The organism is Haloarcula sediminis (genome assembly GCF_035656455.1).
Taxonomy (GTDB): Archaea; Halobacteriota; Halobacteria; order Halobacteriales; family Haloarculaceae; genus Haloarcula; species Haloarcula sediminis.
Genome location: NZ_JAYMGA010000001.1, coordinates 981,480 through 1,036,056, shown reverse-complemented (window position 1 = coordinate 1,036,056; position 54,577 = coordinate 981,480). Strand labels below are relative to the sequence as shown.

Below are 54,577 nucleotides of genomic sequence, written 5' to 3'. Positions count from 1 at the left end.
GCCGCGGACACCCTTCGGGACCTGCCGGCCGACGAGAACACCGCGCGGCGGGTGTTGCTCCTCTCGGACGGGAAGGACAACACCCACGACCCGCCGGAGTTCGAGACGCTCGCCCGCGAGATAGACAGCGCCGGCATCCGTATCAAATCGGCGGGCATCGGCGAGGACTACCGTAGCGAAACTATCCGGAAGCTCGGCAGCGTCGCGCGGGGCGACTGGACGCATCTGCAGGCCTCCGGCGACATCGAGCAGTTCTTCGGCGACGCCGTCGAGGAGGCCGGCAGCCTCGTCGCCCCCGACGCCGAGCTCGAACTCGACGTCGCCGACGGCGTCGAAGTGAGCGAGGTGTACCGCGCCCTGCCCCAGACACAGGAAGTCACACCGGAGTGGCAGGCAAACAGCGCCGTCATCAAGCTGCCCGACCTGCTGGACCGGGAGACCCAGCGGGTCGTCCTGAAGATTCACGCGCCGGCGCGGCCCCTGGGCGAGCACCGGCTCGCGGACGTGACGCTGACCGCGGGCGGGGAGACGGCGGCGACGACCCTCTCCGTGGAGTACACCGACGACGAGGAGAAGCTCCAACAGCACAACGAGGAGATAGACATCGACCACAAACAGACCGTCATCCAGACCGAACTCGGCAAGGGCAACGTCGCGGAGGCCCAGACCCGGATAGAGCAGATGACCCGCATCCACGGCGCGGACACGGAGGCGGTCAAGTCCGCCGAGCGCCAGACAGAGATTGTCATGGAGGGCGGCCGCGAGGAGCAGAGCCGGGCGACGAAGATAGTCACGGACGAGGGCATCCAGAAGTGAAAGCGCCGCGCGTGGGGGTCGCGGCCGTCCGAGACGGGGGCTGAGCGATGCCGTGGGAACCCGAACCGGGCGACGTCATCGCGGGCCGGTACGAACTCGGAGAGTTCCTCGGCAAGGGCGGGTTCGCGAAGGCCTACAGGGCGACCGACAGGGACACCGGCGATACGGTCGTGTTGAAGTACCCGAACTACACCGAGTCACAGAACGACCAGTCCGTCATCGAGGAGTACTTCGTGAAGGAAGCCGAGACGCTCAAGCGCATCGCCGCGGCTGGCGGACACGAGTACGTGATGGACCTCTATGACACCCTCCGCGAGCGGGATGTCCCCTTCCTCGTGGTCGAGCTGGTCGAAGGCGAGGAGATCGATTCGGCGGTCGAGAAGTACAACGCGCCGATGACCGACGACGACGAGGTCCGGCAGGTCGGTATCAAGTTGGCCGACGCGATGGGGTTTCTACACGAAAACGAAATCGTCTACCGGGACCTGAAACCCGAGAACGTGATGCTCGCCGAGGACGGCACCCCGACGCTCATCGATTTCAACACGGCGACGGCGTTTGACTCGACGGGCGACCCGTCGACGGGCAACCAGGGGACGACCATCCTCGGCCCGTTCAAGCCCCGCGAGGTCGCGGAGGCCAGCCGGACCGACGTCCGCCAGGGACCGTGGTCCGACGTCTACTCTATCGGGAAGGTCCTCCTCTACCTGCTGAAGGGGTCGGTCCCGAAGAAAGACGGCGTCAACCCACACGACTTCGGTGCCGACTGCGACGACTACCTGGCCGAGATCGTAGAGCGGGCGACCCAGTCGGACTACCGGAAGCGCTACCGCAACGCGACCGTGCTGCGGGACGTGCTCGAAGCGAGAGACCCGACGCCGCCGTCGACCGCTTCGATACGGTACGTCCAGACCGACCGGGAGTTCCCCGTCGAGCCGGGCGACACCATCGGGCGCGAGGGGGCCGACGGGCCGGCGGCCTCTATCACCATCGAGGACCCGAAAGGGGAGTACATCTCGTCGGTACAGGTGAAATTTGAGAAGGCAGGCGACGAGTGGTACCTGGTCGACCAGAGCCTCAACGGCACGTATATCCAGCGCGGTTCCGGCTGGCAGTTAGTGCTGAGCGAAGACGGCCGCAACCGGCTCAAAAAGAAAGGCGAGGACTACACCGACCGCAACGGCGAGGAGCCGCCCGAGTCGATTCGGCTGGACGACGGCGACCTCATCTCGCTCGTCGACCCGACCTACGGCGTCACGTTCCAGTTTCAGGCGGAGTAACCATGCGATACACAACGAATTACGACATCGGCGACCGGAAGCGCGGACAGGGAATCAACGAAGACAGCCTCTCGGTGACGGTCTTCGAGCAGGGACACCGGGACGGCTATCTGGGAAAGACGAGGCCGCCACGGATTCGTGAGCGGGCGGCGGGCGGCGAGGGGGGCGAGCCGCCGTCGGACGACGACGCGCCGGCCGACGGCCAGGCGGGCGCCGACCCGGCGGACGTGGCGGCGGCCATCGGCGAGGCCGAGGCGGACGACGAGACCGACGACGACGCTCCCGGGGACGAGGCCGGGGCTTCGGGGTCGGCGGCGACCGACGACGAGCAGGCGGAGCTGCCGGCCAACCGCTCGGCTGGGGTGTTCGTGCTGGCCGACGGCGCGGGCGGCCACGACGCGGGCGACGCGGCCTCGTACATCGCGACGACGGTCGTCGCGGAGAACCTCGCGCCGGTGGCCATCAACGCCGTGCGCAGCCACCCCGAGGAGTTCGACATCGACATCAGCCCGGACGTGTTGCCCGAGCCGCTCGGCCCCGAGGACATCCAGACCGGACTGGAGAACGCCATCATCAAGGCCCACCGCGAGATTATCCGCTATGCCGACGAGTCGGGCACACAGTCCTACACCACGGTCGTCGCCGGCGTCTACGCCGACGGCCGGCTCCACCTTGGGTGGGTCGGCGACAGCCGCGCCTATCTCGTCAACGACGCCCGCGAGGAGATCGTCCCGCTCACCAAGGACCACGCCGTCGTCGAGGAGTGGGCCGACGAGGGGGAGATAGACGACGTCGAGGCCCACGTCCACCCGGACGGGAACCAGATAACGCGGGCGCTGGGCGGGTCGGGCCACGAGGACCCCGACCGCGCGATGGTCGAGGTCGACACCCGCTCGGTCCGCCTGTTCGCCGAGGACACCGTGCTGGCGACCAGCGACGGGCTCATCGACGCCCAGACCGACGCGCCGGAGCTCTACGAGGAGTACGTCGAGGCCGACCGCTCGGCCGAGATGGCCGAGACCGTCCGCGACGCGGTCGTCACGGACGAGGAGATACGGGACGTGTTGCTCTCGGCAGACTCGCTCGACGACGCGGCGGCCGAGTACGTCACGCTCGCGAACGAGCGCGGGGGGAAAGACAACATCTCCGTGCTGCTGTTCGAGGACGAGACGCTGCCGGAGACGCCAAGCGGGGGCGTTCCGGTCCGGGCGGCCGACCCCGATGTCGACCTCTCGGACCGAGATACTGTCATCATAACCGAAGAGTGAGCGGGGGAACTGTTTTATTTCTCCCCGTAAAAGCCGCTCATGAAGGACTATGTCAGACGCGAGCACCAACCAATCAGTCGAATGTCCCATCTGCGGGGACGAGTTCGACCCAACGGTCGCAGGCGGGTGGTGTACCAATACGGAGTGTGGTGAGTGGCAGTACACCGAAGAAAGCACCGAATCCGGCACAACAGACAACGGGAGTCCCGAACCGGCCGACCCGGAGGCCGACGACGGGGAGCTCGTCGCCCCGGACCAGGCGGACGAGGGCGCCGATCCCGTCGACCTCTTCGAGGAGTCGGGCGGCGACGATGACGCCGAGACAGGCGCGGACGGGGTCGACGACGCCGTCGACGACCCAGAGGAGGACGTGGACGTTGCCGAGGAGGCCGCGGCCGAAGACGTCGGGGAAGAAGAAGCCGTCGCCGACGACGTTGCAGACGGTACCGAAACGGACGACGCGGACGGGGCCGCGGTCGACGACACCGAGGAAGATGATGCGGCCGACGAGGACGGTCCCGGGGCGGTCGACGCGGGTGGGGCCGACGACACCGAAGCCGCGGGCGAGGGAGCCGACGAAAGCGCCGACGAAGTCGAGGCCGACACTATCGACTGTCCCGACTGCGGGGTCACGCTCGACGCCGACGTCAACTTCTGTGCCGAGTGCGGGACGGACGTCTCGGACGTCTCGCCGGGCGAGGCGGAACTCGACGCCTGCCCTGCCTGTGGCACCGACGTCGAACCCGAGGACAACTTCTGTGTGAACTGCGGCGAGGACCTAGACGCCCACCGCGGGAGCGACAGCGGGACGCCCGAAACCAACACCGACGACGGGTCGGAGACGGTCCCCGAGTCGCTCGTTCTGGAGATCGAGGGCAGAGAGATACACGTCGACGACGGCGACACGGTCGGCCGCGAGATACGCGCCGCGCTCACCGACGCCGGGCGACCGGACGACGAGGCCGTCCGCATCCACCGCGAACACGTTCGGTTCGTCCGCGAGAGCGACAGCTTCTACCTGCTGGACCTGGGTGACAACCCGACCCAGCTCAACGGGGCCACGCTGCAGAAGGGCGACCGCGAGCCTGTCGCGCCGGGCGACGAACTCGAGCTTTCGGGTGTCGCCTCGGTGACCGTCGGGACGCCCTGAGCCACACGAACTAAGCGCCCACAGGGAGACTCCCAGGTAATGTCGGACCACCCCCCTGCCGTGGAACTGCGCCGTTCCGTCGCTGTGCTCGCTACCGAGTGGTGGCTCGTCGCCGGCGGTCTCGCCGGCTATCTGGCCTTCGGGGCGTGGGTGGTCACGACGGGGCTCGCGCTCGATGCGTTCGCGCCGGGGCTCGCCGCGAGTGGCCTCGCGACCGTCGGTCCCGTGACGGTGACCGGTGTGGTCGCCCTCGCGACGGTCGCGTGGCTGCTCGCGCCCGCGCTGGTCGCCGCGTGGCTGCTCGACCGACGGCTCTCGAACGTGAACGGCAATCTCGTGTCCCAGTATCGCATCGACCACCCCGGGGTCTTGCCGGCGCTACCGGGCGTTCTCGTACTGGTGGCGACGGCCGCCGCGCTCGTCGTCGGGCCCCGGACGCCCGTTCTCGCGGTCATGGCGCTCGCGGGGGTCCACCTGCTGGTACGGACAGTGGCCTTCGGCCGGCGCGTCTACAGCTTCTCCCCGAAACCGCTGTTTACGGCGATGTCGGCGGTGAGCGCGCTGGCGCTCGGGGCCGCCTGGCTCGTCCACGCGGTGCGGTTGCCGGGCACGGTCGGCGAGTTGGTCGCTGGCGCGGGTGTCGCCGCTGTCGTCGAGACGGGGCTGGGCGCCGCGGGCATCGGGTCGGGGACGGCCCTGGGCGTGCTGGTTGCCGTCCCGGCGCTGCTGTCGGGACTGTATCTCCTCGCACAGACGCTGGTCGCCGCTCGGGTCAGGTCGCGGGCACCGCTCTCGACCCCGACAAAACGGGCCGAACAGCGCTACCCCATCATGCCGCCGGTCGCCGACAGCTCGCGGCCCGGACCGCCGACCCCGTCCGCTGTCGAGGGGTCTGACTCGGCGACCACGGACCCGTCGTCTGCACCCGCGACAGACGAACCGGCCGCGGACACTGCGGACACGAGCGAGTCCGTGGAGACGACCGATGAGCCCGACGACGGCTCGCACACTCGCGTGTTCACAGCGGACGAGTCGGCTCCGGACGACGCAAGCTCGATGGCGGCCGTGGCGGACGCCAACGGGGAGACGGACGACGACGGCTGGATCGACGACACCGCGATCTTCTCGCCCGACGGGGCGACCGGTTCCGGAGACGAGTGTGGCGAGTGTGGCGAGGAGATTCCCCGCGAATCAGTGACGTTCTGCCCGAACTGCGGCGAGCGACTCCGGCGCTGACCGTCCGCGCTCCTCACCGCGTCCCCGCGGATATGGTATTCGATACCAAACGTACAATATATTTAATATGTCCCCGGGTGAAGAATTCTATACGTCAGTGCGGCTGATTCGGTGTCTCAGATGAGCTACGCCACCCCGACCCACCACGCGCCCGCCGCCGTCGCCGAGCAGGTGGTCCACAGGCCCGCTCTCGGCGGGGACGGTTCTCCGGGTCGGGTCGGCGCCGCTCTCGCCCGCCAGTTCCTGCCCGCCCGGTAACCCGCCGACCCGTGGGACGGCGTCGACCGACGCCCACTGCGGCGAGGTATCGTTCTGTGCTGGTCACCGTCGACAGTGGCCAGCGTGCCGGCGGGCCCGGCTGGCGGGCTCCTCTGGACCGGTTCGACTCCGGCCGTCGGCCTATGTCGCTCCATGCGACTACCACCGTCGAGGCATCGGCCGACGTCTCGCTGCGGGTCCCCCGCGGCGGGACCGAAGACCTCACCAGCGGCGTCGCCGGTGTGCTCGCCGCCGTCGACGCGGTCGAGACGGTGCTGGTCGAGCGGGTGACGAGCGTGCGCCCGGGGCACACCGACATCCGCGTCGACACCGATGTCACTCTGGTCGTCGAGCTGCCGGAGGGGGCCGACGGCGACCCAGTGGACTCCGACCCCGGCTCGGTGGTCGCGACGCTGCTCGCCGAGGGGTTCGGTATCACGGCGGTCAACGAGGTCGAACGGGTCGATCTCGTTGAGGAGTAGTCGCGGGCCGCATACTGTCGGCTGTAACCAACTGACGGAACTCGCCACCCGGGGTGGCGACTGTCTTTACGAACTCACAGCCGGCCGTATCAGATGTCGAGCTCGACTGGGTCGTCGTCCGAACCGTCCGACAGCTCTGCCGGCTCTTCGTCGTCGTCTTCCTCGGCGAGCTGGCCGGCCAGCAGTCCAGTGACGCCGGTGACGAGCATCCCGAGCCCGGAGATGCGGGTCGAGCGGACGTACCAGTCTTTCGGTTCGAGGTCGCCGGGGTTGTCGTACCCTCGCAGGAGGAGCTTGCCGTTCAGTTTGATGGCCTGTTTCGGGAGGAAGACGGCGAGCAGCCCGTGTACGACCATCCACGCGTAGCCAAACGGGAGAAAGCGCTGTATCATCACGCCCACGTTCGTCCCCCACCTACCTGAACCCTTGGCTTACGGCGTCTCACACTGTGGCTGTGACACACTGACGGAACTCGCGGTAGCGCGTGTTTGGGCGGTCTCAGGCGTCGTCGGTCCACATCGCGTCCGAGAGGGTCCGCTGGACGGCCTCCTCGCCGACAGCCTGGGCCAGCGTCTCGAAGCCGCTGCGCTCGACGGGGTCGCCGGCGTTTGCGACCAGCCGGGAGACGATGAACTCCGGGGTGGACTTGCCGACGGTGCCAAACCGGGGCTGGTAGTCGACGCGCAGTTCGAGGTCCGGGTCCAGCCCCTCGGCGAAGATACCGTCCGTCCGGGCGACCTCGGGCAGGGGCTCTAAGTCCGCCGCCAGGTGCGTGACGAACACGCCAAGCGCCCCGCGTTCGACGGTCAGCGTCACGAGGCCATGCAGCAGGTTCGCGGCCGACCCCGGCTCCGTGATGGCCTCGAACTCGTCGACCAGCATCAGCGTCCGGTCGTCGCCCGACAGCGGCGGGACCACCGAGCGAAGCGTCGATTCGAGCACGCCGGCGTTGAACGAGGCGTGTCTGCGGTGGAAGACGACAGTGTCGACGATACCGACCTCGGCGGCCTCGGCGGGGACGGGCAGCCCCATCTGGGCGAGCAGCTGGACCTGACACAGCGTCTCCAGCAGGGTGGTCTTCCCGCCGGAGTTCGCGCCGGTCAGCACCGCTACCCGGTCGCCGGTCGGCGGGGCGTTCGCCCGCTCGACGTCGAGGGTGTGGTCGCCGACGGCGTAGGTCACGGGCTGGACGCCGTCGGTGTCGGCGAGTGTGAGATTCCGGGCCCGCTTGACGGCGACGGTGTCGCGGTCGACGAAGGTCGGCCGGCGGAGGTCATACGCCAGCGCGAAGCGGGCCAGCGACACCGAAAGCGCCAGGTCCCCGACGGCCGTGACCGCCGCCTCGATTGTCGGCTGGGCGTCCGCCAGGGCCTCGCTCAGCTCCTCGGCGACCGCTGTCTCCCGCTCCTCGACGGCGGTTCGCAGCGAGCGCCGCAGCTCCCGGAGCGCGGCGTCGACGAAGTCCCGCGCGTCGGTGGCGCCCTCCGGCATCGCGTCGCGGACGCGAGCGGCCTCGATGCCCGTCTCGCCGGTGACGTGACGGACCAGCGCGTCCTGGAACTCGTCGGGTCGGCGGGCGCCCTCCTTGATCGCCTCGACCACGTCCGGCGCGGACGCCGCGAGGTCCTCGACCTGACCGTGGCGGTCGCGAAGCCGGTCTAACTCCTCGTCTGCGCCCTCGCCCACGCGGTCGCCCTCGCCCGCGAGCCCGGCCAACGCGGCCCGGGCGTCGTCCAGCGCGTCGCCGTCGAGGGCCGCCACCCGTTCGAAGACGCCTGAGTCCACGCCGGTGGCCTGCAGGGCGAGCGCCGTCTCGACGGCCGCCCGCTCGCCGCCCGCGTCGTGGTCGGCAAAGGCCGACAGTATCGCCCGCTGGTCGGCGTCGGCGAGACCGGCCCACGTGTCCCTGGCGGCGAGGACGTCGTCCAGGCGCTCGGTCATCCGCTCGCGCGTGGGCAGCGGCGTCAGTACGCGGACGCGGTCGGCCGCGTCGGCGGTGACGGCGTACTCCTCGGCGAGGTCCAGCAGCTCCTTGTACACGTCGCGGGTGTCCCGGGTGGCAAGCAGGTCCATCGACTCGGCGCCGGTCGCCCGACGGAGGATGCGCGTCGCCCGCCCTCGCGAGAGCCCCGCCGCCGTGAGCGTCCGCGTGTCCGCCGATTCGATGGCCTCGATGGCCCGCTCGACGCCCAGCTCCTCGGTCAGTAGCTCGGACGTCTTCGGCCCGATACCCCAGTACTCCTCCAGTCGCATGCGCGAGCCGACGGGCGGCCCCGGTTTAGTTGTTCTCACCGACGGGTCCGGCCGTCGGTGTCGTCAGAGGTTCGGGGCCAGCCCGTCGAGCCGCGACCGGTTCCTGTCGCGGGCCAGCGCCTCCGCGGCGTGTTCGCCGCTTATCAGGGCCATCGGCAGGCCGACCCCCGGCGACGTGAACGCACCGGCGTAGTAGAGCCCCTCGACCCCCGGCGCATGGTGTGAGGGCCGCAGCGGCCCGGTCTGGTCGAGCGTGTGTGCCAGCCCGAGGGCGGTGCCGTCCGGCGTCCGGTAGCGGTCGGCGAAGTCCGAGACGCAGGCCGACTCCTCGGCGACGATGCGGTCCCGCAGGTCGACTCCTGTGTGCTCGGCGAGGTCGTCGAGTATCCGGTCCCGAACCGCCGCGCGACGTTCCGGCCCGTCGTCGAGTCCGGGCGCGACCGGGACGAGGACGACGACGGCGTGGTGGCCGTCGGGGGCGACGGCGTCGTCGGTCCGCGACGCCACCGAGAGGTAGTACGCCGGGTTCTCGGGCCAGGCCGGCTCATCGAAGATACGCTCGAAGTGGGGGTCCCAGTCGGCCGGGAACACGAGGCTGTGGTGGGCCAGCGGGTCGACGTCGCCCTCGACGCCGAGATACAGCAGGAACGCCGACGGGCCGTAGGTCTGTCCGTCCCAGTAGCCTGGCTCGCGGTCGTGCTGGTCGGGGTCGAGCAGGTCGCGCTCGACGTGGGCCGGGTTCGCGTTCGCGACGACGCTGTCGGCGGTGTGGCTGCCGTCGCCGGTTACGACGCGCAGGCCGCCCGCGACCGGGTCGAGCCCGGTCACGTCCGTGCCGGTCCGATAGCTCACGCCCAGTTCCCGACCCAGGGCGGCAAGGGCCTCGACGAGGCTGTACATCCCGCCCTCGGGGTAGTAGACGCCGAGTTCGAAATCGACATGCGTCATCAGGTTGTACAGCGACGGGGTGTTGCGGGGCGAGCCGCCGAGAAAGACCAGCGTGTACTGCAGCAGCTGCTGGAGCTTCGGGTGGTCGAAGTGGTTGGCGACGTACTCCTGCATCGGCCCGAGGTGGGTCAGCGCCGGGGCGGCCCTGAGGATACTCGGGTCCACCAGGTCGCGCCAGCGCGCGCGGTCCTCGTAGACGAAGTGGTCCATCCCGACCTCGTAGGTGCGTTTCGCCTCGGCGAGGTAGTCGTCGAGGGCGTCGGCGGCGCCGTCCTCGTAGGACTCGAAGACGGCCCGAATCCGGTCAAGGTCGGGTTCGACGTCGAGCCGGTCGCCGTCCTTGTAGAAGACCCGGTACTGCGGGTCGAGCCGGGTAAGTTCGTAGTAGTCCTCGACCGACCGGCCGAAGTGGTCGAAAAACCGCTCGAAGGTGTTGGGCATCAGATACCACGACGGGCCGGTGTCGAACGTGAACTCGCCGAGCTCCAGCCGGCCGGTGACCCCGCCCAGCGAGTCGGTCCGCTCGATGACGGTCACGTCCGCGCCGGCGTCGGCGAGCGTACAGGCCGCCGAGAGCCCGCCAACGCCACCGCCGACGACAGTCACGCTCTCGTCGGTAAGCGGTGTATCAGCTATCATCGGTCTGTGTCAGGAGCCGTATGGGAGTTCAGGGAACGTACCAGATACCGCGCTCGCGGTCCGCCAGCCCGCCGACGATGACGTGTGGCAGCGCGATGATGCTCACGAAGATGCTCCAGAACGCTACCAGGCCGGGGAGCAGGCTGGCTCCGCCAAGCGGCTGCGGGGCGAGCGTCCACACAAGGGCCGCCAGCCCGAACGTGGCGACGCTGCCGGCGATGAGGACGCCCCACGCGCCCATCGCGACCAGTCGGGGGTCGTCGGCGTCGAGGAAGTCGAGCCAGCCGCCGGCGTCCCCGGGCTCGTCGTCGACGGCCGTCGCCCGGGCGACCTGTCTGGCCGAGTACCACAGCGGGAAGTACAGCCCGACGGCGATGACGACGGGGACGACCGCGAAGTACGCCACGAGCAGGAGCGTCTCGGCGGCGTCGGCGAGAAAGGAGCCCGTCCCCGCCGACCGCCAGTAGCCCAGCCCGAGGTGTGTGACGAGTAAGGCGCCGTAGCCGGCCCCGAGGGCGAGCCGCCTCGTGCCGAAGTCGCCGGCTACACCGGCCAGCGCGCCGGGTTCGAAGATGTTCACCATGATGGTGCTGAAGGCGTAGAACACCTCCGGCCAGAACACCATGGGGACGACCATCACCGCGCCCCCGCGGACCGCCGCGGCGAGCCACCACTGGGGCCCCGTTCGGAGGTGGTCGGTACCCGACAGCGCGTCCATGGCTTTCACGCCGCCCAGGCCGCCTTTCGCCATCGCGACGCTCACCGCGAGCGCCAGGCCGGCCACCGGGGCGAGAAACAGGAGCCCGACGAAGAGTGCGACCGACAGCAGGTACGCGCCGACGTACCCCCGCTGGAAGGACGCGGCGCGGCGCCTGAGGTTCTCGAAGTGCTCGTACCCCCCATGGGGGAGGTTCATCGCCACCATCCCGAGCAGGTAGACACCGGCCTGGACGCGCAGCGACACGCTCAGTCCGGCCAGTCTGCCGGCTGCGAACCCGGCTATCAACACAAGCAGCGCGACACGGGACACCGTCAGCGGCGTGCCACCGGCTGTCTCGCTGACCAGGCGGTCACGCCCGAAGCGACGTGTGTAGCCCATACCCGACGGTTGGTCCCGAACCGGCATGAAACGCAGACCCAAACCAATGGGTACGTGCCAGTCACCGCAGGCTCTCGGCCGGTAGCCCGAGGCTACTGACTGTCAGGGACACCGAGCTGACGGCCGCTGGTGTGGGCCGGGCGGACAGACCCGCGCGAGCCGGACCACTCAAGCCCCTGGCAGCAAAACGGGCGGCCATGGACGAGGGCCACGAGACGGGCGGCGACGGTGTGCTGGCCTGTCCGGCCTGTGGCGTCGACATCGAGCGCCCGGTCCCGACCTGCCCCGACTGCGGCGAGCGGCTGGTCTCCGAGGAGGTGGCCGACCTGCTCGACGAGCGGATGGCTGCGGCCTTCGACTCGGAGGTGAATACGGCGCCGCGCTGGGCGGTCGTCCTCACCGGACTGGCGCTGGGCATCGCCGTCGCCCCGCTGGTCGTCTACGCGGCGGTTATCGCCGTCGGCGACCTCCCGCTCGCGGTCCTGGTCGGGCTGGGGCTGGCGGGCTGGCTCCTGCCGGCGGCGGCCCTCTCGCGGCTCCCGAACCCGAGCGCGGTGCTCTCCCGTGGGCTGTATCTCGTGGTCGGCGGTATCGGTACCGTGGTCCTCGCCGTCGGCTACGACGCGGTGTCACCGGGGTCGTCGGTAGTCACGGGCAACGCCGGGCTCGTCGTCGGGGCGCTTGCGCTCCCGGCAGTGTTCGCGCTCCTGCTGGCTCGCCGCGTCGCCGGACGGGCCGCCCGACAGGCCCGCGGGGAGCCGGGCCCGCTCCACGAGCGGGCGGGTATCGAGGGTGAGGACGAGGCGCCCGGGGACGACGGCTGAAGCGGGTCTGGGTCCCGAAAACGCTTCGCGTCTTTCGTCCTTGGTGAACCCTGTGGTTTCGCTCAGTCCCGGAGGGCGCAAAGCGCCCTCCGACCCTCGTGGAACCTTCGGTTCCACTCAGTCCCAGAACGACTGGGTGCGGGCGTACTCACGTTCCTGTCTGAGGATGTCCCGGTAGAACTCGTCTTCGTCCTCGCGCAGGCGGTTGATGATGCGGGCGGCGTTGTGCGGGCCGACGCCGCGGGCCGCGAGCGCGACGACGGCCTGCTTGCCGTGGGTCTGGACGAGCGACCCCGACCGGTAAGCCCGCTCGGTCATCTTCTCTTGCTCGTCGTCCTTGTCGTCGGCCCGGACCGCTTTGACCACCTCGTCGGCCCAGGGGTTCAGCGCGGCGACGCGGGTCGAGCCACACTCGGGGCACTCGGGCTGGTCGCGCACGCGCCCGACCTCCTGGCGTCGGTCCCACTCCTTGCAGTGCAAGCAGAGGAGAATCACGCGGTCGCTCTGGATGCGCTCCTTTACCGTCTGGATGACCGAGGCGTCGGCGTTCTCCGGTGAGAGCAGCTCCCGTCCCGAGGAGCGGCCGCCGGTCCCGATGGGCGTGTGTTCGCTCACCGTCTCCAGGGCGACCCGGCCGGACTGGAGGTCCGCGAGCAGGTCGGCCGTCGCCCCGACGGCGAGGTCCTCGTGGCGCACCTCCCGCAGGGCCTCCTCGTACATCGGCGTGTCCTCCAGGGCTGCCAGCAGGCGGTCGCGGCCGAAGTCGGTCGAGCCGCGACCGCGCCACCGTTTCAGCGAGCCGAACTTCGTGGCGACCTGGGCCAGCTTGAACTTCAGGGCGTCGGCGTTTTTCAGGCTCAACTCGACCAGCGCGGAGATGTGGTCGGGGTCGGTCTCCTCCAGCACTTCGACCACGTCGCCGGCGGTAATCCCCCGCGGAATCTCAAGCTCGATGCGGTAGGGGTCGACCTCCATGGCGACCGACGAGCCGGCTCGCTGGCCCAAAAGCGCCGACAGCACCCGCCCGAGCGTCTCGTTTATCTTGTGGCCCTGGCAGGCGTTGACCACGACCTCGCGGCCGTGGAACTCCACGAGGACGGTGTCCTCGTCCGGAATCGGCCCCTCGTGACCCGACAGCTGCGAGAGCCCGTCCGCGACGGTGTCGGCGTCGGCGTCGTAGCGGGCGGCGACGTGGCTCGCGACCGACTCGACCGGCGCGCCGTCCTGTAGCTGGCTGCCGGCGACGCGTCGGAGCTCCCCGACCTCCTGGGCGACGGCTCTCGGGACCGGAATCTCGGAGCCGGTCCAGGAGGGGACCTCGCCCGCGGGGTCCTCGATGGGCGAGACGGTGACGGTCTCCTCCTCTTCGTCGATGGTCGTGATGCGCCACATCTCCCCGCGCTGGACGAACACCTCGCCGGGCGTGGCGAAGTTGACGACGAACCGCTCGTCCAAGGTCCCGACCTGTGTCCCCGAGGCCACGTCCTCTACGTCGTAGGTCGCCTCGTCGGGTATCATCGAGAGGTTCTGGTAGAAGTACTGCCAGGTCCCCCGGCGCTTTTCGAGGGTGTCCCGCTCCTCGTCGAGCCAGACGACGTTGCTCTGGGCGAGTTCGCGGACGACGGCCTTGAACTGCTCCTCGCCGAGGTCCCGGAACGGGTAGGCCCGCGTGAGGACTTCGTAGGCCTGCATCGCCCGGACCTCGCCGGTGTCCATGACGAGCCCGGCTATCTGGTTTGCGACGGTGTCGAGGCTCCCGTCGTGAATCTCGGCGGGTTCGACCTCGCCCGCCTGGGCCTGTCTGGCGATGGCCAGCGCTTCGAGCGTGTCGTCGGCGTGGGTCGTGACGACGGTCCCGCTGGACGTCTGGTCGCGGCGGTGGCCCGCGCGGCCGACCCGCTGGACGAGTCTGGAGACCTGCCGCGGGCTGCCGTACTGGACGACGTGGTCGACCCGGCCCACGTCGATGCCAAGCTCCATCGAGGAGGTACAGAGTAGCGCGTCCAGTTCGCCCCGCTTGAACGCGTCTTCCACCTCGATTCGGGCCTCCTTCGAGAGCGAGCCGTGGTGGACCCCCAGGTCGGTCCCGAGTTCCTTGAACCGCGAGCCAAGCGCCTCGGCTGTCTGGCGTGTGTTGACAAACACCAGCACGGACTCGTGGTCGGTTATCAGGTCGTCGATAAAGCGGACGTGGCTCGCGGTCTCGGCGTCCGTGACGAGTTCGCTGGAGAGGCGCTCGTCGCGGTCGGTGACCTGTGGCCGGACCACGGAGACGTCGAGGCGACTACCGATGTCGACCTCGACTATCGAGCAGGGCCGTCCGCCGGTGAGGAACTGCCCGACAGCGTCGGGGTCACCGACGGTCGCCGAGAGCCCGATGCGCTGGAACGCCCCGGCCACTTCCCGGAGCCGTTCGAGCCCGACGGTCAGCTGTGCCCCCCGCTTTGCCGCGGCGAGCTCGTGGACCTCGTCGACGACGACGTGGTCTACGTCTTCCAGGGCCACCCGGAGCTTCGACCCGGTGAGCATCGCCTGTAGCGTTTCGGGCGTGGTGACGAGCACGTCCGGTGGGTCCTCGGCCTGCTTGCTCCGCTGGTAGTCCGTGGTGTCGCCGTGGCGTACGTCGACGTCGAGCCCGAGGGTCTCGCCCCACCACTCCAGGCGCTCGCGCATGTCGCGGTTCAGGGCCCGAAGCGGCGTGATGTACAGCGCGCCGATGCCAAAGCGGTCGTCAGACTCGGTCAGCACGTCGAGGACCGGCAACATCGCCGTCTCGGTCTTGCCGGTCCCGGTGGGCGCGACGACGAGGGCGTCCCGACCGCGAGCGAGAGTCGGAACGGCCTTCCGCTGTGGCTCGGTCGGCGTGGAAAACCCCCGCTCTGACAGCGCCGCTCTGAGGTCGTCACCGAGCTCGGTGAACGCGTCTCGGCCCTCTATTGCCCCGTTGCTCATCGACCCCTCGTAACCGCTACAGCGTTAAGTACACTGTGTCGAGCCCGGCCTACTGCCACTCTTCGAGCTGCACCGCATCGGTAGCCTGAATCCAGGCGTTGTCACACTGCGTGTCGTAGATGATGTCGGCGGTCTCGGTCGTAATGTGGTTATACCGCTCGTAATCGTCCTGTTCGGGGGTGCTTATCGACTGTCCGTCGGCTGATTCGCTCGTTCTGGTGACCATTGATAGCTGTCTGTGAACAGCTAGTCGACCGGACGGTATAGCTGTGCGGTAACGGGAATGTTACCTGCTTGACCGGTCAACGTAGGGAGGTATTACTCGTCGCAATCGCCGCTTCCCTCCCCGCGGAACCGCCTTCCGCGCCGCGACGGGTCGCCGCTCACCCCCTCGACGGGTGTCCGTCCGCGCGACGGTGGTACGCCTGCCATACCCTTACACGGCGGGGGTACCACGGACCGACGCCGAAACAGTCACGCGGCTTACCACTGGCCAGTCGCCGTCCGGCCGTGGCGCCCGACGACGCGCCCTCCCAAGCGAAATGACTTTCCTCGGGCGGCTGTATGTTATACTATGCCAGTCACGGACGAGACAGCACTCAGAGAGATACTCGCGCTGGACCGCGTCGCCGTCGTCGGTTGCTCCGCCACTCCCGGCAAGGACGCCCACGAGATACCGAAGTACCTCCTCGACCACGGCTACGACGTCGTCCCGGTCAACCCCTTCGCGGACGAGATATTCGGCCGGGAGTGTTACGATAGCCTGGCCGATGTCCCCGGGGAGGTAGACATCGTCGATGTCTTCCGACCGAGCGAGGAGGTCGCCGGTATCGTCGACGCTGCACTCGACAGGGACGACGACGCCGTCATCTGGCTCCAGTTGGGCATCCACGACGACGAAGCGGTGGCCCGCGCAGAGGCGGCCGGCCGACGCGTCGTGCAGGACCGGTGTATGAAGCCGACCCATCAGTCCTTGCTGGGGTGAGCCAACGCCGCTCCCGGTCCGGCACCGGCTTCTATGACTCTTATCCGTGTCTGCCAGCGTCTTTTCACCGACCGAACGTTGGTATAATTATATATGGGGGCGATAACCTCTGTTTCATATGGAGAAAAGAAGTCCGGGAACAAACGGGGGACGGGGTGGCTCCGAGCGAAGGATATCTAGGGATTTTAATTGGAACGAGACACCGCCAAGCGTCGCCGCCGTTCGGCTCCTCAGCGTCGCGGCGAACGCCGACCCGACGGCGATCGAACCGCTGGGGGAGACGGTCGACCCCGACACGCTCGACCGGCTGGTACCGTCGATGGACGGCGTATCGAAGGTCGCGTTTACACATCACGGCCGCGCTGTCGTCCTGTACGGTGACGGGACCGCGACCGTCGCGCCCGAGGACGACTGAGACGGAGTACTGTGGTAGCCGCCGGCTCGGGGTCGGAGATAATCTACAGCAGACCGTTCGCCGTAGCGAGAGCCAAACTGTTTTCCTCGCTGGTAGCCTCTCCCCGGGTATGAACGCAGACGAAGTCGCGGCGATCATCGAGCGGGAGATTCCCGAGGCGACGGCGACGGTGACGACGCCGCGTGACCCCGACGACGACAGCCACTACGCGGTCGACGTGGTCTCGCCGGCCTTCGAGGGGCAGTCCCTCGTCGACCAGCACCAGCTCGTCCACGACGCGCTCGGCGAGCACCTCACTCGGGATATCCACGCCATCGAACTGACGACCGATACGCCGGAGTGAGCGGTACGCATTTCCCCGCTGACCCGTAACGGGCAGTCATGAGCTTCGAACCCGAGACACTCTCGCCCGAAGAGGCCCACGCGAACGTCGAAGAGACCATCGAAAACAACGAGGTCGCGCTGTTCATGAAAGGCACCGAGATGATGCCCCAGTGTGGCTACTCGCGGAAGGCCCTGGGGCTCATCGGGCAGTATCGCGACGACGTGGCGACGGTGAACGTCCTGACGGCCACAGAGGCCTACCGGGAGGCCCTCTCAGAGTACAGCGGGCGCGAGACCGTCCCACAGACCTTCGTCGACGGCGAGTTCGTCGGCGGCAGCGACATCCTAGAACAGCTTGACGACAGCGGCGACCTCGCCGAGACGCTGAACGCGTAACTACTCCTCGTCCCGCATCTCGCCGAGTTTGTCGACGAGGTCGCTCGTCGACCCCTCGACCTCGAAGGATACGTCCCCGTCGTGTTCGTTTTCGTGGACAGCGACGCCCTCGCTGTCGTCCGTGTCCACGTCCTGGTCCTTTTGCTCGGACTCGTCGTAGCTACCAAAACCCATGTATAATAGCTGTGCTGACAGTCACTAAAATGGCTCGGTAGTCACGTCTTTCGGGGCGTGGTATCGCGTGGCTTGGGCGGTTTCCGCCTTCGCGGCGCGGTAGCGCCTGCTACCCGCCTCCCCGGGAGGGGAAGTTTCTTATCTGTGGTTGTCTTTCGGCTAGGTACCGACATTCGATAGCCGTTCGTCTTCGGACGGCTGAACCTCCAACCGCCGCTTTCCACATTCATGAGTACTGCAGACGAGACCTTAGAGAAGATCAAAGCACAGGTCGAGGCGGAGACGCCCGACGACATCACAATCGCATCTGTCTCCTTCGAGGGGCCGGAACTCGTTATCTACACGCCCGAGGCCAAGGAAGTGGCCACCCGTGACGGGATCGTCCGGAACCTGGCACAGACGCTCCGAAAGCGAATCAACGTCCGCCCGACCCAGGACGCCCTGGTCCCACAGGCCGAGGCCGAAGCCACCATCGAGGACACCATCCCAGAGGACGCCGGGGTCCAGAACCTCGATTTCGACGGGGACACCGGCGAGGTGTTCATCGAGGCCGAGAAACCCGGTCGCGTCATCGGGCGCCACGGCGAGACGCTGGACCGGATCTCAGCAAGCGTCGGCTGGACACCCGAGGTCGTCCGGACGCCGCCGATGGAGTCAAACACCGTCTCGAACGTCCGGAACTTCCTCAAACAGGAGCGCAACGAGCGCCGGGACATCCTGGAACGGGTCGGCCGCCAGATAAACCGGCCCGAGACCGCAGACGACGACTGGGTCCGCCTGACGACGCTTGGCTGCTGTCGCGAGGTCGGGCGCGCCTCCTTTATCCTCTCGACGCCCGAATCGCGCATCCTCATCGACTGTGGGGACAAACCCGGCGCCGAGGGCGAAGTGCCGTATCTTCAGGTGCCCGAGGCGCTTGCGGCCGGACCGAACTCCATCGACGCCGTCGTCCTGACACACGCTCACCTCGACCACTCCGCGCTCATCCCCATCCTCTTCAAGTACGGCTACGACGGTCCCATCTACACCACCGCGCCGACGCGGGACCTGATGGGCCTGCTTCAACTCGACTATCTGGACGTGGCCGCCAAGGAGGGCCGCGCCCCGCCCTACGAGAGCCAGCAGGTCAGGGACGCCCTGAAACACACCATCCCGCTTGAGTTTGGCAACGTCACCGACATCGCGCCCGACATCAAGCTCACGATGCACAACGCCGGCCACATCCTCGGGTCGGCGGTGTGTCACTTCCACATCGGCGAGGGCCGGTACAACGTCGCCTTCTCCGGGGACATCCACTACACGGACACGCGCCTGCTCGACGGCGCTGTCAACGACTTCCCCCGCGTGGAGTCGCTCATCCTCGAATCCACCTACGGCGGGAAAAACGACTACCAGACCGACCAGGAAGACTCAGAGCGCGTCCTCAAGCGCGTCATCAACGAGGCCCACGAGAAGGAGGGGAAGATCCTGATTCCCGCCTTCGCCGTCGGTCGCTCCCAGGAGCTGATGCTCGTCCTGGAGGAGGCGATGAGCTCGGGCGAGATTCCGACGATGCCCGTCTATCTGGACGGGATGATACGGGAGGCGACGGCCATCCACACGGCCTATCCGGAGTACCTCCGGGAGAGCCTGCGGGACCGCATCCTCTATCAGGACGACAACCCGTTCCTCGCCGAGCAGTTCCAGCAGGTAGACGGCGGCGAGGAGATGCGACAGGACATCGTTGACGACGAGCCGGCCATCATCCTCACCACCTCGGGGATGGTGACCGGCGGCCCCGTCATGTCCTGGCTCCGCCTGCTGGGCGGGGACCCGGACAACACGATGGTCTTTGTCGGCTATCAAGCCGAGGGGACCCTGGGACGGCAGATTCAGCGCGGGCAGGACGAGATCACGATGTCCGACAAGAGCGGGCCCCGCGCCGAACGGGTCAGCCTGAAGATGGACATCGAGACCGTCGACGGATTTTCGGGCCACGCCGACCGGCAGGGTCTGGAGACGTTCGTCGAGACGATGCACCCGCGCCCCGAGAAGGTGCTCTGTGTCCACGGCGACGAGAGCTCGACCAACCAGCTCTCCTCGGCGCTGTACCAGAAGTTCAACATGCGGACGTTCAATCCGAAGAACCTCGAGACGTTCCGGTTCGTCTGACTCACGTCTCCCCGTCGTCGATGTTGAGCGCCCGCCGGAGTCGCGACCTGATAACCTGATCGACGATGCCCATCAGCTGCTGGTCGTCGGTGGTGTACCCAGAGAAGATACCCAGGCCGACGGTTCCCCCGGCCATCTCGCGGTGGCCGCCGGCGCTGCCGACGTCGTCGAAGGCGTCGTGGAGCACAGCGCCCATATGCACCCGCGAGTCGGTCGAGCGGGCGCTTATCTGAATCGTGTCCTCGACCAGTCCGAAGACGATGGCCGTCTCGACGCCTTCGAGGTTCATCAGGTAGTCGGCCGCCTGGGGGAGCGCGTCGCGCTCGCTGGTCCGGCCGACCTGGGAGATGAGCACTGCCCCCGTTACCCGCCGGTTCTCGATGGCGTGGGCGATAGTGTCGACGGTCGCGCTGCTGACGGCCGGCGTCGAGAGCCGCCTGACCATCTTCGGCTCGCTGTGTTCGTGGAGGTAGGCGGCGGCCTCGTACTCGCTGCGGGTGACGCCGCGCAGGAAGTCAAGCGTCTCACGCCGGATGGCAAAGAGGAGCGCGGTGGCGACGCGTGCGGTCGGCTCCACCGGCAGCGTCCGGATGTACTCGGTGAGGATGGTCGCCGTCGCCCCGACGGCCTCCTGACTGTCGACGAACCGGGCCGAGATGTCTTCGACCGGGTGGTGGTCGATGACGATGTCGATGTCCGTCCCGGGCGGGACGCGGTTGTTCTCGCCGGCTATCGAGTGGTCCACGAACGCGAGCAGGCCGTCTGACGGGCGGGCCCGGACCATCTCGATGCGGAACGGCTCCAGGTCGATGTCGAGCAAGTTCACCAGTGCCCGGTTTTGCTGGTGGGATATCTCCCCGCTGTAGAGGATGTGTCGCTCGTCGATGCCCGCGGCGGCGGCGATGGTGCCCAGGCCGACGGCGCTTGCCAGACAGTCCGGGTCCGGGTTGTCGTGACAGACGACAGTGAGCGTCTCGCTGTCGTCCAGCAGGTCCCAGAGCCGCTGTGGTCCGCACATAGGGAGTTCCGTGTCGGAGGTCATGTCGGGCCGGACGGCCGACGGCTGACGTGTGACCCCCGAAAGGGGAGTGTCTGTGCCACGCGAAAACGTTAGATTGGGGACACAATAAAACCAGTCTCCGTAACCGCGCGGACGTACCCTTCGTTGCCGGCGTCCACTCCGTACCGCAGGACCGCACCGCGATACCGAACCCGACCAACCGATTCGAGCACTACAACAAGGCCCCGTGAGACCACGTCCGGTACTGCTAGGCCGTGCGGGCGAAGTCAGTCGCTCGGTTCGCTCACGGTCAGTACCGGTACCTCGGCGCGTCTGAGCAGCGCTTCCGCGGTGCTACCCAGCAAGACTCTGTCCAGACCAGTTCGACCGTGAGTCCCCATCACCACGAGGTCGATATCGCGGTCCGTGATGTACTCTAGGAGGTCCTGTTTGGGCCGTCCCGTGCGGACCTCGGTCACGGCGTCGAGACCGGCGTCCTCGGCCTCGCGCGCGACGGCTTCGGTGGCCTCCGCTGCGGCGTCTTCGAACTCCGCGAGCAGATCACGGGGGACGGTGACATCGGCACCGGTGGCGATGTCGCCGACGTTGACGACACTGACGGCGTGGACCGTACTTCCGAACGCGCCGGCCACCGCTATCGCGTGTCCCACCGCGGCCGCCGCCCGCTCGCTCCCGTCTGTCGGCACGAGTATGTCACCGTAGCCGCTGCCTACCGTGCCGGTCTCGGTCGCCCGCACCGTCAGCACGGGAACCGGTGACAGTCGCACCACCCGCTCGGCCACACTCCCGGTCAGATAGCGACGCAGTCCGCTCCGGCCGTGGGTCCCCATCACCACGAGATCGATCTGGTTGTCCTCGACGTAGTCGAGTATCCCCTCGGAGGGCGCGCCCGTCGCAACCGATGTCTCGACAGGCACGTTCAGGTCGGCTTCGCGCTCGGCCAGCGCCTCGCGGTGGTCGGTCATCTGTCGCTCGATGTAGTTCTTGTCGACACCGCCCGCGGAGAACGGGCCCGCGCCCGCCTCGATGTCGACGACCGTGAGCAGGTGGACTGTCGCGTCGAACGCCCCGGCCAGCAGCGCCGCGTGGTCGGCCGCGCGCTCGGCGTGGTCGCTCTCGTCGGTCGGCACGAGGATGTGGTCGTACATTATCGGCCGATTCGACCGCTGGACTGATAGTTGTGGGTGTCACAGTCGCTGTCGGTGCTGGAATCGACTGACCGACTCCGGACGCCGCCGACCGGCGGCGCGGTTCAGTCCCCGGCCCGGAAGACCCGTACCGTGTCCCGCTTGCGCTCGGCCGACTCGGCCTCCTCGAACCCCAGTTCGGTAAAGATCGCCCGCCAGTCCCGGTAGTACAGCGGCAGCTGGTCGTCGACGTGATTGGCCGTGCCGTACTCGCCGCTCTCGTTTTCGACAGTGATGACGAGGTCGCTGCTGACCCGCGCCAGCTCTTCGAAGACCCAGGTCGCGTTCGGGTGGATGTGCTGGAGCGTCTCAACCGAGAAGACGGCGTCGAAGGCGTCCGTCTCGACCGACTGGACGTACTCCTCGATGGTCGACGCGTGGAACTCGCCCACTGCCGCAAGCTCCGGGTACGTCTCCCGCAACACGGAGAGTGCATCGTCGTTGACGTCGACGCCCGCGAGCTCCGAGAACCCCGCCTCGGCCAGCGCCGCGAGGTGTCGACCGACGCCACACCCGACCTCCAGAACGCGGGCGTCCGTTCCCGCGTACCGCGCTATCTTCGACCGCACCAACTCGCTCGTCTCGTCCGGGCCGTAGTGGGCGTAGTAGGTCGGCGAGTACTCGCCGGACCGGTCGGCCCACGCCTCACGGACGTCGTTAGAATCCACGTTCGTTCGGGGGACTCACGGCGTATAGGTGTACCGACACGACCGCCCCAGCTACAGCTCGACCGTCTCCAGATCCGACTCCAAGGCGTCGACGTAGTCGTTGTACGCCTCGACAAAGGCCGGAAACAGCGGCGCGTACTCGCGGATGTCGGCCGCCGACGGCGGCTCGTACTGCGAGAGCAGATAGAGCCCGCCGGTACCGCCGACGCGGAGATACGACGCCCCGTCGCGGTCCCACTTTAGCTCCCAGCGGGTCCCGTCGACACGCTCCGTGAACGTCCCGTAGTCCCCGCCCTCGTAGCGGTGGAGCTGTCCGGCGATTCGGTCACAGACCTCGCGCACCCGGTCCAGCACGCGGTCGCGCTCGGCGACGACGCCGTCGGTGGTCGCCACCTCGGGGAACTCCGTGGACACGTCGTCGAGCACCCCCTCGTGGGTCGCGACGAAGTCGTCGAACCCGGCGACGAAAGCGTCGTAGTCCCGGAGCGCGTCGGCCAGCGCGCCCGGTTCGGGGGGTTGCTTGGTCGAGATGACGTACACCTCGTCTCCCCGTCCCGGATCGTAGCGGAGATACTCCAGGTCGCCGCCCTCGTATTTCACCGTCCACTCGCCGCGGTCGGTCTCGATGGTCGCCGAGCCGTAGTCGCCCCCCTGGAGGCGGGCCAGCTGGTAGGCTATCTGTCCCGCGTGGTCTCGCACCGCCGCGACTAGCTCGTCGCGGTGGTCTGCGACCGCCGATGCGTCAGCGGGGTCTGCCGGTGGCCACTCTGTCACACCTGCTCCAGTGTCCCGACGAAAATAACTGTGTGGGAACGCTTCTCCACCCGCCCCTCGAACACTCTCGGGCGCGCTCCCCTGTCGCGGGCGTCGTCCCCTCGGGTCCAGCAGCGCCGAGTCCGAGGCGCTGAAGACACAGTGGTATCGCCACCGCCGACGGGCCAAACGGCAGTCTCTCCCTAGCACTGTCACCCGGCTGTTCGTTCCCGGAGCTCGATATCGAGGGGGTCTTCGATCTCACCCATCACGGCTTCGAGCGCGTCCGTCGCGGTGACCAACCCAACGACGTCCGCTTCGCTCTCGGCGTACACAAGTGCGAGTTCCTGATGCTCGTTTTGAAACTGATCGACGGCGTCGCTGATGAGGGTGCTCGCTCGCAGCCTCATCGGCTCGGCAGCAATCTCTTCAAACGTCGCCTCGCCGCGTTGCAGCTCATCGATCCGGCCGATAACTGCGGGGACGTACACAATCCCTCTGTAATCGGTCGGATCCTCGCCGACTAGCGGGAATCGCGTGTGTGGACTCATTCCTATCCGGTCGAGGTTTTCTCCCACGGCAACCTCTGTCGAGAGAAAGACAATGTCCCCGCGCTCGGTCATAACCTCGCTGACGGGGTTTTCACCGACAGCAAACGCGTTGATAATCTCCTCTTTGCGCTCCTCGGAGAGGTCCCCCCGGTCAAGCAAGGCGCCAAGTCGATGGCGAAGGTCCGCCCGCGATTCGATACGGTCGGTTTCGGTCTCGAGCCAGGCGCCGGTCATCTCGATGCCAAAGCGCCGGAGCGTCCATTTGGCGACGCTATCGCCGAAGACGATGACCGGATAGAGGAGCTTGGCAAACCAGTAGAGCGGAGTCGAACCGTATCGGGCGACGAACTTCGTCCGTTCCACCCCCAGATACGTGGGGGTCTGTTCGCCGTGTGTCAGGTGAAGCAGATTGATGATGACGAACGCGACGATACCACCGGCGCCGACAGACGTCAGAAGCGAGTCCTCGAAGATCGGATCCACCAACGTTGCCAACGCCGGTTCTGCGACGATACCGACAGCGATACTGGTTGCGGAGATACCCACCTGACAACTCGTGAGATAGATCTCGAGGTCCTGTGTCATCTCCCAGGCCCGCCGGAGACCCGGGACATCGAACTCGGATCGCGGATACTGCCGGACACGGGTCAATGCGAACTCTATCGCGACAAAGAACCCGTTTGCGAGGATGAGTAAGACGCCGGCACTCAGGCGAACCGCTAGTTCCAAACCGTTCATGTGAGACCTTCAGGAGTGATATAAATAATCCCTCTCCCGCTGTGTGGACTCTCCGTATTCAGCGTGAATCTCGTGCTGGGACCGGTGTGACGCTGTCCCGGGGTGAGATAACGGAGACAAGCGGCGCTGGCACGCCACTCGGCACGAGGTCTTTCTCGACGGTCGACGGTGCCGCTCACCAGCCGACGCTTCCCGATACTCAGTGTCGTTCGTCGCAGAAGTCACGGGCGCTGAGCGCGCTCGTTCGCCTGTCGAACGAATCGTCCTTTCAGGCGTGAGGTGGCTGAATTCGAGAATTCTAAAGTTCACCGAAAGACACAGTAATCTGTGTATCAATAGTTTCCTGTATGCCCAGTATCACCGTCAATGTGGACAACGACCTCAAAGAACGAATGGAAAGCCACCCGGAAATTAACTGGAGTGAGGTCACGCGGCAGGCCATAGAAGAGAAAATCGAGACGTTGGAAGTGATGGACGAACTCACCAGTGAGAGCGAACTCACCGAGAGCGATGTGCAGGAAATCGCCGACAAAATAAACGAGAGTGGGCGGAAGCGCATTGACGAGGAATCGGCATAGACTCGACCGATGAAGCTGGTTATTGACGCCAACGTCGTTATCTCTGCACTCATCGCTGATTCAAAAACGCGTGAACTCATCGTCACGCTTGAACCCAACCTCCTGACACCCGCGTTCGTTTACGACGAAATCGAGAACTATGAGGAACTGATCGTGAACAAGTCCGGGATGGGGCCAGACCGGGTGGCTCAGTTCATCGACCTTCTGTTCCAGTATATCGAAGTCGTTCCTGCTGAGGACTTCTACCCAGCTATCGAGAGCGCAGACGCGGCAATCGGTGACACCGACCCCGACGATGTGCTCTATTTGGCGTGTGCAATAGCCAGCGATGCGGCTATCTGGAGTGACGATTCCGACTTCGACGAGCAGAATCTGGTCGAGACATACTCGACGAGTGACGTAATTAACTCGTTCGACACGTCCTGAGGCAGAGTGATTTCGCTGACGCAACCGATGAGAGTCACTCGTTCGCCGATTGGATTTCTCTCAATAGGCCTCCGTGGATGGACGCAAATCACTGGACTGCACTGACTCAGAATCGTTCACTACCCGAACGAAAGTAATCTCCGGCCAAATCCGAATACGGTTTTAAAGCCGCTCTAAGCTATAGATTCGGACGAATAATCTGATACGGGCGCTGAGGGCGCTCGCTTAACTGGTGAACGAATCCCCTTGTTCGACGTGAGGCGTCCGAATTCGAGAGGTTGAATATTGGTTGTATGTCTGGAATCACACTGTTCTCCTGACTTGTGCTGAACACAGGGCCCGTATGCAACTATACTAAATGTGCTATCATCGAAGATTCCAAGATGGGCTATACCTAGTCTTTATCCGGTTTTTCAGTGAGTTTGAATTATCCGATTCAGAAACCCACAACGAGACTTCCCTTCCGTTTTGCGCGGCATAGAATATTTTTGTATTAACATGACACACTGTCTGTTGACCAACGTCTTCATAACACGAGTTCGGACTGACATTTCCAATTTCGCGGACATATCGATCGATGTCCGATGACCTTCCGACGTATTTTATTTCGTTATCAACAGCGAATACCAAGACCCCTTCAGAACCCTCATACTCACTCGTACCAACGGTAAATTGACAAAATGGCCCTTCTCCATATGGGTGAAGTTTCTTCTCGTCCGATCTATAGTATTCTTTTTGAGGCTGCTTGGCATCAACCACTCCATCCTTATCACGTTCAACCATCGCTGAACCGACGAACTCAAACTGTTCGTCTAGCTCGGAAGTATCCATATTAGTTGATCACCAGATAATCAAGACGGAGGTTAATAATGCTCCATAGTTTATCCCGCGATCCCCATCGGATTCAGGACAACACGTCAAGACCAGCTATTGCTTTACAGGAGAATAGCGATATAATCTGAAGACGACCAATTCGTCTTCTTAGTTCTGAATTCTTGATTCGGAGGAATCGCTTGCTGACAACAGTCTCTATTTATCATATCGTTACTGACAGACGCTGAGTAGCTCGAATAGGTGATGCTGTATATAGGGCGCGAGTCTTGCACGGAATTCTTCCTCGCTTCCAGAGAAGTGAGTCGCTCGATACAGGTGAGGCACGTATCGTTCGGTACAGGCTTTGGTGTGCAAAGCCGTTTCCTCCTCATTCCTCTCGAAAAGCCGCCGCTATCATGCGACTTTTCGCCTAACTAAAGACGGATGCTATCCGACAGTATCAGTCGTCGGCCGATCGGTGCTCATCCCCAAAAATCTGCTCCAGATCCGCGTCGTCGTAGTTGACCAGCAGGCGGTCCTCGTCTTTAAATGTGCGGAGAACGATGTTCGTTGTCGAGTTCTCGACGCCCTCGGTCTGAATGATCTCTTCCATCAGCTTCTGGAGGTGTTCGTGGTCGCGGACCCGAGAGAGGACATAAAAAGACATCTCGCCGAGCATGAAGAACACCCGTTGGACACCAGAGAGAGCCCCAATCTTCTCGGCAACTTCCTCATAGCCGGGGCCATCGTAGTCGGCGTTGATCTCCGTAATCGCCGTCAGCTCCAGACCGAGCTTCTGCGGGTCGAGTTGGGCAATCTCTCCTTGGAGAATCCCTTTTTCGCGGTAGTTCTCCATCCGATAGTAGATCGTCGACGTGCTCACGTCGAGCTCCTCACTCAAATCGTCAACATCGATGTCTCCGTCTTCGTCCAATCGTCGGAGTATCTGGAAATCGACATCGTCGAGCGTTATCTGCGTCATTGGCTGGTCGTTGGCGTTCATGTCGGTAATAGCTTGGTTTTGTTCCAATCTGTGGGTGGATTTACTGGAGAGTTCTCAATCGGAGCGCACGAACGTCACGGATCGTTTGCGTTGGCATCGGTCGCCAGACGGTCCTCGTGCATCGGATTCCGCGCGCGTTCGGCCGCGACCACGCCGGGATCAAGCGTTACCGAGACTTGGCCGGGACCAGACCCCATCTCGACAACTGGTGAGCCGTCGGGCTCAATGACCGTACTGCGGCCGCAAAATGTGTTCCCCACCTCGGTCCCGGCTCGATTGCAACCGACGATGTACGCGCCCTGCTCAACTGCTCGTGCTGGCAACAGTGTCTGCCAATCGCGCTCCATCTGGACTGTCCAAGCGGAAATATTGATAAGTACATCACACCCCGCCTGGGCTATCGCGGCGCTGGCGGCCGGGAAGTTTAGGTCGTAACAGATTTGGATACCCACCCGAGCGAAGGGTGCATCAACGACTGTGTACTCGTCGCCGACTGCGAACACGCCGCGCTCGTCGCCCCAGTGGTGCCGTTTGTCGTAGCGAGCGCGCATGTCACCGTTGGCGGTGAGCCAGACTGCACAATTATACACGCTCTCGCCGTCTCTAACGGGCATCCCAAACAGTACCTCGGCGTTCGCGTCGGCGGCGGCAGCTCCCAGTGTCTCAATGGTCGGGCCGGGAACGGGTTCAGCCAAGTCAGGGAGGTCCTCAAAGATATGGTATCCCGTCGTTGCGAGTTCTGGGAATACTACCAAGTCCGCATCGGCCGCAGCAATAGCCTCGGCCATCCGCTCCGTGGTCCCGTCGTCGGCCGGGCCGAGGGAGCTCTCAAACTGAACGAGGCTGACCGTGAACCGCTTCATTTGCCCTCGAATACCGGGTCGCGGTCCCCTTTGAAGGCGGCGACGGCTTCCTCGTGATCGTCGGTCTGAGAGCAAATCCGCTGTGCCCGTGTGGCATCTGCGAGCGCGCGGTCGAGTTCAACATCGAGGCTCTCGTTGACCAGCTGCTTGCTCTGGCCCAGTGCGATTGGGGGGCGACCAGCCAGTTCGGTGCCAAACTCCTCCGCGGCGTCGAGCAATTCGTCGGTGGGAACCTGTTCGCGCGCGAGGTCCCACTCGACGATTTCCTCGCCGACGAGTTTCCGCCCAGTGAAGATGAGTTCCTTGGCGCGGGCCTCACCGATCAATCGCGGCAGCAGGAATGCGCCACCATCCCCGGGGACGAACCCGACATCGATGAATGTCTCGCCGATAACACCCTCATCACTGACCACCCGGAAGTCGCAGGCCAATGCCGTATCACAGCCAGCGCCGAGGGCGTAGCCGTTCACTGCCGCGATCACCGGCGTGTCGGTTCCCCGGAGCGTCCGAACGACGTTCTGGAAGAGGCCAAGTCCAGTCTCGTACTCGGCGAAGTCCATCTCGGGCGTCAGGGGCATATCTGTCAGGTCCACACCAGCACAGAAGGCGTTGCCGGCACCAGTCAAAACGATCGCTCGAATCTCGTCGCGGTCATCTAGGCGCTCAAACGCTTCAACTGCGCCGCGAAGGAGCGGTTCGTTGTAGGCGTTCATCGCATCAGGGCGATCGTAGGTCACGCGAGCGACGTGGTCGTCAGGCTGTTCGACTCGAATCGGTGCGTCCAGATTAATCATCGGTAGTGCCTCGTTGTACACGCGGTTCACAGTCAGATCGCATGGTTCCATCAGGATCAAGCGTTATGGCGGCATCAACGATTTCGACACCGTCAGCGGTCGCAAACACAGGATTCAAATCTAATTCGGAGACGAAGGGGTTAGCCTCGACGAACGCCGAGACCGAAACGAGAAGGTCGACGACCGCGTCGCGGTTGATCGGCGTGTTCCCACGTGTCCCGTCAAGTAATTCCTGGGCATCAATGTCGTCCAGTAGCGCCTGGGCGTCCGCCTCGGTGAGCGGAAGTGCCCGGAACGCCACGTCTTCAAGGACCTCGACGAAGACGCCGCCGATGCCGAACATCACCACGGGACCGAACTGGTCGTCATCGACGACGCCGACAATGAGTTCGACCCCAGCATCGACCATCGGCGAGACGAGTACACCGTCAATCCGCGCGTCGGAGTCGTATTCGCTGGCCGCCGCCAGCAAGTCGCCGTATGTCTCGCCCGCATCTCCGACGGAGACATTCAGGGCAACGCCGCCGGCATCGGACTTGTGAACGATATCGCGCGAGACGATCTTCATCGCGACCGGGCCATCGCAGGCGGTCACAGCATTGCGCGCCTCGACCGAACTGGTCGCGAGTTCGAAGGGCGTGACCGGCAGGCCGGCCGCGTCGAGTGCCTGCTTGGATTCGAACTCCGAGAGCTGTGTCCGGTTATCGGCCAGCGAGTCGATAGTGGGATTGGCCGTATCGTCCCTGCTCACCAGCTGGAAATCGCTGCTCTCGTCGGCAGCCGCAACGCGTTCGCCGTAAGCCACCAGCGCGTCTAGACTAGCGGCTGCAACATCAAGCGATTCGACAACCGGTATCCCATCTTCTCGTAAGACTTCGTGAGGTTCCGTGTCGAAGCCTTCGTAGGCACTTTGGACGACCAGCGGCGTGTCGTGGGCCGCAGCTAAGTCGGCTAAATCACGGGCGGCCTCAATTTCGACATCGGTGTATTGTTCAGCAAAGCGGATGCCGTAGCCGCCGAAGAGTCCGGAGAGCATGAGCGCGTCGACGTTCGGGTCGGCAACGATAGCTTCGGCGCAGTCAACGAAGACGGACTGATCATCGTCGGTACCGCCCGCGACATCAACCGGGTTGACGACACTGGCCGCGTCCGGAAGAGCGTCTCGGAGGCGATCCTGCGTTTCCTCGGTCAGTTTCGGGATAGAGAGGTCGCGTTCGTCCAGCGCATCAGCCGCGAGCGTGGCGTGCCCGCCACCATCGGCGAGGACAGCGATGCTATCCCCATCAGCGATTGGGAGCGACGACAGCGCGTTCGCGACTGACAAAAGTTCATCCGAGCGTGAAACGCTGACGACGCCGGCCTGTTCGAGAACGGCGTCAGTCACGGCTGCGTCGCCGGCCATCGATCCGGTGTGGGAGGAGGCCGACCGCTTACCCACGTCCGAGCGGCCGCTCTTCAATACGACAATCGGCGTGTCTGTCGCCACCTCACGGGCCGCTTTGAGGAACGCTCGCCCGTCACTCATCCCCTCAACGTAGCAGACGACGGCATCGGTCTTGGGGTCCGCGTCGAAGAAAGTCAGGTACTCGTGAAACTGGAGGTCAGCCTCATTGCCGACGCCGACGTAGTGGCTAAAGCCGACACCTTCCCTGGTCGCGGCCTCGGTGAAGAGAGAAATGGCCATGTTCCCACTCTGACACAGGAGCGCGAGATTCCCTTCCGGGACGGTGTCGGCACCGACCAGGTTCAATCCTTCGTGGACGTTAATCATGCCGGAAGTGTTGGGGCCGATGAGTCTGACACCGTGTTCGCGGGCAAGAGAAACGATCTCGTCTTCGAGTTTCCGACCATCCGCACCCGCTTCGCTGAACCCGACGGCGACGACCACTGCACCCGCTATATCCGTATCCGCGCAATCTTCGAGAATCTGTGGGACGACCGGCGCGGGCGTGACGATGAGCGCGAGATCGACTCTGCCGGGGATTGATGAGACTGTTGGATAGACATCTAGGCCGCGTATCTCGTCAGTAGAGGGATTAACTGGGTAGATCTCACCCTCGTAGCCGCCCACCTGGAGCGTCTCGATGGCCTGATAGCCGCGTTTGGTTTCGTCGGTCGAGGCACCGACAACAGCGACCGAGGTAGGATTCATAATACGGTCGATGTCAGTTGAACCGTCCGGCATGTTCAGGCCCCCTCGAAAGTTGGCTCACGGTCTTCGGCGAACGCGTCGACGCCTTCCTGCCAGTCATCAGTGGCCATACAGGCCAGCAGCGCTTCGGCCTCTGCCGTCAACACATCGTCGCGCGTTGCCCGGTCCACTCGCCCGAACTGCTCCTTGGCGAACGCCATCGGTATCGGGGCGTTGTCAGCAAGTTTAGCGGCCAACTCGTCGACTGCGGCGTCAAGTTCGTTTGCCGGGTGTGCACTCGTTGCGATGCCCTCGTCGGCGGCCTCCACGCCGGTCAGAGACGCCGCCGAGAGAATCAGTTCTTTTGCGCGGGCCCGGCCGACGCGGTCGGTCAGCGTGTACGTAACGCCGCCGCCAATGTAGGTTCCGATGGACAGTTCGGGGAACCGCATCTCAGCGTCTTCACCCATGAGCACGAAGTCCGTGCTGAGGGCCAGTTCTGCGCCAGCACCGATAGCGTATCCTTGGACTTTCGCAATCACGGGGAGTTGGTGGGTCTGAACCGCTTCACAGGCCTCCTGTGCCTGCCAAACATACTCACGGCGCTCTTTCTGTGTTCGCTCGGTCTCGTCATGTTGCTCCATATCTGCGCCGACGCAGAAGGCCCGTCCCTCGCCTTCGAGGATGATGACGCGTACGTCCGCCTCGGCCGCACGGTTGAGGCTGTCACAGATGCCCTCGTACATCGCGGGCGTCACTGCGTTGAGACTGTCCGGTCGATGCAAGCAGATGCGTGCAATATCGCCCTCACGCTCGTACCTCGTGGGGGCCTCCGTTGTTGTAGTCATGATTGGTCCACTACGTAGACACAATTCGGTGAGCCATATAAATATTGCTCAGGCCTAATATTGAGTCAATAATTGAAAGAAGTTCCAATTCAAGTTTTGCAATCTGCGAAGGATTATTATAGGATTGTGTTGTACACACTCATGGTTATGTCACACAAAGACATGCTCAAACGGCGCGACGTGCTTGCAGCAGGCGCAGGATCGGTTGCAGCCCTAGCCGGCTGTTCATCAACTCCCGGTGGTAGCAGTTCCGGGGGCCAACTCAGATTCATCGGGTTCGGTGGCAACACGCAGGAGGCACAGATGTCTGTCTTCGATAGCTGGGACTCAGAAACGAGCGTCGAGGGCACGTCCGCAGGCGGGACGACGGAGATGATTTCACTGATCAAACAGAATCCCGGCTCGTTCGACATCGTGGCACTCAACGATACGGGAATGGCTCGCGCCCAGCAGGAAGATGTCCTCGAACCAGTCGACCTATCGATGGTCCCGAACTATGAGGAAAACATCGCTGAGACGGCCCGGACGCTCTCGTTTAACATGGACGGCGAGGATACGATGGGGCTCATCCGGGAGAACGGCGCGACCGGTTATGCGTACAACACGGACCAGATCGACGGAGAACTCACTTCATGGGATGCAATCCTTGATCCTGCCTACGAGGGTAAAGTATCACTCATCGACCGTACAATCGACCGGCTATCGAATTCGGCGGCCGCTGCAGGGCTGAACATTAACGAGGTACCGGACGACGAATCAAAGACCGACCAGATGTTCGAGCGTGCACGCGAGGAGAACCAGAACGTCTTCTCCTACTGGAGCGACGGGGCTACCTCAATCCAGTACCTCCGCCAGGAGAACGCTTGGATATGCGAAGCGTGGGGCGGTCGTGTGCTCGCACTCCAAGAGGAGGGATACGACAACATCGAATACGTCATACCGGAGGAGGGCGCAATGGGTTGGGCCGACAACCTCGCGATTGTCAAGGGATCGGAAAGCCGAGAGAAGGCCCACGAGTTGCTCAACCATACGTATAAACGTGAGAACCTACTCTCGCTCTCCGATGCAATGAACTACACCGTCCAAGTGAAGGATCCGCCTGAGAAGATGCGGGCGTTGCCCGATTACGCGCCGGCCGAGGACCTCGCCTTCCGCAACTGGGATGTGGTGTTGCCCAAGGAGGATGCTTGGACGCAGCGCCTTGATACAATCAAACAGAGCTGATGTCCATGCTCGAAGTCGAGAATTTAACGAAGTACTACGGGGACCTCTGTGCGGTCAATGACCTCTCCTTTCGCGTTGAGGAAGGAGAGTTAGTCACGCTGCTCGGTCCCTCGGGTTGCGGGAAATCGACCACGCTGCACTCTATCGCTGGTCTGGTCGAACCGACGGAGGGGCACATTCGTCTGCGCGAAAAAGACGTAACCGATCTGCCACCCGAGAAGCGGAATATCGGGATGGCGTTCCAGTCGACCGCGCTATTTCCTCACATGACCGTCCGCGAGAACATCGCGTACGGGCTGCAAATGCACGGGAATACCTCGGACGATATCGAGACCCGGGTCGACGAATCGCTTGATCTCGTCGACATGCCTGACCACGGTGACCACAAGCCGGGAGAACTCTCCGGCGGCCAGCAACAGCGCGTCTCGCTGGCCCGGGCGCTCGCCTATGAACCCGACATTCTCCTGCTCGACGAACCACTCACCGGACTGGATCGGGTCCTCCGCGAAGAAATGCGCGGCTGGCTCAACCGAATCCAGCGTGAGGTCGGCGTCACGACGCTGTACGTCACCCACGACCAAGAGGACGCACTGTCGATGTCTGATAGGGTCATCGTGCTGGATGACGGCCACGACCAGCAGATCGGCAGCCCTGAGCGCATCTACGAGTCGCCCGCGAACCCGTTCGTCGCGGAATTCATTGGCAAGTCCACTCAGTTCGATGGAACCGTCACCCACGAGGATGGGCGCGCAGTCGTCTACAACGACAGCAAGGCTATCACGCTCCCAGACTCTGCTATCGAGGGCGACAAATCCGTATCGCTGTACGTACGCCCCGAGGACATCAAAGTTCATTCAGAGCCGACCGACAGCGAAAACGAGTTCTCCGGGACTGTCCGCTCCATAGCCAACCTTGGGAACCGCGCGGAGATAACCGTCGAATTCGAAGACGGCTTGACGGCACTGGCTCACACCACGCGCTTCCCGGACATCACGGTCGGTGACAAAGTTTTCCTCCGGTTCCCGGCCGACCGGGTGATCGTGTTATGAGCGTCGGACAGGACCGTCTCGGACGAGTTACACACGTTATTGGTGAGAAGTTAGAGGGCCGCGTCGGGACCCGCCATCTAGCGCTGTTCGGCCTCGGCTTCGTGGGTCTCTTCTTTATCCTCCCGGTCCTGCTGTTGGTCCCAGAGAGTCTGAACCTCGAGTCGTCAACGCCGTTCGAATCCTACGCCCGCGCGATGGATGGGATTTACGTGGACACGTTTGTCCGGTCGTTCTTGTTCGGTATCGTCACGACCATCGTCACGCTCGCGCTGGCGTACATGATCTCGTACTTTCTAGCCTTTTCGACGGAGCGTGTCCAGATGATGATGACGCTTGTCATTGTCCCGCTGTGGATCGCCTACATCGTCCGGTACTTTGGGATCCTGCTGTTCCTGTCGCCAGCCGGGCCGCTGGCCGACCTGACGGGCTTTGAGAACGATCTGCTCTTTACCACGCCCGCGGTCATCGTCGGCCTGGCGAATGTCTATTTACCCTTCGCCGTGTTGCCAATCTACAACTCGCTAAGTGCCATCGACGAGGCGCTGATCAACGCCTCGCGTGTACTCGGGGCTGGGAAGTGGCATACCATTGTGAAAATCATATTTCCCTTGAGTCTGCCCGGATTAATCGCGGCCGGCCTAATCGTATTCATCCTCGCGGCCGGGTCGTTCCTCGGGCCGGCCGTACTGGGCGGTCCTAACCAGACGATGATCGCGAACGTCATCGCAGGAGCGTTCCTAGACAACTTCAACATCCAATTCGCCTCAGCGCTGGCTATCATCTACACGGTGTTGCTCGTCGGTCTCCTGTTAGTTTTCAACACTCTGTTCGACCTCCAGGAGGTGCTGGGCAACATATGAGTACCGACACTGCAGGGCGACTACAGGGAATCGCGTTCCGGGCATTCATCGCCCTCGTGTTCGCTTTCCTGCTGTTGCCCGTCCTCATCGTCCTCATAACGTCGTTCACCCCCCAGAGTTTCCCGGTGATCCCCCAAGAAGGCTTCTCGCTGAAGTGGTACGACGAGCTACTGACCGACGAGCAGTTGCTCAATGCGCTGACCGTGAGCCTCATCGTCGCAACGGCGTCGGCGATACTCTCGGCAATCATTGGAACCATCGCTGCTATCGGCTTCGTCCGTGGAGAGTTCCCTTATAAAGAGCAGATTGCGAATGTCATGTTGCTTCCAATGATTATTTCGCCAGTCATCACGGGGATCGCGCTCGTGCGCTACTTCAGCCAGATAAACCTCCCCTCGGGCTTCCCAGCACTCGTCCTTGGGCACACGGTACTGTCGCTCCCCTACGTCTTTCTGCTCGTGCGGTCAGAACTGCTGACCTACGACCAAGACCTAGAACGGGCCAGTCGCGTCCTAGGTGCCGATCCCATGACGACGTTCCGCCACGTGACCGGTCCGATTATTTTGCCGGCCATCCTCGCGGGCGCGTTCATCGCCTTTGTCGTTTCCTTTGGGGAGTTCACCGCCACGCAGTTCCTCATCGCCCCCGGCACTAGCACCGTCCCGGTTGTCATCTACACGATGCTCCGGACGGGTCTGACCCCGACGATCAATGCGCTCTCCGTCATACTTATCGTCGTCATGCTGGTCGTGGCCCTCGCCAGTCGGAAACTCTCCACATCCTAACGTTCCGTTCTCCCTGAAAATCCGTTTCACGACGGCTTCCACGTTCGGACTTGCGAGATGTAGGCTACGAGATCCGTATTTGTAGGAATCTTGGCTAGTTGCCTTCCCCCCACATCCTTGTCTCATAACGGCGCGGCAAATATCAACTGTATCCGAAAGAAGTTGCGGCTCTCAACACGCAAGTTTAGTGAGCAGTTAGTTCAGTGTCGTGGTGGTGAAAGAAAGCACAGCGCTATGCTGAACTCATCCTCTATATTCAGCACGGAGTATTTGACAGCGTTTGGGAAGGTTCTCGAACGCCGTGAGTTAACCGACACAAGCGATGGTGACGCTGCAATTGGCGATTGATTTTCTCGATGGAGAGCTGTGTAGATGTGCGTGAATCACCAGATGACGCCGCTCCGATTCAGAACCGTTCGACTGTCGAACGAAAGGAACTGAAAAGACAAAAACGGATTTAGAGGTCAGAAGGCTCAAAAGTCAAAAATTCGCCAGAATTAACCGATACGGGCGCTGAGGGATTTGAACCCCCGACGGTTTGGTCCGAAGCCAAGCACTCTGTCCAGGCTGAGCTAAGCGCCCTGTATTCAAACATAGACTGGTGTGTCGGTTTAAACCAACCGATTCGCATCGGCGATGTGGGTCCCACACACTATCTCTGACCCGGGCAGTGAACGGCCTACTGGACACCCTTCGGTAAATTCCGCCTCGAACGAGGCGAAAAATCTATATGCGTGTCAGGGCCAGGTGGAGATAGTTCCGGTCCTATCGTCTGCCCGTCTATGTACGAACTAGGCCCCCCGTTCAGCGGTGTCGCGGTTCCGGAGGGGACGAATATCCTGCTTTCGGGACCCCCGCTGGCAGGCAAGCGCTGTCTGGCCGCGGAGACACTCGCCGTCGGTGCCCCGCGCGGCGACGGGACGATTATCGTCTCGACCCGCGACAGCGCGGCCCGGGTACGTGAGATGCTTGCCCCACTGGCTGGGGGGGACACCGAGGTCGCGGTCGTCGACGCGCTCACCCAGCACATCGGTCGGTCCACCGACGCCGACACGACCAAGTATGCCTCGTCCCCCCGGGACATGAGCGAGATCGGGGTCAAGTTCTCGGAGTTTATCCAGACGCTCTACGCGGAGCAACGCCGCGAGTACAACCGCGTCATGGTCGATTCGCTGACCACGCTGTTGCTGTATGCGAACCTCCAGACGGTGTTCCGGTTCCTCCACGTGTTCACCTCTCGCGTCGGGACCGTCGACGGTCTAGGGCTGTACACCCTCGAGTCGACGGCCCACGACGGCGAGACGACGAACACGCTCGAACAGCTGTTCGACGCCACTGTCGACATTGACGTCGACGGGACGGCGACGCTCACGCTGCCCGACGGCGACACCCAAACAGCGACACTCGACAACAGCGGTTGACACGAGCGACAGCCGCCACCTCGCTGTCACACAGCCGAAGCCGTCAGCCGGCTACGCTAGTCGGTCGTCTCGGTGGCGGACTGGCTCCCGGGTTCCGTCGGCTCGTCGTCGGCCGTGGCCTCGGCGTCCTCGATGACCGCATCGGTGAGGACTGCGTCCGTGTCGAGCCCCTGCTCCTCGGCGATGGCTTCGAGCAGTGCCCGCTGTTGGGCCTGCTCGTGGTCGATATCCCTGACGCGGTCGCTCGTCTCCTCGACCGTGTTCCGGAGCTCCTGTAGCTGCTCCTTTTGCTCGTTTAGCTTCGCATAGAGGTCGTCGGCCATATCGACGACTTTCTGTAGCTTCTTCGCGGTGGAACCAAAACCCATACCCGAGGTTGGTCCAGGGGCCATTTGCCGGTTTCGCTCGATGCTGTCCGGGGTGAGGACACTCCATCGCCCCGCGGGCGCAGTCGTAACGTCGCTGTTAAGACGCCCGCGGTCCCAGCGCCGGTATGAACGGGCTCCGGACCGGCCCGACGGTCGGTATCGTCGGGTGTGTCGCCTATTTGGTGGTCCTGGTCGTGCCGTATCTCATCGTCGAGACGACCAGTGCCGTCGGTGCGTACTACGGCGCGGGTGCGCTCTCGCCGGCCATCGCAGCCGTCTTCGCCCTGCTCAGTATCATCCTTCTGGCCGCCGGCCGCGAGGGGCGGACCGACCCCAGCCTCGCCGCCGGCGCCGCGCTGGTGCTTGGCGTCTTCGTCGTCGGGGTGAGCCTGCTGTGGGCGGCGACGGTGCCGACCAGCCTGGTGCTGGGACTGACCGAGTCGACGCTCATCGAACAGCACCGCTGGGCCGTGGTGGTCGCCGGCGCCCCCATCCCGCTTGGCGCCGTCTGGTTTGCCGCCGCGCTCGACCTGTTTTAGGCGGTCTGTGGGGCCGACGCGGCCGTCGCCCTGCGGTTTCCCAGTTCCGAAAGGCCCTTATGGGGCCGTGGCGGATTCCAAGATGGACTAGGTCGGGGGGTTTGGCCCCCCTCTGTACCCGCGGTATGGTCATCAGCGGGGACCGAACCCGGGGGCGTCCGGTCAGACGGACGCGGACCCCGTGAGCCAACGTGGAAGCCTCGTCCCACGGGGACGGCGGTCCGCGCGGTCGCATCTGCAGGGATGCGCCCGCGTGGTTAAACGATGGCACTCCGCCAGGCACGGAAGTGAGCAGCGGACCATCGAACACCCGTCGCTCGTGGGGTCGCGGGGTGGAGGAGGCAAACGGGATTACCCGCGCCCGAACGCCGGGCAATCCCGCTGTCCGTTCTACCACTCATTCAGTACCCACTTTTTGCACCTCACTCGCGCAGCTACGCTGCGCTCGTTCGGGCAAAAACTTGGGGAAAAATCGCGGCGTGCTCCTTTCGCGCCTGCGGCGCGGCAGTCCGCGCGCCGCGTTTGAATCGGCTCGCTCCGCTCGCCGGACATCGCTGTGTGCCTATTACAATACTATCGAGTGTCTGCCCGTCCCCGAATCGCGACACGGAGGTCGCTCCTGGCCGGGGCTGTTGCCCGACCGGGGTTGTCGTTTGGAAAACTCCGCTAACTCATCGGCTGTCGGACTACGGTGTGTGCCGGCGGCCACAGTCCTCACACCGGTAGACTGCTCGCCAGCCGCCACCGGTCTCGTAGCGCTTCGTGTACGCCTCGACCGCGCCGCACCCCGGACAGACTCTCGGTAGCTTCGGCCCGGGAGTTCCCATAGCCATCTCTTGACTATCTGGCACTGTAAGTGTGCAGCATAGCCGGTGCTGGCACTTGTCGGGGCCGCGAGCGCGCTCCATCGCGCGAGCCGGGGAAGGGCAGGCTCGTCGTAACGACTGAGAGTAGTACTGTGCTGTTTTCGAACATCCGGCAAGCGGAGCGAGCCGGTTCCACCGCGGCGCGCGGACTACGGCGCGCCTTCGGCGCGCCACAGGAGCACGCCGCGATTTTTCCCCAAGTTTTTGCTCGACTGAGGGCGCGAAGCGCCCGAAGGAGTTGCAAAAAGTGGGTGGCCGAAAAGTGGGTGGCCGAAAAGTGGGTGGCCGTTAGTCGTCCGCGGTAACCGCGCTGTCCAGCCCGGCCATCTCCAGCCCGCCGCCGATGGTGCGGTTGGGGTAGGGGATGGTGATGTCCGCCTCGTCGAACCGCTCTTTGACCGCTTTGACGAACTCACCGCGGGTCTTCACGAAGTCCGAGCGGCTGGGATTGTCAATCCAGATGCGGGCCTGCAGCCCGACCGAGGAGTCACCGAGTTCGGTCAGACGAACGGACGGGGCGGGGTCCGCGAGGATGCCCTCGTGGGCCTCGGCTTCCGCCATGATGATGTCGGTGGCCTTGTCGATGTCGTCGTCGTAGCTGATACCGAAGAGGAACTTCAGGCGGAGCTGGTCCTTGGCGACGGGGTTTTTGATGACGTCGTCGGTCAGGTTCGAGTTCGGGACCGTCAGGAGTTCGTTGTCGAAGGTGCGAACGCGGGTGACCCGCAGGCTGATGTCCTCGACGACGCCGGAGCTGTCGTCCCACTCGATCCAGTCGCCAATGCGGAACGGCTTGTCGGTGAAGATGAACACGCCGGCGACGAAGTTCTTCAGCACGTCCTGCATCGCGAAGGCGACACCCAGCGTGGCCGCGGCGCCGACGGTCGCAAGCGCCGTCAGGAAGTTGCCAAAGCCGGCCATCCCGAATGCGACGGCGACGGCGACAAACAGCATGAGGATACTGGCGACTTTCTGTATCGGTTTCCGGGCGTGGGCGTCGAGGTCGCGCCGCGCCAGCGACCGGTCGACGATAGGGGTCACAACGACCTTACCGACCAAGTAGACGACCACAAAGGCCCCGACGAACACGAGAGTGCTCGCTATCGTGTCGGCCACGCCGGCGGGGAGGAACTCACCGAGTATCGCAGCGATTGCAGGGACCTGCATCACCGCTCGAATACGGCCGTGTGCCCGCGGACCTGCACCACATCGGCCGAGACTCGGTCGGCGAGTTCGTCTGCGAGTTCCTCACTCGTCGTCCCGCCGCGGGCCGCACGCAGGAACTTCACTTTCACGAACTGGGTGTCCCCCAGCTGGCTGTCGAGTTCGTCTGTAACGGAGTCGACGCCTTTCTTGCCGACACGGAGCGTCGCGTCGAGGTCGTGTATCCGCTGGTCTCTGGATTTCGATGGCATACTACCACTCTACTGTGGAGTCAGTTAAATCCCGCACCAACGCGCTATGCGTAGGGATAGCGTGCCTGTGAGCCGCATTCACAGGTGACGACGACGTGGCCCGACTGGGTCCGAACCCGGGCGTTTGTACCGGGGACGAGGAAGGCATCACAGGCGCGACAGATGGAGTGTGCAAAGTCCCGCGGGAGGCGTAGTCGGTGGCGTTCGGCGATGCGGCGAGCGCGGCGGACGTACTCGCGGGCCCGCTCGTCTCGCCCCTCGCGGACGGCCTCGCGGGCCATCGACTGCAGCCGTTCGATGCGCTCGCGGGCGATGGTCTCCTCGTCGGTCATCGGCGGCACTCGGGCCGCGGGGGGCAAACCCCTTCCGGACGACGGCGACCGTGAGTCGGTATCGTTTTGCTCGCGGCCGGTGAGCGGCCGGTCGTGCGCGTCCTCAACTATCTGGAACTCGAAGACCGGCTCGACCGGTCCGGCATCGCCACCTCGGTCGACCACCAGCGCCGGGCGCTCGCCGACGCCGGCGTCGACGTGGTGACGGCGCCCTGGACCGACGGCCACCCGGGCTGGGCCGTCGGCGGGAAGCTGGCCTTCGACGACCCGGTCTTCGAGAGCTACGATATCGCCCACTGCAACATGATCGGGCCGGGGTCGGTCGCCGTGGCCCGCCACGCGAAGCGCAACGACATCCCGCTTGTCCTGCACGCTCACGTCACCCGCGAGGACTTCAGGGGGAGCTTCCGCGGATCGAACCTCGTGGCCCCGGCGCTCGGCGAGTATCTGCAGTGGTTCTACTCGCAGGCCGACCAGGTGCTCTGTCCCTCCGAGTACACGAAAGGCGTCCTCGAAGACTATCCCGTCGACGCCCCCATCGAGCCCGTGACCAACGGTATCGACACCGAGCCACTGGAGGGATTCGAGGGGTACCGCGAGGAGTACCGCGAGCGCTACGACCTGGACGGGATGGTCGTCTTCACCGTCGGCAGCGTCTTCGAGCGCAAGGGACTGACGACGTTCTGTGAACTCGCTCAGGAAACCGACTACGACTTCGCCTGGTTTGGCACCTACGACGACGGGCCACAGGGCTCGGCGGCGGTCCGAAAGTGGACCGGCGACCCGCCCGAGAACGTCACGTTCACCGGCTGGGTCGAGGACATCCGCGGGGCCTACGGGGCCGGCGACGTCTTCCTCTTTCCGTCGAAGGTTGAGAATCAGGGCATCGTCGTCCTGGAGGCGATGGCCTGTGGAAAGGCCGTCGTCCTCTCGGACATCCCGGTCTTTCGGGAGTACTACGAGGACGGCCACGACTGTCTCATCTGCAGCGACGAGGGGGAGTTCCGCGAGGCGCTCGAACGGCTCGAAGCGGACCCCGACCTGCGGGAGCGCCTCGGTGAGAACGCAAGGGAGACGGCCCGCGAACACGGCCTCGACCGCGTCGGCGACCGGCTGGTCGAGGTGTACGAAGGGCTCGTCTGAGCCCCCTCAGAGGTCTTCCGCCGGCCTCGCGGCCGTCGGCTCCGTTCGCGTCGTACGCCGCCAGATGAGCGCCACGAGCGCGGTCCCGACCAGGACGAGTCCACCGGCGACGCCGAAGGTGAGCGTGAAGCCGTAGCCCCCCAGCCACCCGCCCAGCACCGACCCGACACCAGTCGCGAGCCCGGACAGCGCGGTGTAGAGCCCGAGCGCCTCGCCCCGTATCGTCGGGGGTGCGAGCCGGGTGACGATGGCCGCGGCGGTGATGGCGACGCCGGCCCAGGCAACCCCGATGGCGGCGAAGACGACCCCGTTGGCGAGCAGTCCGAGGACGGCGCCGGGGACAGCGAGGCCGACGACGGCGACAGCCGGGTGGAGCACTGCCCGGGCCAGGAGGCTCCCGGTATGGAGGCCGACGGCGTCGTACCGCTCGGCGAGTCGGCCCGCCAGGCCGTAACACAGCGCCGAGCCCAGGCTGGCGAGCAGATACAGCGCGAAGACGACGCCGGAGCTGTAGCCGAGCGTGCCGGCCAGATACGATGGCAGCGGCCCCCAGAACACGCCGAAGCCGGTGAACGCGGCCACGACGGCGACGAAGTACAGCGACAGCGACGGCGTGAACCGGCCGGCGACCTCGCGGGGGTGCAGCGACCGGGTGAGCCAGTAGAGCCGGCCCGGGCCGACCGGGAAGGTCGCGCTGCGCACCGGTAGCCGGCGCGAGCGAGCGAGTGCGCGGGCGATGCGGCTCGGGCGCGGCTGTGTGTCGGCGCTCGGGTCCGCGGGGAGCCACCTCGCAGCGAACACCGCCGCCAGGGTCGTCACCGCGACACAGGCCCACAGCAGCGTCCGCTGGGCGGCGACGACACCGAGCGGGGCCGAGAGCAGTCCCGTCCACGCCAGCCCGAGGACGAGTCCGCCCGCCCAGCCCCAGCCCTGGTACCGGTTGAGCGTGGCGAAGCGGCCGGGCCAGTCGCGCTCGGGGGTGCCGACCGTGACCAGGAGGGTAAGCACCGGGGCGGCCGCGCCCGCGGCGAACCAGAGGACGGCGTTGCCGGCGATGACCACGGGGACAGAGCCCGTCGCCGAGACGAGCGCGATAGCGGCGGCGGCAAGCCCCAGCGCGGCGAGGACGAGGGCTCGGCGGTTCCCGCCGCCGTCGGCGAGTCGGCCAAACAGGAGCGCACCGGGCGCGCCGGCCGCGGCGGCGGTCCCGGCGAGGACGCCCAGCAGGAGCGTGCTGCCGCCGATGCTGACGAAGTAGAGCGGAATCAGCAGCGAGGTCGCGCCGAGCGCGACCGACCCCAGCGCCCACGCCAGCAGCCACCTGTCGGAAGCCATTGGCTCATGCTCAGCCCCGTCGCTGAAAAACACACCGCTCCGGTCGGGCAATGGCAAGGGTTTAGCCGTTGGTCTGTCTATGCCGTCGCCATGGCACTGCCGCAGGTCGCCGCCTTCACTGACACCTATCTCCCGACAGTCAACGGCGTGACCTACACGGTCCAGACCTGGCGCGACCACTGGCAGGCCCGCGGCGGCCGCATGGACGTGGTCTACCCGCAGAGCGACCACGTCCCCGTGGCCGGGGAATACCCCGTCCGGAGCCTCTCGTTCCCGTTCTACGAGGGGTTCCGGCTCGGGATGCCACAGATTCCGAGCAAGGTCCGCGACGCCGACGTGGTCCACGCCCACACCGCCTTCAGCCTCGGTATGGCCGGCAAGCGACTGGCCCGGAAGATAGACGTGCCGCTGGTCGCCTCCTACCACACCCCGACCGGCGAGTACGCCGAATACGTCTCGAAGACGGATATCGTCGAGTCGGCCGTCCGGTCCAGCGCCGAGCAGTACGAGCGGTGGTATCTCGGCGGCGCCGACCGCATCGTCACCCCGACCGAGCGGACCGCCGAGTACGTCCGGGATACCATCGGTGCCGAGACGGCCGTCGAGGTCGTCTCAAACGGCGTCGACACGGACTTTTTCGCCCCGCCCGAGGCGAGCGACTTCCGGGACCGGTACGACCTGCCAGAGGGGCCGCTGGTGGGCTACACCGGCCGCCACGGCCACGAGAAGTGCCTCGGCGATATCCTCACAGCTTGTATGGGACTGGACGTGACCGTCGTCTTCGCCGGTGACGGCCCGGCCCGCGGGGAACTGGAGGACGCGGCCGCGACCAGCGACCTCGACGTCCGCTTTCTGGGCTTTCTCGACCGCGAGGAACTCCCCGAGTTCTACGCGGCGCTTGACGTCTTTGCCTTCCCGAGCCCGGTCGAGACCCAGGGGCTGGTCGCGCTGGAGGCCAACTGCTGTGGCACCCCGGTCGCCGGCGTCGACGCCGGGGCGCTCAGCGACACCGTCGTCGACGGCGAGACCGGCTACAGCTACGAGGAGGGCGACATGGACGGCTTCCAGCGGGCCATCGAGCGGGTGCTCGACGAGCGCGCGACGCTTCGGGACCACTGTCTGGCCCGACGGGACGCGGTCAGCATCGACCACGCCGTCGACCGGCTGGCCGAGGTGTACGAGTCGGTGCTACGGTAGGGTCAGAAATCGGAGAGACTGGCCTGGCCGCTGTCGTCCCCGCCGTCGTCGGTCCGGTCCCGGCCGCGACTGGAGAACGAACAGCGCCGTCGCACTCGCGGGTCCGACAGCGCCTCCTTCGCCCGGTCGTCGAGCGCGGCGTAGTCCGCTCTCGCGGTCGCGGCCTCGTGGTCGTACTCCACGACGGGGTAGGGGTAGTCCGTCCCGATATCGACGCCGCAGGCGTCCTGCACGCCGACCGGGGTCTTCTCCGGCCGAGCGAGGTGTTCGTCGGGTAACTCGCGCAGCTCGGGGACGTACTCGCGGACGAACTCGCCGTTGGGGTCGTACTCCCGGACCTGCTTTGCGGGGTCGTACACCCGGACCGGGTGGACCCCTGTCAGATTGCACTGGGACTGCCACTGCGTGTAGTTGATTGCGGGGTCGGCGTCGACGAGGTGGTAGTACATGAAATCGGCGCCGGGTTTCCACCACTGCTTGAGGACGTAGACGTAGAAGGTTGCGACCAGAGCACGCATCCGGAAGTTGATATAGCCGGTTTCGGTCAGGGCCCGCATCGCGGCGTCGACCATCGGGAAGCCGGTGCGGCCCTCCCGCCAGGCCCGGTCGAGCTCGGCGTCGTGCTCGTCGCGGTAGAGCCCGCGGAAGACGGGGTTGACCGCGCGTTCGGTCCAGCCCGGCCAGTCGGCCAGTTTCTGGTGGTAGTGGCGGTTCCAGTAGAGCCGCGAGGTGTACATAGACCGGCCCCGCGAGTCGGGAGCTGCCCGCACCCGCTGGTACACCTGTCGCTCGGAGAGACAGCCAAACTTCAGGTACGGGGACAGTCTGGACGAGCTGGCCTGGGCCGCTGCCGGCGGCGAGACGACGCCCGGATACTCGCCGAGCCGGTCGACGAACCCCGAGAGCCGTTCGGTGCCCGGGACTGTCCCGCCCCGTGGGACGCCGGACTTTTCGGGGGCAACGCCGTGACGGCGCTCGACTTCGTCGACGGTCACGTCGCTCGCGATGGGGTTCGACGGGAGCGACTCGGGCCGCGGGTGCTGGTCGCGTTCGAAGTACGCTTCACACGACTCGTCCCACCCCTCGCGGGTGTCGACGGCGACGGTCCCGTCCGCGTCGCGCTCGTCCGGCCAGCGGAGCCCATCGTCCGCGAAGGCGGTGACGCCCTCCCGTCCCAGCAGCGCCCGGTCGCGTTCGAGCCCCCGCTGGGCGGTGGCGTCGCGGTTGCAGTAGACTACCCACTCCTCGTCAAGCAGGTCGGCCAGCCGCTCGCGGGGGTCCCCCGACAGCAGCGCGAGGTCGCTCCCGAGGTCGCGGTACTGCCGGCGGAGGTCCCGCAGCGATTCGTGGCAGAACCGGAGGCGAGCGTCACACGCCAGCCCGTCGTCGCCGTAGTATCGCGGGTCGACGACGAACACCGGCGCCACGCGATCGGCGTCGGCCGCCGCTGCCAGGGCGGCGTTGTCGACAGTGCGCAGATCGGCGCGGTGCCAGACGACGATGTCGGTCACTGTCCGGGATAGGGGCCACCGGCGTAAAAACGGCGGTGGCGGCTACGACGAGTACGACCGGCCGATAGCGAAGCCAAACCCCATCATGGCCCCCAGCACGAGGCCGAAGACGAACTCACCCGTCGCGACGCCGTAGATGCTCCCGAGACCGGTCCCCGCGGCGACGGACTTCGCCACCAGCGGCCAGCGCACGAAATCAAGGGCACTCACACCCCGACAGAGAGAGTCGGCCGGTAAAAACGTACCAGTTCGTCCCCGCCTCTAGGCCAGCGCGCTACCGGCCCGGATAATCGTCTTCTCGCCAAATGCGGGCCCGACGAGCTGGAGCCCAACGGGGAGCCCGTCGTCGGTCTCGCCGGCCGGCACCGAGATGGCCGGCAGGTTCGCCAGGTTCACCGGCGTCGTGTTGGCGTCGGCGAGATACATCGTCAGCGGGTCCGATAGGCTCTCGCCCCGTTCCATCGGCGGGACCGGCATCGTCGGCGAGGCGAGCACGTCGGCCTCGGACAGGGCCTCGTCGAAGTCCTGTTTGACCCACGCGCGGGCGTCCTGGGCTTTCTTGTAGTACTTGTCGTGGTAGCCCGCCGAGAGCGCGTAGGTGCCAAGCAGGACCCGGCGTTTGACCTCTTCGCCGAAGCCCTCGTCGCGGGCCCCCGCGAACGATTCGTTCCAGTTGCCCTCGCCGCCGCTCTGGCCATACCGGACCCCGTCGAAGCGGGCCAGGTTCGAGGACGCCTCGCTCATCGCGATGACGTAGTAGGCCTCGACGGCGTGTTCGACGCTCGGGAGGTCGACCTCGTGGTAGCTCGCGCCCTGGGATTCGAGGTCGTCGATGGCGTCCCAGAACGTCTCGACGACGCGCTCGTCGGCCCCGTCCAGTAGCTCCGTCGGGACGCCGATTGAGAGCCCGTCGACGTCGCCGTCGGCGGCGTCGGCGAACTCGTAGTCGGAGCCGTGCTCGCGGGCGTCGCGGGTCGTACCGTCGCGCTCGTCGGGCCCGGCGATGACCTCCAGTAGCTCGGCCGCGTCCTCGACGGTGGGGGCGATGGGGCCGATCTGTTCTAGGCTGTTGGCGTAGGCCACGAGCCCGTACCGGGAGACAAGTCCGTAGGTGGGCTTGATGCCGACGACGCCACAGAAGGCGGCGGGACAGCGGACCGAGCCGCCCGTGTCGCTACCCAGCGCGTAGTCGGCGTCGCCGGCGGCGACGACGGCGGCGGACCCGCCCGAGGAGCCACCGGGGACCCGCCCTTCGGCGGCGGGGTTCTCGACGGGGCCGTAGGCCGACGTCTCGGTCGTGGTGCCCATCCCGAACTCGTCCATGTTGGTCTTGCCGGGGATGGTCGCGCCGGCGTCTTTGAGCCGCTCTACGACCGTCGCGTCGTAGGGCGGGACGTACCCATCGAGCATCGCGGAGCCACAGGTGGTCTGGACCCCTTTCGTGGAGATGTTGTCCTTGACGGCGACCGTCTTTCCCGTCAGCGGTCCGTCGTCGGCCCCCTCGATGGTGTCCGTGGCGATATAGGCGTTGTAGTCGCCCATCTACGACACCTTCGGTCCTTTGAACTGCCCGGCTTCCGAGTCGGGGGCGTTTTGCAGCGCTTCCTCCTGGCTCAGACACTCCCGGACCTCGTCGGGACGCATCACGTTTGTCAGGTCGGCCTCGCGGTTGGTCTCGGGCACCTCGTCCAGTGCCTCGAACGCCGAGAGGATTTCCCCGAACTGCTCGGTGAACCGCTCGACCTCCTCGTCGTCTAGGTCGATGCGGGCGAGGTCGGCGATGTGGGCGACCTCGTCGCCGTCGACAGCGTTGTCGCTCATGGGGGGTTCGAGTACTGGCCCGGCGGTAAGCGTTTCGGAACCGTGAGCCCAACTATTTAGGGTGATTCACCATGCAACAGTATTTTGGGCTGTAACCGCGAACGCTGGTTCGGATAAGCGAATCGTAACTTTGTGATTCGGGAAAAGTTTTAAGTTGCTCAGGCTACAACAGAAGGATACAAGAGACGTTTTTCGGGTCTCCAGACCCGCCTGTTCGCCCAAACCAATGACCGATACCACCATCCGTCGATACACGAGTGAGCGCGAAACCGAAGAGGAGCAGGCAGAGGAAGACGAATCGCTGGTCTGTCCCGAGTGTGGCGGCTCGTTGCTCTCCGACAGTGAACGCGGCGAGACTGTCTGTGAGGACTGCGGCCTCGTCGTCGAGGAAGACGAGATAGACCCCGGCCCCGAGTGGCGCGCGTTCGACTCCAAAGAGAAAGACCAGAAGTCCCGCGTCGGCGCGCCGACGACGAACATGATGCACGACAAGGGGCTGTCGACCAACATCGGCTGGCAGGACAAGGACGCCTACGGCAACTCCCTGTCCTCGCGCCAGCGCGAGAAGATGCAGCGCCTGCGGACCTGGAACGAGCGGTTCCGCACCCGTGACTCCAAAGAGCGCAACCTCAAGCAGGCCCTGGGCGAGATAGACCGCATGGCCTCGGCGCTTGGCCTGCCCGAGAACGTCCGCGAGACGGCCAGCGTCATCTACCGGCGGGCCCTCGACGAGGACCTGCTTCCGGGCCGGTCGATCGAGGGTGTCTCGACGGCGTCGCTGTACGCCGCCGCACGCCAGGCCGGTACGCCCCGCTCGCTCGATGAGATAGCCAACGTCTCCCGCGTCGGCAAGGACGAGATCGCCCGCACGTACCGTTACGTCGTCCGCGAACTCTCGCTTGAAATCCAGCCCGCCGACCCGGAGAGCTACGTCCCCCGCTTTGCCTCCGATCTGGATCTCTCAGAGGAGGTCGAGCGGCGCGCGCGCCAGCTGCTCCAGAACGCAAAGCAGGAGGGCGTCCACTCGGGCAAGTCCCCGGTCGGACTCGCCGCCGCCGCCGTCTACGCCGCCTCGCTGCTGACAAACGAGAAGGTCACACAGAGCGAGGTCAGCGAGGTCGCCAACATCTCCGAAGTGACGATCCGGAACCGCTACCACGAGTTGCTGGAAGCCGAGGACAGCGTCCACCCGTAACGTAGTTCTCGCTGGCACCCATCCGCGCGTCCATGGAGACGACTCGGCATTTTGTCGCGACCGTCTACGCCGTCCACGACGGCGCCGTCGCCTTGCACGAACACGACAAGCTGGAGATGTGGCTGCCCGCCGGCGGTCACCTCGACCGCGACGAACTCCCCCACGCGGCCGCACTGCGGGAGACCGAAGAGGAGCTGGGACTGGCCGTCGATCTCGTCGCGCCACAGGAGGCCATCGCGAGTGAGACGGTCCGGTCGATTCCCCAGCCACAGCACTTTCTGGTCGAGGATATCAACGTCGACCAGAGTGGCGAGGTGGGCCACCAGCACATTGACTTCATCTTCTACGGCGCGGCCCCGGACCGGGATATCGAGCCGGGCCCAGGCGAGCAGCCGGCCGCGGACTGGACGTGGTTCTCCGCCGGAGAACTGCAGGCCCGCAGCGACGAGATTCCGGCCGACGTGGTCGAAATCGGCCGGCGGGCCATCGAGACCGTCGACGCTCGCCCGTAGATTCACGTACCGAAACGGGAACAGCGGCCCGTATGCGCCAAGAACTGCCGCGGGCCGGCCGAGCGACCCGTCCACGAGAGCGCCGCTCTCGTGGAAGTGTGTAAACGGGCGGGCAGCGCCCGTGAGCGGCTGGCGGCCGAGCGGTCCGTGAGCGGGACCGTCCGTTCGCTACTGCTCCCCTGCTGGCTCACGAGTGTACCGTTCGCCACGAGACGTGGAGCGTCCCGCTGTCACCGCGTCGCTTCGTGGTCTCTCACGGTGGTCGGTACCACGCTACAGTAAGGACTCGATATACTTGGTGACGTGGTCGTCCATCCGGCGCTTGTAGCCGGCCTGACGGGCCAGCCGGTCGAGTTCGCGTGCGGCCAGCGAGCCGTACTGGGCGGCCTTCTTGTCCCGCATCGCGATGGATTCGGGAAGCGAGTGCAGCGCGGCCTGCCGGAGCGCCCACTTGCGCGTCTCGCCGTCGACGAGCATCCGGTCGTCCAGCCGGAGTGCGACGGACACCACGCGGTCGTGCAACAGCGGCGTGACCGGTTCGACGCCGGCCGCCCACAGGGCCAGTACGTCCCGCGGGAGCTGGTCGGGCAGCGTCGCGATGACCTCCCGCTGGGCGCCACGGACGGTGTCGGCCTCGACGCGGGGGTCGTCGGGCGCCTTCTCAACCTTGGCGTACCCGCCAAAGAGCTCGTCGGCGCCCTGGCCCAGCGCGAGGCGGTCGAACCCGTCGGCGGCGACGCGCTCGGCGGTGAGATACAGCGGGAGCGCTATCTGCACCGACATCGCGTCGGTCCGGCCGGTCGCGGCGGCAATCTCGGGAACGGCCCGCTCGATGGCGTCGTGGGTCAGCTCGACCACCCGGAGTTCCCGGTCCAGCAGGTCGGCCGCCGAGCGGGCCGCCTCGACGTCGTGACTCTCCGGGAAACCGGTGACGTACAGCGGGGCGTCCAGCCGCGCCGCGAGCAGCGCCGAGTCGACCCCACCGGAGAAGGCGATGGCCAGGCCGTCGGTGTCGACGCTATCGACGCTCATCTCGACGGCGCCACGGACGCGCTCGGTAGCCGTCGCCCGGTCGTCGAAGGGCTCGGGGTCGGGCAGCGTCCACACTGTCCGTTCACCCTCGCTGTCCCGGACGCACCCGGCCGGGAACAGCTCTGGATCGGCGAGTTCAGTCGGTTTGTGGCTCCAGTCCGGCATCGGCCCCCCGGACAGCGCCCCTTCGATGAACAGCGGCTCGCGGCCCAGCACGTCCCTCACCAGTGTCCCGTCGAGTTCGCCGGCGAACCCGGTGGTGCCGGGAAGCGGGTCACTGCTGGCAAGCGCCGCCCGGACGACGTCGTCAGTTGCACCCCGCATCGTCACTCCAGCAAGCCGTCCAGACGGCTCGTGATTCGGCGTTTGACGCCGCCGGCGGCCTGCCGGAAGCTGATGCGCCACGGCGTTCGCTCGCCCTCGACGGTCGTGCGGCCCTCCCGGATGGCGTCCAGAATCGCGGCCACCGACGCCTCGTCGGCGTCGACCGTCGTCACCGCCTGCCCGACCATCTCGGCGATGTGGGCGTCGCTGCCGGCGGTCATCGGGAGCCCGCGCCGTCTGGCGAACCGCTCGGCCTGTCGGTTCGAGCGGCCGGTGAGCAGCCGGGAGTTGTACACCTCGATGGCGTCGGCGGTCGCGAGCTCCTCTTTCGATATCTTGTCGAGGACGCCGTGGCGCGACTCCTGAAACGGGTGTGGGACCACGGCCAGACCGCCCTGTTTGCGGATGCGGTCGAGCGTCTCCGCGAACGAAAGCCCCGGGGGAACCGCCTCGGAGATACCAAGCGCAAGAACGTGCCCGGCGCTGGAGGAGATCTCCATCCCGGGGATGCCCACTAGCCCGTAGTCGGGGGCCAGCTCGGCAGCCCGACGGCTGGCTTCGAGCTCGTCGTGGTCAGTGACGGCCAGGGCGTCCAGTCCAACGGCGCGGGCCTGTTCGAGGAGCAACTCGACAGGGTCCCGCCCGTCGTGAGACAGCGATGAGTGGGTGTGAAGCTCGACCGACAGCACGCCCGTTGATAGCGATGGCTGGGGCAAAAGCGCCCCGGTCCGCGTCTCAGTCAGATTCGGCCCGCCCGAACCGGGTCGAGCCGCTGACTTCGGCGTCGGTGAGATAGCACTGCGGGTCGGGCGCGAAGAGGTCGTCCTCGACGGTCAGCGCGCGCAGCCTGGAGGCGCCGCGACACACGTCGGCGTACCGGCAGTCCGCACAGCGACCCGTGAGGTGGTCCTCACGATTCCGTAGCGCCCGGAGGAGCGGGTTCGACTCGTCCTCCCAGATGGCACCGAAAGAGCGGTCACGGACGTTCCCGAGCGAGTACCCCTGCCAGAACTGCGTGAGGTGGACGTTCCCCTGGTAGTCGATGTCGGCGACGCGTTCGCCGGTCGGGTCGCCGCCGTTGACTCGCAGATACTCGTAGACGTGGCGGGCCTGTGTCTCGCCCATGTGCTCCCGGGCGTACTCGACCAGGTAGGCCGCGTCGGCGTAGTTACCCACGAGCAGCGTCTCTATCTCCTCGCCCCGGTCGTGGTACTTGCGGGTCATGTCACAGACCCGCTTTACGGCCTCGCGGCGGTCGGCCGGCGAGAGGTCAGCGTCGACAATCTCGGTTCCCCGGCCGCCGTAGTCCAGGTGATAAAAGCAAAAGCGGTCGACGCCGACGTCGGTCAGCATCTCCACGACCCCCTCCAGATCGGCGGCGTTGCGCTCCGTGATGGTGTATCGCAGCCCGGTCTTCAGGCCGGCGTCGAGGCAGTTCTCGATACCCTGGACTGCCCCGTCAAAGGCGCCGTCGACGCCGCGGAAGTCGTCGTTTCGCTCCGGGAGGCCGTCGACGGAGACGCCGGCGTATTTCAGTCCGGCGTCCTTGAGCGACTCGGCGCGTTCCTCGGTGATGAGCGTCCCGTTGGTCGACAGCACCGGTCGGACGCCGACCTCGTTCGCGTAGGCGACCAGCTCTTCGAGGTCCTGGCGGACGAGTGGCTCCCCGCCCGAGAACAGCACCACCGGAGCGCCGTAGTCGGCGAGGTCATCGAGCAGTGCTTTCCCCTCGGCCGTCGAGAGCTCCCCGTCGGCTATCTCGGTGTCGGCGGCGGCATAGCAGTGGTCACAGTAGAGGTTACACTGCTTGGTGACGTTCCAGACGACGACCGGCCGGCGCTGTTTCCGGTCCCGGATCTGTCGCTTCGTCGACTCCTCGGCGGCGTCGTACCGCAGGCCGTCGCCCTCCGCGTCGAGGTCGGTCAGCAGCTTCGAGACCGATATCATTCGGCTTCCCCCCGAAGCGTCTCGGCGTCCATCTCCCCTTTCTCCATCGTCGGTGTCGCCCCCTCGCCGCCCTCCCCGGGTGCCCCCGTCGCGCCGACGCCGAGGTCGCCCTCCTGTACCCGGACCGTCTCGTCGGCCGGACAGAGCCACAGCGCCGCGGCAGCGTGGCCAAACAGCGTCGCGGCCTGCTCCCGGGCGACGGCGGCCGTCGGCGCGCTCACGCTGCCGGCGTGTGTGAGCGGTTCGGCCTCGCTCTCGCGGCAGAACACTTCCCACTCGCGACTGGTAGCCCCCCGCGGCGCGTCGACTGTCTTGTCGTCCATACCAGCGTCAGGGACTGTCCGGAAAAAACGCTGCCAGTGCGTTCTCAGCGACTGGGAACCGCCGGGGGGTGTCCCGACCCGGCCCGCCGACGGCTCGCGGGGGTCGATGTGGTCGGTCATGTGTGTTGGTTCACAACGGGGGGTCAAACCCCCAGGCGGGTGTTCCCGGACCGACAGAAACGTTCCCAGTCACCGGGAACAGTCAGCGAATTTATGAGTGTCGTCCGGCACGCGTAAGCGTCAGTCTACTGGCACCAATACGGCCGTGGCCTGACCGGAGACGGTGAAACTAAAGGTATCCGGACAAGAAGCCGTGTCAAGGATGGTCCGGGACCCCGTGTCCGACGAGGAGGCGCCGGAGCTGACGACGGTCCTCGATGCGCTGGACGACGAGGACTGTCGTGCTATCGTCAGCGTGCTCGCCGAGCCGATGACCGCAAGCGAGATCTCGGAGGAAAGCGGTGTCCCGCTCTCGACGACCTACCGGAAACTGGAACTGCTTACGGACTCCTCGCTGCTGTACGAGGGCGTCGAGGTCCGGTCGGACGGCCAACACGCCAGCCGCTACGCCATCGATTTCGAGGAGGTCGTTATCTCGCTGGACGAGGTCCGCGAGTTCGAGGTAGAGATATCCCACCGACCACGGTCGCCGGACCAGCGTCTGGAGAACCTCTGGTCGGAAGTTCGAAAGGAGACATAACTATGGTACACATCCCAAGCGCTCAGATCGGTATTGTCGTCGCGAAGACGCTCACACTCATCATGGGCGGGCTCATCACCTACTTCTCGTATAAGACCTATCGCCGGACCGGCGCTTCCCAGCACAGGTGGCTCACGCTGGGGTTCGGTGTCATCACTGTCGGGGCGATACTCGGCGGCGTGCTCGACCTTGCCGTCAGCCGGTTTTTCGCCGAGGACCTGCTGTACACTAGCGTCTTCGTCTCCAGTACGCTGACCGCGGTCGGACTCGGCGTCATCCTCTACTCGCTGTACGTGCGGTAGCGTTCCCAGTTTCTGACAACATTGATAATCGTATTTATTCCAGGGAGTCGGTATCAGTGACATGGTCTCCCTCAGTACGGTCTTGCTGGTCGCGGCCAAAACGCTCACCCTGGCCTGTGGTGTGGTGTTGACAACGCTGACCCACAGAGCCTACAGACGGACCCGCTCGACGGCGATGCGGGTCCTCTCGGTCGGCATCGGGCTGGTGACCGCCGGGGCGGTTCTGGCGGGGAGTCTGAACCAGCTGGTGGGGGTCCCTCTCGTCGTCAGTACCACGGTCGAGAGTGTCTTCACCGCGGCCGGCTTTCTGGTGATGACCTACTCGCTGTACTCGGACCGCCTGGCCGGAACC

General features: G+C 65.4%; 59 protein-coding genes, 1 tRNA gene and 1 other RNA gene (2 of these 61 only partly in view). 29 read left to right on the top strand and 32 right to left on the bottom strand.

Annotation, left to right across the window (positions count from 1 at the left end; all coding sequences use genetic code 11):
• The 7 genes from VJ162_RS05605 to VJ162_RS05575 form a co-directional block, all read left to right on the top strand.
• Window positions 1-816 carry the 3' portion of a vWA domain-containing protein gene (locus VJ162_RS05605; RefSeq protein WP_324662950.1) on the top strand. 369 nt of this gene lie to the left of the window's left edge, so only the last 816 of its 1,185 coding nucleotides appear in the window; its start codon lies off the left edge, out of view; its stop codon occupies window positions 814-816.
• 47 nt (window positions 817-863) lie between these two features.
• Window positions 864-2,096 carry an FHA domain-containing serine/threonine-protein kinase gene (locus VJ162_RS05600; protein ID WP_324662949.1) on the top strand — a complete coding sequence of 411 codons (1,233 nt, stop codon included), beginning with the start codon at window positions 864-866 and terminating at the stop codon, window positions 2,094-2,096.
• 2 nt (window positions 2,097-2,098) lie between these two features.
• Window positions 2,099-3,364, top strand: a complete 1,266-nt coding sequence (locus VJ162_RS05595) for a PP2C family protein-serine/threonine phosphatase (RefSeq protein ID WP_324662948.1) — start codon at window positions 2,099-2,101, stop codon at window positions 3,362-3,364.
• A gap of 49 nt (window positions 3,365-3,413) precedes the next feature.
• Window positions 3,414-4,514 (top strand): zinc ribbon domain-containing protein, encoded by a 1,101-nt coding sequence (locus tag VJ162_RS05590; RefSeq protein ID WP_324662946.1) that lies wholly within the window; start codon window positions 3,414-3,416, stop codon window positions 4,512-4,514.
• A 39-nt stretch (window positions 4,515-4,553) separates the two neighbouring features.
• Window positions 4,554-5,750, top strand: a complete 1,197-nt coding sequence (locus VJ162_RS05585; RefSeq protein ID WP_324662944.1) for a hypothetical protein — start codon at window positions 4,554-4,556, stop codon at window positions 5,748-5,750.
• A gap of 120 nt (window positions 5,751-5,870) precedes the next feature.
• Window positions 5,871-6,008 (top strand): hypothetical protein, encoded by a 138-nt coding sequence (locus VJ162_RS05580; protein WP_324662943.1) that lies wholly within the window; start codon window positions 5,871-5,873, stop codon window positions 6,006-6,008.
• Between the two features lie 143 nt (window positions 6,009-6,151).
• Window positions 6,152-6,490 carry a hypothetical protein gene (locus VJ162_RS05575; RefSeq protein ID WP_324662941.1) on the top strand — a complete coding sequence of 113 codons (339 nt, stop codon included), beginning with the start codon at window positions 6,152-6,154 and terminating at the stop codon, window positions 6,488-6,490.
• An 89-nt stretch (window positions 6,491-6,579) separates the two neighbouring features.
• On the opposite strand, the gene VJ162_RS05570 is transcribed toward VJ162_RS05575, so the two are convergent.
• From VJ162_RS05570 to VJ162_RS05555, 4 genes are all read right to left on the bottom strand, one after another.
• On the bottom strand, window positions 6,580-6,882 hold the full coding sequence (locus VJ162_RS05570) for a hypothetical protein (protein ID WP_324662940.1): 303 nt from the start codon (window positions 6,880-6,882) through the stop codon (window positions 6,580-6,582).
• A 106-nt stretch (window positions 6,883-6,988) separates the two neighbouring features.
• Window positions 6,989-8,743, bottom strand: a complete 1,755-nt coding sequence (locus VJ162_RS05565; protein ID WP_324662939.1) for a MutS-related protein — start codon at window positions 8,741-8,743, stop codon at window positions 6,989-6,991.
• A 63-nt stretch (window positions 8,744-8,806) separates the two neighbouring features.
• A complete protein-coding gene (locus tag VJ162_RS05560; protein ID WP_324662938.1) occupies window positions 8,807-10,330 on the bottom strand; it encodes a phytoene desaturase family protein in 1,524 nt (507 codons plus the stop codon).
• 28 nt (window positions 10,331-10,358) lie between these two features.
• A complete protein-coding gene (locus tag VJ162_RS05555) occupies window positions 10,359-11,429 on the bottom strand; it encodes a Brp/Blh family beta-carotene 15,15'-dioxygenase (RefSeq protein ID WP_324662937.1) in 1,071 nt (356 codons plus the stop codon).
• Window positions 11,430-11,626: 197 nt separating this feature from the next.
• On the opposite strand from VJ162_RS05555, the gene VJ162_RS05550 reads away from it, so the two are divergent.
• Entirely contained in the window at window positions 11,627-12,253 is a 627-nt protein-coding gene (locus VJ162_RS05550; protein ID WP_324662936.1) for a zinc ribbon domain-containing protein, read from the top strand.
• Between the two features lie 117 nt (window positions 12,254-12,370).
• Here VJ162_RS05550 and VJ162_RS05545 read toward each other — a convergent pair whose 3' ends face one another.
• On the bottom strand, window positions 12,371-15,205 hold the full coding sequence (locus VJ162_RS05545) for a DEAD/DEAH box helicase (protein ID WP_324662934.1): 2,835 nt from the start codon (window positions 15,203-15,205) through the stop codon (window positions 12,371-12,373).
• A gap of 49 nt (window positions 15,206-15,254) precedes the next feature.
• Window positions 15,255-15,431 carry a DUF7331 family protein gene (locus tag VJ162_RS05540; protein WP_324662933.1) on the bottom strand — a complete coding sequence of 59 codons (177 nt, stop codon included), beginning with the start codon at window positions 15,429-15,431 and terminating at the stop codon, window positions 15,255-15,257.
• A gap of 348 nt (window positions 15,432-15,779) precedes the next feature.
• Between VJ162_RS05540 and VJ162_RS05535 the strand changes: the two genes are divergently transcribed.
• The 4 genes from VJ162_RS05535 to VJ162_RS05520 all read left to right on the top strand — a co-directional run bounded on the left by VJ162_RS05535 (window position 15,780) and on the right by VJ162_RS05520 (window position 17,325).
• Window positions 15,780-16,190, top strand: coding sequence for a CoA-binding protein (locus VJ162_RS05535; protein ID WP_324662932.1), 411 nt, complete (start codon window positions 15,780-15,782; stop codon window positions 16,188-16,190).
• A 118-nt stretch (window positions 16,191-16,308) separates the two neighbouring features.
• Entirely contained in the window at window positions 16,309-16,605 is a 297-nt protein-coding gene (locus VJ162_RS05530; RefSeq protein ID WP_324662931.1) for a HalOD1 output domain-containing protein, read from the top strand.
• Window positions 16,606-16,714: 109 nt separating this feature from the next.
• Entirely contained in the window at window positions 16,715-16,948 is a 234-nt protein-coding gene (locus tag VJ162_RS05525) for a BolA family protein (RefSeq protein ID WP_324662930.1), read from the top strand.
• Window positions 16,949-16,986: 38 nt separating this feature from the next.
• Entirely contained in the window at window positions 16,987-17,325 is a 339-nt protein-coding gene (locus VJ162_RS05520) for a glutaredoxin family protein (RefSeq protein WP_324662928.1), read from the top strand.
• On the opposite strand, the gene VJ162_RS05515 is transcribed toward VJ162_RS05520, so the two are convergent.
• Window positions 17,326-17,499: a DUF5786 family protein gene (locus VJ162_RS05515; RefSeq protein WP_324662927.1), complete on the bottom strand. Its 174-nt coding sequence runs from the start codon at window positions 17,497-17,499 to the stop codon at window positions 17,326-17,328.
• A 228-nt stretch (window positions 17,500-17,727) separates the two neighbouring features.
• Here VJ162_RS05515 and VJ162_RS05510 point away from each other — a divergent pair, with 228 nt between their 5' ends.
• Window positions 17,728-19,650: a beta-CASP ribonuclease aCPSF1 gene (locus tag VJ162_RS05510; RefSeq protein WP_324662925.1), complete on the top strand. Its 1,923-nt coding sequence runs from the start codon at window positions 17,728-17,730 to the stop codon at window positions 19,648-19,650.
• Window position 19,651: 1 nt separating this feature from the next.
• Here VJ162_RS05510 and VJ162_RS05505 read toward each other — a convergent pair whose 3' ends face one another.
• The 5 genes from VJ162_RS05505 to VJ162_RS05485 form a co-directional block, all read right to left on the bottom strand.
• Window positions 19,652-20,668, bottom strand: coding sequence for a DHH family phosphoesterase (locus VJ162_RS05505; RefSeq protein ID WP_407066833.1), 1,017 nt, complete (start codon window positions 20,666-20,668; stop codon window positions 19,652-19,654).
• A gap of 269 nt (window positions 20,669-20,937) precedes the next feature.
• A complete protein-coding gene (locus VJ162_RS05500) occupies window positions 20,938-21,819 on the bottom strand; it encodes a universal stress protein (protein WP_324662922.1) in 882 nt (293 codons plus the stop codon).
• A gap of 104 nt (window positions 21,820-21,923) precedes the next feature.
• Window positions 21,924-22,526 (bottom strand): class I SAM-dependent methyltransferase, encoded by a 603-nt coding sequence (locus tag VJ162_RS05495; RefSeq protein WP_324662920.1) that lies wholly within the window; start codon window positions 22,524-22,526, stop codon window positions 21,924-21,926.
• Between the two features lie 51 nt (window positions 22,527-22,577).
• Complete coding sequence (locus VJ162_RS05490) at window positions 22,578-23,300, bottom strand: hypothetical protein (RefSeq protein ID WP_324662919.1); 723 nt, start codon at window positions 23,298-23,300, stop codon at window positions 22,578-22,580.
• A 191-nt stretch (window positions 23,301-23,491) separates the two neighbouring features.
• Entirely contained in the window at window positions 23,492-24,568 is a 1,077-nt protein-coding gene (locus VJ162_RS05485; RefSeq protein WP_324662917.1) for a hemolysin family protein, read from the bottom strand.
• A 347-nt stretch (window positions 24,569-24,915) separates the two neighbouring features.
• Here VJ162_RS05485 and VJ162_RS05480 point away from each other — a divergent pair, with 347 nt between their 5' ends.
• Window positions 24,916-25,146 carry a hypothetical protein gene (locus VJ162_RS05480; RefSeq protein ID WP_407066828.1) on the top strand — a complete coding sequence of 77 codons (231 nt, stop codon included), beginning with the start codon at window positions 24,916-24,918 and terminating at the stop codon, window positions 25,144-25,146.
• A gap of 9 nt (window positions 25,147-25,155) precedes the next feature.
• Window positions 25,156-25,572: a PIN domain-containing protein gene (locus VJ162_RS05475; RefSeq protein WP_324662913.1), complete on the top strand. Its 417-nt coding sequence runs from the start codon at window positions 25,156-25,158 to the stop codon at window positions 25,570-25,572.
• Window positions 25,573-25,938: 366 nt separating this feature from the next.
• Here VJ162_RS05475 and VJ162_RS05470 read toward each other — a convergent pair whose 3' ends face one another.
• The 6 genes from VJ162_RS05470 to VJ162_RS05445 form a co-directional block, all read right to left on the bottom strand.
• Window positions 25,939-26,403, bottom strand: coding sequence for a GIY-YIG nuclease family protein (locus VJ162_RS05470; RefSeq protein ID WP_324662912.1), 465 nt, complete (start codon window positions 26,401-26,403; stop codon window positions 25,939-25,941).
• A 442-nt stretch (window positions 26,404-26,845) separates the two neighbouring features.
• Window positions 26,846-27,388, bottom strand: a complete 543-nt coding sequence (locus VJ162_RS05465) for an Lrp/AsnC family transcriptional regulator (protein ID WP_324662910.1) — start codon at window positions 27,386-27,388, stop codon at window positions 26,846-26,848.
• Between the two features lie 74 nt (window positions 27,389-27,462).
• Entirely contained in the window at window positions 27,463-28,251 is a 789-nt protein-coding gene (locus VJ162_RS05460; protein ID WP_324662908.1) for a carbon-nitrogen hydrolase family protein, read from the bottom strand.
• Entirely contained in the window at window positions 28,248-29,075 is an 828-nt protein-coding gene (locus tag VJ162_RS05455; protein ID WP_324662906.1) for an enoyl-CoA hydratase/isomerase family protein, read from the bottom strand. Before VJ162_RS05455 ends, VJ162_RS05460 begins: the two co-directional genes overlap by 4 nt.
• Window positions 29,038-31,230, bottom strand: coding sequence for an acetate--CoA ligase family protein (locus tag VJ162_RS05450; protein WP_324662905.1), 2,193 nt, complete (start codon window positions 31,228-31,230; stop codon window positions 29,038-29,040). The genes VJ162_RS05455 and VJ162_RS05450 overlap by 38 nt, the downstream gene beginning before the upstream one ends.
• 2 nt (window positions 31,231-31,232) lie before the next feature.
• Window positions 31,233-32,024, bottom strand: coding sequence for an enoyl-CoA hydratase/isomerase family protein (locus VJ162_RS05445; RefSeq protein ID WP_324662904.1), 792 nt, complete (start codon window positions 32,022-32,024; stop codon window positions 31,233-31,235).
• A gap of 147 nt (window positions 32,025-32,171) precedes the next feature.
• Between VJ162_RS05445 and VJ162_RS05440 the strand changes: the two genes are divergently transcribed.
• The 4 genes from VJ162_RS05440 to VJ162_RS05425 are packed head-to-tail and all read left to right on the top strand — an operon-like array spanning window position 32,172 to window position 35,942.
• Window positions 32,172-33,248, top strand: a complete 1,077-nt coding sequence (locus tag VJ162_RS05440) for an ABC transporter substrate-binding protein (protein ID WP_324662902.1) — start codon at window positions 32,172-32,174, stop codon at window positions 33,246-33,248.
• Between the two features lie 5 nt (window positions 33,249-33,253).
• Window positions 33,254-34,297, top strand: coding sequence for an ABC transporter ATP-binding protein (locus VJ162_RS05435; protein ID WP_324662901.1), 1,044 nt, complete (start codon window positions 33,254-33,256; stop codon window positions 34,295-34,297).
• The gene (locus VJ162_RS05430; RefSeq protein ID WP_324662900.1) at window positions 34,294-35,157 is read left to right on the top strand and encodes an ABC transporter permease; all 864 of its coding nucleotides are present in this window, start codon (window positions 34,294-34,296) and stop codon (window positions 35,155-35,157) included. The genes VJ162_RS05435 and VJ162_RS05430 overlap by 4 nt, the downstream gene beginning before the upstream one ends.
• On the top strand, window positions 35,154-35,942 hold the full coding sequence (locus VJ162_RS05425) for an ABC transporter permease (protein ID WP_324662899.1): 789 nt from the start codon (window positions 35,154-35,156) through the stop codon (window positions 35,940-35,942). The genes VJ162_RS05430 and VJ162_RS05425 overlap by 4 nt, the downstream gene beginning before the upstream one ends.
• 507 nt (window positions 35,943-36,449) lie before the next feature.
• Here VJ162_RS05425 and VJ162_RS05420 read toward each other — a convergent pair.
• Window positions 36,450-36,524: transfer RNA gene (locus VJ162_RS05420), tRNA-Arg, on the bottom strand.
• Window positions 36,525-36,724: 200 nt separating this feature from the next.
• On the opposite strand from VJ162_RS05420, the gene VJ162_RS05415 reads away from it, so the two are divergent.
• Window positions 36,725-37,363, top strand: coding sequence for an RAD55 family ATPase (locus tag VJ162_RS05415; protein ID WP_324662898.1), 639 nt, complete (start codon window positions 36,725-36,727; stop codon window positions 37,361-37,363).
• Window positions 37,364-37,419: 56 nt separating this feature from the next.
• Here the strand turns inward: VJ162_RS05415 and VJ162_RS05410 are convergent, their stop codons facing one another.
• Window positions 37,420-37,731, bottom strand: a complete 312-nt coding sequence (locus VJ162_RS05410; RefSeq protein WP_324662897.1) for a DUF5798 family protein — start codon at window positions 37,729-37,731, stop codon at window positions 37,420-37,422.
• 125 nt (window positions 37,732-37,856) lie between these two features.
• Between VJ162_RS05410 and VJ162_RS05405 the strand changes: the two genes are divergently transcribed.
• The gene (locus VJ162_RS05405) at window positions 37,857-38,270 is read left to right on the top strand and encodes a DUF7548 family protein (protein WP_324662896.1); all 414 of its coding nucleotides are present in this window, start codon (window positions 37,857-37,859) and stop codon (window positions 38,268-38,270) included.
• 80 nt (window positions 38,271-38,350) lie between these two features.
• Window positions 38,351-38,661: signal recognition particle sRNA (gene ffs / locus VJ162_RS05400), an RNA gene on the top strand.
• A gap of 763 nt (window positions 38,662-39,424) precedes the next feature.
• Here ffs and VJ162_RS05395 read toward each other — a convergent pair.
• Genes VJ162_RS05395 through VJ162_RS05385 form a run of 3 tightly spaced genes read right to left on the bottom strand, consistent with a single transcriptional unit; the run spans window position 39,425 to window position 40,883 of the window.
• On the bottom strand, window positions 39,425-40,303 hold the full coding sequence (locus VJ162_RS05395; RefSeq protein ID WP_324662895.1) for a mechanosensitive ion channel family protein: 879 nt from the start codon (window positions 40,301-40,303) through the stop codon (window positions 39,425-39,427).
• Window positions 40,303-40,551 carry a YhbY family RNA-binding protein gene (locus tag VJ162_RS05390; protein WP_324662893.1) on the bottom strand — a complete coding sequence of 83 codons (249 nt, stop codon included), beginning with the start codon at window positions 40,549-40,551 and terminating at the stop codon, window positions 40,303-40,305. Before VJ162_RS05390 ends, VJ162_RS05395 begins: the two co-directional genes overlap by 1 nt.
• A gap of 44 nt (window positions 40,552-40,595) precedes the next feature.
• The gene (locus VJ162_RS05385) at window positions 40,596-40,883 is read right to left on the bottom strand and encodes a ribonuclease P protein component 4 (RefSeq protein WP_324662892.1); all 288 of its coding nucleotides are present in this window, start codon (window positions 40,881-40,883) and stop codon (window positions 40,596-40,598) included.
• A 93-nt stretch (window positions 40,884-40,976) separates the two neighbouring features.
• On the opposite strand from VJ162_RS05385, the gene VJ162_RS05380 reads away from it, so the two are divergent.
• On the top strand, window positions 40,977-42,026 hold the full coding sequence (locus VJ162_RS05380) for a glycosyltransferase family 4 protein (protein ID WP_324662891.1): 1,050 nt from the start codon (window positions 40,977-40,979) through the stop codon (window positions 42,024-42,026).
• Between the two features lie 6 nt (window positions 42,027-42,032).
• Here VJ162_RS05380 and VJ162_RS05375 read toward each other — a convergent pair whose 3' ends face one another.
• A complete protein-coding gene (locus VJ162_RS05375; protein WP_324662890.1) occupies window positions 42,033-43,361 on the bottom strand; it encodes an MFS transporter in 1,329 nt (442 codons plus the stop codon).
• Between the two features lie 90 nt (window positions 43,362-43,451).
• Between VJ162_RS05375 and VJ162_RS05370 the strand changes: the two genes are divergently transcribed.
• Window positions 43,452-44,558, top strand: a complete 1,107-nt coding sequence (locus VJ162_RS05370) for a glycosyltransferase (protein ID WP_324662889.1) — start codon at window positions 43,452-43,454, stop codon at window positions 44,556-44,558.
• A 2-nt stretch (window positions 44,559-44,560) separates the two neighbouring features.
• Here VJ162_RS05370 and VJ162_RS05365 read toward each other — a convergent pair whose 3' ends face one another.
• The 4 genes from VJ162_RS05365 to gatC are packed head-to-tail and all read right to left on the bottom strand — an operon-like array spanning window position 44,561 to window position 47,890.
• Complete coding sequence (locus VJ162_RS05365; protein ID WP_324662888.1) at window positions 44,561-46,069, bottom strand: deoxyribodipyrimidine photo-lyase/cryptochrome family protein; 1,509 nt, start codon at window positions 46,067-46,069, stop codon at window positions 44,561-44,563.
• Window positions 46,070-46,111: 42 nt separating this feature from the next.
• Entirely contained in the window at window positions 46,112-46,279 is a 168-nt protein-coding gene (locus VJ162_RS05360) for a hypothetical protein (RefSeq protein ID WP_324662887.1), read from the bottom strand.
• A 51-nt stretch (window positions 46,280-46,330) separates the two neighbouring features.
• Window positions 46,331-47,611, bottom strand: a complete 1,281-nt coding sequence (gene gatA, locus VJ162_RS05355; protein WP_324662886.1) for an Asp-tRNA(Asn)/Glu-tRNA(Gln) amidotransferase subunit GatA — start codon at window positions 47,609-47,611, stop codon at window positions 46,331-46,333.
• Window positions 47,612-47,890: an Asp-tRNA(Asn)/Glu-tRNA(Gln) amidotransferase subunit GatC gene (gene gatC, locus VJ162_RS05350; RefSeq protein WP_324662885.1), complete on the bottom strand. Its 279-nt coding sequence runs from the start codon at window positions 47,888-47,890 to the stop codon at window positions 47,612-47,614. It abuts the gene before it with no gap.
• 226 nt (window positions 47,891-48,116) lie between these two features.
• On the opposite strand from gatC, the gene VJ162_RS05345 reads away from it, so the two are divergent.
• Together VJ162_RS05345 and VJ162_RS05340 are read left to right on the top strand one after the other, a co-directional pair.
• Entirely contained in the window at window positions 48,117-49,085 is a 969-nt protein-coding gene (locus VJ162_RS05345; protein ID WP_324662884.1) for a transcription initiation factor IIB, read from the top strand.
• A gap of 32 nt (window positions 49,086-49,117) precedes the next feature.
• Entirely contained in the window at window positions 49,118-49,597 is a 480-nt protein-coding gene (locus VJ162_RS05340) for an NUDIX domain-containing protein (protein WP_324662883.1), read from the top strand.
• A gap of 273 nt (window positions 49,598-49,870) precedes the next feature.
• Here VJ162_RS05340 and VJ162_RS05335 read toward each other — a convergent pair whose 3' ends face one another.
• The 4 genes from VJ162_RS05335 to VJ162_RS05320 are packed head-to-tail and all read right to left on the bottom strand — an operon-like array spanning window position 49,871 to window position 53,223.
• Window positions 49,871-50,953, bottom strand: a complete 1,083-nt coding sequence (locus tag VJ162_RS05335) for an asparagine synthase C-terminal domain-containing protein (protein WP_324662881.1) — start codon at window positions 50,951-50,953, stop codon at window positions 49,871-49,873.
• Window positions 50,954-50,955: 2 nt separating this feature from the next.
• The gene (locus VJ162_RS05330; protein WP_324662880.1) at window positions 50,956-51,642 is read right to left on the bottom strand and encodes a PHP domain-containing protein; all 687 of its coding nucleotides are present in this window, start codon (window positions 51,640-51,642) and stop codon (window positions 50,956-50,958) included.
• A gap of 46 nt (window positions 51,643-51,688) precedes the next feature.
• Window positions 51,689-52,900 (bottom strand): TIGR04347 family pseudo-SAM/SPASM protein, encoded by a 1,212-nt coding sequence (locus VJ162_RS05325; protein WP_324662878.1) that lies wholly within the window; start codon window positions 52,898-52,900, stop codon window positions 51,689-51,691.
• Window positions 52,897-53,223, bottom strand: a complete 327-nt coding sequence (locus VJ162_RS05320; protein WP_324662877.1) for an Htur_1727 family rSAM-partnered candidate RiPP — start codon at window positions 53,221-53,223, stop codon at window positions 52,897-52,899. Before VJ162_RS05320 ends, VJ162_RS05325 begins: the two co-directional genes overlap by 4 nt.
• 322 nt (window positions 53,224-53,545) lie before the next feature.
• Between VJ162_RS05320 and VJ162_RS05315 the strand changes: the two genes are divergently transcribed.
• The 3 genes from VJ162_RS05315 to VJ162_RS05305 all read left to right on the top strand — a co-directional run.
• Entirely contained in the window at window positions 53,546-53,923 is a 378-nt protein-coding gene (locus VJ162_RS05315) for a winged helix-turn-helix domain-containing protein (protein ID WP_324662876.1), read from the top strand.
• 2 nt (window positions 53,924-53,925) lie between these two features.
• A complete protein-coding gene (locus tag VJ162_RS05310) occupies window positions 53,926-54,225 on the top strand; it encodes a DUF7521 family protein (RefSeq protein ID WP_324662875.1) in 300 nt (99 codons plus the stop codon).
• 61 nt (window positions 54,226-54,286) lie between these two features.
• On the top strand, window positions 54,287-54,577 hold the 5' portion of the coding sequence (locus VJ162_RS05305) for a DUF7521 family protein (protein ID WP_324662874.1). Its footprint extends 3 nt past the window's final position; 291 of the gene's 294 nt are visible here — the first part of the coding sequence; the start codon lies at window positions 54,287-54,289; the stop codon falls past the right edge of the window.

Bases quoted from the DNA above. Each gene is read 5' to 3' on its own strand.
- VJ162_RS05600 (WP_324662949.1), top strand. From the start codon at position 864: ATGCCGTGGGAACCCGAACCGGGCGACGTCATCGCGGGCCGGTACGAA.
- VJ162_RS05595 (WP_324662948.1), top strand. From the start codon at position 2,099: ATGCGATACACAACGAATTACGACATCGGCGACCGGAAGCGCGGACAG.
- VJ162_RS05590 (WP_324662946.1), top strand. From the start codon at position 3,414: ATGTCAGACGCGAGCACCAACCAATCAGTCGAATGTCCCATCTGCGGG.
- VJ162_RS05585 (WP_324662944.1), top strand. From the start codon at position 4,554: ATGTCGGACCACCCCCCTGCCGTGGAACTGCGCCGTTCCGTCGCTGTG.
- VJ162_RS05580 (WP_324662943.1), top strand. From the start codon at position 5,871: ATGAGCTACGCCACCCCGACCCACCACGCGCCCGCCGCCGTCGCCGAG.
- VJ162_RS05575 (WP_324662941.1), top strand. From the start codon at position 6,152: ATGTCGCTCCATGCGACTACCACCGTCGAGGCATCGGCCGACGTCTCG.
- VJ162_RS05570 (WP_324662940.1), bottom strand. From the start codon at position 6,882: ATGATACAGCGCTTTCTCCCGTTTGGCTACGCGTGGATGGTCGTACAC.
- VJ162_RS05565 (WP_324662939.1), bottom strand. From the start codon at position 8,743: ATGCGACTGGAGGAGTACTGGGGTATCGGGCCGAAGACGTCCGAGCTA.
- VJ162_RS05560 (WP_324662938.1), bottom strand. From the start codon at position 10,330: ATGATAGCTGATACACCGCTTACCGACGAGAGCGTGACTGTCGTCGGC.
- VJ162_RS05555 (WP_324662937.1), bottom strand. From the start codon at position 11,429: ATGGGCTACACACGTCGCTTCGGGCGTGACCGCCTGGTCAGCGAGACA.
- VJ162_RS05550 (WP_324662936.1), top strand. From the start codon at position 11,627: ATGGACGAGGGCCACGAGACGGGCGGCGACGGTGTGCTGGCCTGTCCG.
- VJ162_RS05545 (WP_324662934.1), bottom strand. From the start codon at position 15,205: ATGAGCAACGGGGCAATAGAGGGCCGAGACGCGTTCACCGAGCTCGGT.
- VJ162_RS05540 (WP_324662933.1), bottom strand. From the start codon at position 15,431: ATGGTCACCAGAACGAGCGAATCAGCCGACGGACAGTCGATAAGCACC.
- VJ162_RS05535 (WP_324662932.1), top strand. From the start codon at position 15,780: ATGCCAGTCACGGACGAGACAGCACTCAGAGAGATACTCGCGCTGGAC.
- VJ162_RS05530 (WP_324662931.1), top strand. From the start codon at position 16,309: ATGGAGAAAAGAAGTCCGGGAACAAACGGGGGACGGGGTGGCTCCGAG.
- VJ162_RS05525 (WP_324662930.1), top strand. From the start codon at position 16,715: ATGAACGCAGACGAAGTCGCGGCGATCATCGAGCGGGAGATTCCCGAG.
- VJ162_RS05520 (WP_324662928.1), top strand. From the start codon at position 16,987: ATGAGCTTCGAACCCGAGACACTCTCGCCCGAAGAGGCCCACGCGAAC.
- VJ162_RS05515 (WP_324662927.1), bottom strand. From the start codon at position 17,499: ATGGGTTTTGGTAGCTACGACGAGTCCGAGCAAAAGGACCAGGACGTG.
- VJ162_RS05510 (WP_324662925.1), top strand. From the start codon at position 17,728: ATGAGTACTGCAGACGAGACCTTAGAGAAGATCAAAGCACAGGTCGAG.
- VJ162_RS05505 (WP_407066833.1), bottom strand. From the start codon at position 20,668: ATGTGCGGACCACAGCGGCTCTGGGACCTGCTGGACGACAGCGAGACG.
- VJ162_RS05500 (WP_324662922.1), bottom strand. From the start codon at position 21,819: ATGTACGACCACATCCTCGTGCCGACCGACGAGAGCGACCACGCCGAG.
- VJ162_RS05485 (WP_324662917.1), bottom strand. From the start codon at position 24,568: ATGAACGGTTTGGAACTAGCGGTTCGCCTGAGTGCCGGCGTCTTACTC.
- VJ162_RS05480 (WP_407066828.1), top strand. From the start codon at position 24,916: ATGCCCAGTATCACCGTCAATGTGGACAACGACCTCAAAGAACGAATG.
- VJ162_RS05475 (WP_324662913.1), top strand. From the start codon at position 25,156: ATGAAGCTGGTTATTGACGCCAACGTCGTTATCTCTGCACTCATCGCT.
- VJ162_RS05470 (WP_324662912.1), bottom strand. From the start codon at position 26,403: ATGGATACTTCCGAGCTAGACGAACAGTTTGAGTTCGTCGGTTCAGCG.
- VJ162_RS05465 (WP_324662910.1), bottom strand. From the start codon at position 27,388: ATGAACGCCAACGACCAGCCAATGACGCAGATAACGCTCGACGATGTC.
- VJ162_RS05460 (WP_324662908.1), bottom strand. From the start codon at position 28,251: ATGAAGCGGTTCACGGTCAGCCTCGTTCAGTTTGAGAGCTCCCTCGGC.
- VJ162_RS05450 (WP_324662905.1), bottom strand. From the start codon at position 31,230: ATGCCGGACGGTTCAACTGACATCGACCGTATTATGAATCCTACCTCG.
- VJ162_RS05445 (WP_324662904.1), bottom strand. From the start codon at position 32,024: ATGACTACAACAACGGAGGCCCCCACGAGGTACGAGCGTGAGGGCGAT.
- VJ162_RS05440 (WP_324662902.1), top strand. From the start codon at position 32,172: ATGTCACACAAAGACATGCTCAAACGGCGCGACGTGCTTGCAGCAGGC.
- VJ162_RS05435 (WP_324662901.1), top strand. From the start codon at position 33,254: ATGCTCGAAGTCGAGAATTTAACGAAGTACTACGGGGACCTCTGTGCG.
- VJ162_RS05430 (WP_324662900.1), top strand. From the start codon at position 34,294: ATGAGCGTCGGACAGGACCGTCTCGGACGAGTTACACACGTTATTGGT.
- VJ162_RS05425 (WP_324662899.1), top strand. From the start codon at position 35,154: ATGAGTACCGACACTGCAGGGCGACTACAGGGAATCGCGTTCCGGGCA.
- VJ162_RS05415 (WP_324662898.1), top strand. From the start codon at position 36,725: ATGTACGAACTAGGCCCCCCGTTCAGCGGTGTCGCGGTTCCGGAGGGG.
- VJ162_RS05410 (WP_324662897.1), bottom strand. From the start codon at position 37,731: ATGGGTTTTGGTTCCACCGCGAAGAAGCTACAGAAAGTCGTCGATATG.
- VJ162_RS05405 (WP_324662896.1), top strand. From the start codon at position 37,857: ATGAACGGGCTCCGGACCGGCCCGACGGTCGGTATCGTCGGGTGTGTC.
- VJ162_RS05395 (WP_324662895.1), bottom strand. From the start codon at position 40,303: ATGCAGGTCCCTGCAATCGCTGCGATACTCGGTGAGTTCCTCCCCGCC.
- VJ162_RS05390 (WP_324662893.1), bottom strand. From the start codon at position 40,551: ATGCCATCGAAATCCAGAGACCAGCGGATACACGACCTCGACGCGACG.
- VJ162_RS05385 (WP_324662892.1), bottom strand. From the start codon at position 40,883: ATGACCGACGAGGAGACCATCGCCCGCGAGCGCATCGAACGGCTGCAG.
- VJ162_RS05375 (WP_324662890.1), bottom strand. From the start codon at position 43,361: ATGGCTTCCGACAGGTGGCTGCTGGCGTGGGCGCTGGGGTCGGTCGCG.
- VJ162_RS05370 (WP_324662889.1), top strand. From the start codon at position 43,452: ATGGCACTGCCGCAGGTCGCCGCCTTCACTGACACCTATCTCCCGACA.
- gatA (WP_324662886.1), bottom strand. From the start codon at position 47,611: ATGGGCGACTACAACGCCTATATCGCCACGGACACCATCGAGGGGGCC.
- gatC (WP_324662885.1), bottom strand. From the start codon at position 47,890: ATGAGCGACAACGCTGTCGACGGCGACGAGGTCGCCCACATCGCCGAC.
- VJ162_RS05345 (WP_324662884.1), top strand. From the start codon at position 48,117: ATGACCGATACCACCATCCGTCGATACACGAGTGAGCGCGAAACCGAA.
- VJ162_RS05340 (WP_324662883.1), top strand. From the start codon at position 49,118: ATGGAGACGACTCGGCATTTTGTCGCGACCGTCTACGCCGTCCACGAC.
- VJ162_RS05335 (WP_324662881.1), bottom strand. From the start codon at position 50,953: ATGCGGGGTGCAACTGACGACGTCGTCCGGGCGGCGCTTGCCAGCAGT.
- VJ162_RS05325 (WP_324662878.1), bottom strand. From the start codon at position 52,900: ATGATATCGGTCTCGAAGCTGCTGACCGACCTCGACGCGGAGGGCGAC.
- VJ162_RS05320 (WP_324662877.1), bottom strand. From the start codon at position 53,223: ATGGACGACAAGACAGTCGACGCGCCGCGGGGGGCTACCAGTCGCGAG.
- VJ162_RS05315 (WP_324662876.1), top strand. From the start codon at position 53,546: ATGGTCCGGGACCCCGTGTCCGACGAGGAGGCGCCGGAGCTGACGACG.
- VJ162_RS05310 (WP_324662875.1), top strand. From the start codon at position 53,926: ATGGTACACATCCCAAGCGCTCAGATCGGTATTGTCGTCGCGAAGACG.